Source organism: Janthinobacterium sp. MP5059B (assembly GCF_001758645.1).
In the GTDB taxonomy this organism is placed as follows: Bacteria; Pseudomonadota; Gammaproteobacteria; order Burkholderiales; family Burkholderiaceae_D; genus Janthinobacterium; species Janthinobacterium lividum.
In genome coordinates this window covers 57,672-113,647 of record NZ_LRHX01000022.1, presented here as the reverse complement: position 1 = coordinate 113,647, position 55,976 = coordinate 57,672, and the positions used below count along the sequence as shown (strand labels likewise).

Below are 55,976 nucleotides of genomic sequence, written 5' to 3'. Positions count from 1 at the left end.
GCACCGGCCAGGCGCAGGCGGGCGCTGTCCTTTTGCGGCGGCTCCAGCGCCAGATCATGGTGGCTGTGCTTGACCAGGTTGACGCGCAAGCCGCGCGCCGCCAGTTCCTTCACCACAAATTCCAGCAAGGTCGTCTTGCCGCTACCGGAACGGCCGATCACACCAAGTACCGGGTGTGCGGGCATCGCATCGTGCATGGTCACTCCTTGATTGAGAAGGAATGATTATACGCAGCCCCACGGGCGCCACCGCCTGGCAGAGGCGCCGTGCATTGCCCACCTTATCGCCCAGGTCAAGCGCCTGTGGATTTTCCGCCATTCCCGGCGCCGGCGGACGCCGGCTTGCCGCCCTGCCGCCGGCGCCTGTCCGCCGTCCTGCCCGCCGTTTTATTCGCCGTTTGATTTTTCACCGCCTGCGCATTCCTGGCCATGCGCGCCAATTGCCGGTGGGCGGCGATCGCGCCCGCCTCGGCATCGGATTGAGACGGGGCAGCGGCAGCGGCGGCCACCTCGCCATCAGACGGGCAGGCGGGCGCCAGCGGCATGAAATCCTGCGCCCGCACATCCGCCTCCCATGCGGCGCGCTGCGCCAGCACGACGGCGGGCACGGCAGGCGCCGTGCGCGGCTGCGCCAGGGTCAGCACGTTCCCCAGACCGCTGGCGGCCGCCACGCGCGCGCCCATCTGGGGCAAGGCGCCATCGGCGGCGCGGCAAAAGCGCTGCAGGATGGTCTTGATGATCGACGTGTGGTCGACCACTTCGTGGCTGACGCTGCCCGGCGCGATCAGCGGCGACACCAGCAGCATGGGCACGCGCACGCCGTAGCGGCGAAACGCGGGGTCGTCGTCGATGGCGGGGCCAGGCGGCACATGGTCGAAAAAGCCGCCGTGTTCGTCATAGCTGAGGATCAGCAAGGTGCGCGTCCAGTCGGGACCGCGCGACAGGGCCTGGTAGACCTGCGCCACCAGCGCCTGGCCGGCGCGGATATCGGCTGGCGGATGGTCGTCATTCTCAAAGAAATGCGGATCGATCCAGCTGACCGAAGGCAAGGCACCCGCCAGGGCATCGCCGATGAAGCCATAGCGGCGCGCGCTGGAGCCGAACGGTTCGTACCATTCGGACGAGCGGTAATGGTCGTCCGTCAGCGCCAGGCTCCAAGGCTTCCAGGCGGAATAAAATTTCCAGCTGACCTGGGCACGCTCGAGGTGGCGCACGAAGGACTTGTTCGCATACAGGGGCACGCGCTTGCTGTCGTGGCTGCCGGCCGCCTTGCCGCTGAGCGCATACAGGCGGTTGGGCCAGGTAGCCCCCGGCACGGAACTGTAGCAGCGGTCGCAGACGCAGAACTGCTGCGCCAGGAAATCGTACATGGGCAAGTCGGCGCCATTGTAATAACCCATGACCAGGTCGATGTCGGGGTCGCCCGGATGCGTTTGCGCATAGTCGTCGACAAAGCCGCCGTTATTGTTTTGCAATTGCTGCGCCACCGACATGCCCGTATGCGACGGGTCTTGCTGCGGGCCAAAGGCCGTGCGCCGCAAATGGTGCACGGGGTAGGTCACGCCCGCATGCACGTTGGCATGGCTGGCCTGCAAGCCGTCGATGTCGGCGCGCCCGCCTTCCAGGCTCAGGTAGCCGAGCATGTGGTCAAACGAGCGGTTTTCCATCATCAGCACGACAATATGGTCGATGTGCGCCAGGTTTCCAGGCACACCCACATCAAGGACACCCTCACCAGCGGCGGCAGCAATCATCGGAACTCCCCCGGCCGCGCACACGGTCGCAGCGACCCTGGTTCGACCAGGCCTGACCAGTATGGTTCAGCGTTGGCGGTCCGGTCTTGATGCGCAACAGCTCAATACGGCACGCGGTAGCGGTAACCCTTGAAACTGAAGATGGCTGCCTTCGGCTGCAACTTTTCCAGCACCAGGCCGGGCGCCAGCTCCTCGCCTTCGTGGCGCAGTACCTTGTCGATCAACAACAGGCGGTCGGCCGGATTCTTCGAGTAGATATAGCCGCCGATAGCGACCGGGGGGATTTGCCGCTGTATCGGCTCGGGCAAGTCGCGCATGCCGGGCACGGTCTCTTCGGCTGACGGCGCGGGCGCGGGCATGGCCGGCGCCGCAGCGGGAGCGGGGACAGGCGGAGCCGCCTGCCCTGGCGACTCTTGTTTCGGCTCCGGCACCGGTCTGGCATGGTGCACGGGAGCGGCGGTGACCACCGCCGGCACGGGGGGGACTTGTGCGACGGGAACTGGCGCAGGCGCGGGAGCCGCTGGTGGCGGCGCTGCCGGCATCGGCGCGGGCACGGCCTGGGCCAGCACGGCTGGAACGACAGGAATCGCCGCAGGCGCGTTGGCCACTGCCTGCCAAGGCAGCCACAGCAGCAGCGCGGCAGCCACGGCCACCGTCACGCCACCCAGCGCCAGCCAGACGGGCGCACGCCGCGCCACGCCGGACGCGGCGGTGTCGTGCAGCTGCACCTGCGGTGCGTGGATCGACGGCAACTCGCCCAGCTGGCGCTCGGCTTGCGATTTTTTCAGTGCTTCAAGTATGTAGGACATCTTATTTCCCCGCCACCAGCGCCGTCGCAGCGGGCGCCGCCACGGCAGGAGCTGCGCTGCTCAGGCGCGGCTCCGAATTGTCACCCAGCTGCATCAGGCGTATGAATGTTTTCGGGCCTGCCAGGCCATCGGCCCGCAGGTTCTGGCGCTGCTGGAAGGCACGCAACAGGCCTTGCATCTCGGCATCAAGCGGCAGATTGGCCGCCGGCGCCGGCAAGCCCTGCTGTTGCGCCAGGCGCTGCGCCAGCCAGTCCACGTCGGCGCCGCGGGCACCCAGCGGCACTTCGTCACGCCAGTTGCGCGGGGCGCGCCAGAAGGTCGTGAAACTGCCATCGCTGCGCTGCGCCAACTGGGCCAGCGGCAGGCTTTGCTGTTTTCCATCGAGCATCAGTGTGGCGGTCTCGTCCTGCAAGCGCGTCAGCAGGGCCAGCTGTTCCACACCCTCCGCACCACGTAAGGCCAGCATGGCGGGACGGTCCAGCACGCGCAGCTCGGCGATGCCGCCCCGGCTGTGCAGGCAGCGCAGGCCGGCGCGGGCGCCCGCCTGGCAAGCGTCGCCGGCCGGCAACTGCTCGCCCCACAGGCTGGCCAGCTGGCGCAGTACGGCATTGCGGTCCGGCACGCTGACGGGCGCGGGCGCGGATGCGGCGGCAACCACCACGCTGGATGCGGCCGGCACAGAGGCTGCCACGGCAGGTACAGCGGGCACAACGGACGGGCGCGGCATGAAATGCCAGGCCAGCGCGGCCGTGACCACGGCGCCGGCCAGCACGCCGCCCGTCACGTGGACCCAGCGCAGGCCCCGTCCGGCAGCCGGCTTGCCCTCTTCCGCAAACACTTCCTCGGCGGCACGGCGCAGGATCTGGCGCGTCACCTGCGGCTGGTTTTCCACGTAGGCGCCCAGCAACGCGCGGTCGCACAGCAGGTTGATGCGGCGCGGCACGCCGTGGCTCATGGCATGGATGGGCGCCATCAGGCGCGGCGCGAACGGCGTCTGCGCCGTGCTGCCCGCCACGGCCAGGCGGTGGCGGATATAACTGGCCGTTTCGTCCGCCGTCAGCGACCCCAGGTGATAGCGGGCGATCACGCGCTGCGCCAGCTGCTCCAGTTCCGGCCGGGCCAGCATGGCGCGCAATTCCGGCTGGCCGATGAGGATGATCTGCAGCAGCTTGCGCTCGCTCGTCTCCAGATTGGTCAGCAAACGCAACTGCTCCAGCACGGCGGCGGACAGGTTTTGCGCTTCGTCGATGATCAGCACATTGTTCTTGCCCTGCGCATGGCTGGCCAGCAGGTGCGCATTGATGGCGTCGACATAGCCTTTCACGCTGGCCACGCCGGGCGCCACGGCGATGCGGAATTCCTCGCAGATCGACAGCAGCAATTCCTCGACGGACAGTTTCGGATTGAAGATATACGCGAGCTGGCAGTTTTCCGGAATCTGCTCCATGAAGCAACGGCACACGGTGGTCTTGCCGGCGCCGATTTCTCCCGTCAGCAGCACGAAGCCGCCGCCGCTGCCCACGCCATACAGCAGGTGCGCCAGCGCTTCGCGGTGGCGTTCGCTCATGAACAGGTAGCGCGGATCGGGGGCGATCGAGAACGGCGATTGCTTGAGCTGGAAATAATGCGTGTACATGGAGACCCTGCGGATGAAACGATCAAAATGCGCGGCGCCAGGCCGAATCCCTCATCGGGTGCGGGCGGGCGGCAACGGCTTGTATTTGGCGCAATACACTTTCGCCTTGCTACGGAAGTAGACGATTTTACTGCCAGGCACGGAACCACGGACAGGAAAGGCGGAATTGTCGAGTTTATTGAAACGCAGGCCCGAGGCGCTGCGGATGGCGGGTTCCAGCTTTTCCGGCGTCGAGTCCGCCACCACGCCCATGAAGACGAGGGGGCTGGTGTCGTCGCTAACGATCACGTCGGTAATCGGCGCGCCCCACAAAGTGGCGTCCGTGCGGAACCAGTAGGCGCCCCCTTCATGCTTGTAGGCCGGGCCGAAGGCCGTCAGCAAATAGGCATAGAAGGCCTTGTTGTCGATCTGGTCGATGCACAGCACGGCATTGCCCACCACTTGCCCGAACGTGGACGGCGGCGGCTTTTGCTGCGCCAGCACGCCGGACACGGGCACGCCAATGGCCAGCAAGGCGAACGCCGCCAGCAGGGCCGGCGCACGCCACGGGCGCATCAATGCACGGCGCACGCGCATGATCAGTGCTTGCGCTCTTCTTTCTTGACCTTCTTGGCTTCCTTCTTTTCCTTCATGGTCTTGGCCGGTTCCTTCTTGGCTTCCTTCTTGCTGTCCTGTGCCTTGCTCATCATCTACTCCATGCCTGGGCGGAAATGCCTGGGCCATTATGACACTCCCCCATGAAAATGCCACGTCATTTCCCCCATGCAATGAATCCCGCCCAACAAGCACAGGCAGCGCATGCACTTATTTGCAAAAAGACGTTTGCATTTTGATTTTATTATGTTTTAATACACGAAATTTATAAATAGATATCATTTCGGTGCGGCATGAGCAGCGCCGGAAAGCATACCAACTGGGGACAGGACATGGGCCGGCATACGGCGGGACCATGTGTCATCGACTTACAGCCCTCGGCGGAAACAAACAATATGATGAGAAAGATGATCTTGCTGGGCGCGGCCCTGTCGTTCTGGGCCGCTGGCAACATGCATGCGGCAGACACGCCGCCGATTCAAGTGGCCGCCTACCAGGCGGCGCCCGCCACCCTGGCCATGCAACTGGCCAGCTTCCAGTCACCGAACGCCAGCCGGCACGCCTCCGGCCCGCATGAACCGGGCACCCATTCGCTGTTGCTGGTCGCCATCTTGCTGCTCAGCCTGCGCATGCGCGCGCGCCCCAGCAGCGAAAAATTCAGTACCTGACGTGAAAACGGCCGCGCAAGGCGGCCGTTCCATTCACACGTCAGCGCACTATCAGTGCAGGCACAGGCGGCGGCGCGTCTTTTCGATCAGCGCCGCATCGTAGGGATACAGGTTCTCGATAAAGAACAATTCCGTTTCCGCCTCGTCTTCCAGGCACATTTCGATCATGACCGGGCCATCGCTTTCGCGGCCCAGGAAATCCTTCGGCCAGCGGTTCTTGCGGTGCGTGCGCATCATTTCCATGCCCAGCGCGGCCAGCGGCGCCGACACGCCGGCGGCCAGCGCCTCTTGCTGCCAGTCGTCCCAGTACTCGCTCTTTGCTGCCTTGTCGTTCATCATGCTCTTCCAACTCAGGTGTAAAAGGCGGACTTTACTCTTCATGGCGCCCCTTGCCAAGCAATACTGCAGCGCGCGGCACAGACCAGTCTGAAAAAATTGGCATTAAACAAGGCCAATTTCAATACCATTCACGACCCACAAAAACTCCTTTATTAACAAACACTTGCAATCACGCCCTCGGGCATGGCGCGCTATCGCGCAACGCATTTGTTAATACCACTTAAATACCTGTTGACAAGCCATCTGGGCGACAATATAGTGCCTTCAGCTTTTTCGCCGCCCGACAAATAAAAGAACCGAGACAGGCGCATTCAACCAAACGCGGGACTGCACAACATGATCGAATACATAATCGGCGTCGACGGCGGGGGCAGCGGAACCCGCGTACGCCTGGCGCGCCTCGACGGCCAGGAACTGGCGCAGGGACAAAGCGGCCCTTCCGGCCTGGGACTGGGCATCGAACGGGCCTGGACATCCGTGGCGCATGCCGTCACCCTGGCCTTCCGCGCCGCCGGCCTGGAACAGCCGCCGCTGCAGCGCATGGCCATCGGCCTGGGCCTGGCCGGCGTGCACAACAAGCAGTGGGCCGCCAGCTTCGTCGAACACAATCCCGGCTATGCCTTTGTGGCACTCGAATCCGATGCACTGACCACCCTGCTGGGCGCGCACGCGGGCCAGCCGGGCGCCATCGTTGCCATCGGCACGGGCAGCGTGGGCGAAGTGCTGCACGCGGACGGCAGCCGCCATGAAGTGGGCGGCTGGGGCTTCCCCTCGGGCGACGAGGCGGGCGGCGCCTGGATCGGTATGCGCGCCATCAACCACGCGCAGCAGGTGGTCGACGGGCGCGTGCCCGGCAGCGCCTTCGCCACGGCCATCATCGATGCCTGCGGCGGCCAGCGCGACGCCATGCAGGTGTGGCTGGCCGCCGCCAGCCAGACCAATTTCGCGCAACTGGCGCGGCTGGTGCTCGAACACGCGGCCAGCAATGCGGTGGCGCGCACCATCCTGACGGATGCGGGGCAGCAGATCGCCCTCATCGCCAGGGCGCTCGATCCGGCTGGCACCTTGCCCGTGGCCCTGTGCGGCGGCCTGGCGGCGCCCTTGTCGAGCTACCTGCCGGCGGACTTATTGCAACTGGTCGTGCCGGCACAGGGCGACTCGGCCGCAGGCGGCCTGCGCCTGATACGCAAGCACTTGCAGGAGCAATGACCATGCTGGCCAAACTGTCCGCCTTCAAACCCAATCCGGCCAGCGACACGCCGCTCTACATGCAACTGGCGAACATGCTGTCGGACGGCATCGCCAGCGGCGACTGGCGCGCCAACCAGGCCTTGCCTTCCGAGCGCGTACTGTCGGACATCCTGGAAATTTCGCGCGTCACGGCGCGCAAGGCCATCGACATGCTGTGCGACCGGGGCATGCTGACGCGCAAGCGCGGCTCGGGCACCTACATCACGCCCAAGCTGGAACAGCCGCTGTCGCGCCTGACGAGCTTTTCGGAAGAGTTGCGCCAACGGGGATTTACCGCCGGCTCGCGCTGGCTGCAGCGCGATATCGGCGCGGCCGCGCCGCTGGAGCTGCTGTCGCTGGGATTGTCGCCGCACATGCCGGTGGCGCGCTTGCGCCGCCTGCGCACGGCCGACGAAGTGGTGATGGCGATCGAAACGACCACCATCCCCGCGCTCTACATGCCGGACCCGCAGCAGGTGACCGATTCGCTGTACGGCTACCTGGAGTCGCGCGGCACCATCCCGATGCGCGCGCTGCAGCATATCCGCGCCGTCAACGCCACGGCGGAACAGGCCAAGCTGGCCAATATCAAGACGGGTGAAGCCATGCTGCACATCACCCGTGTCAGTTATCTCGACAACGGCGCAGCGGTGGAACTGACCCACTCGTATTGCCGCAGTGATTATTATGAATTCGTAGCGGAGTCGCGCAGATGAGCAGCACTATCAAAGGCAATATCCTTACCCCCGGCGGCTGGATCCACGGCGCCATCGCCTTCGGCGAGCGCGTTGACAGCATCACAGGCGAATCCATTCACCCGTCGGGCAACAGCGACGACTATATTTTGCCGGGCTTTATCGACCTGCACGTGCACGGCGGCGCCGGCAAGGACATCATGGAAGGCGGCGAAGCCGTCTACACCATCGCGGCCATCCACGCGCGCCATGGCACCACCAGCCTGCTGGCCACCACCATGACGGCGCCGCCGGAAGATATCGACATGGCCCTGACGGCCATCGGCATCGCCGCCAACCACCGCCGCCCGAACACGGCGCGCGTGCTGGGCGCCCACCTGGAAGGCCCGTACATCAATTCCGGCAAGCTGGGGGCGCAGCCGAACTATGCGCGCGCCGCCAACCTGGCCGAAATCGAACGCCTGCAAACCCTGGCCAAGCTGCGCGTCATCACCGTCGCGCCGGAAATCGCCGGCCACCTGGACCTGGTGCGCGCCCTGGCCGATGCCGGCGTGCGCGTGCAGATCGGCCACACGCTCGGTTCCTATGAAGACGGCGTGGCCGCGCTGGAACACGGCGCCATGGGTTTCACGCATCTGTTCAACGCCATGAGCGGCCTGCACCACCGCGAGCCTGGCATGGTCGGCGCCGCCCTGGCGCACGCCGAATACGCCGAACTGATCCCCGACCTGCTGCATGTGCATCCGGGCGCCATCAAGGTGGCCCTGCGCGCCATCCCGCGCCTGTACTGCGTCACCGATTCGACCGCCGCCACCGGCATGCCGGACGGCGAATACATGCTGGGCCGCCACGCCGTGCAGAAATGCATGGGCGGCGTGCGTCTGCCCGACGGCACGCTGGCGGGCAGCACCCTGACCCTGGACCAGGCGCTGCGCAACCTGGTGGGACTGGGACTGGACCTGGCCGACGCGTCCAAGCGCGTGTCGACCAATGCCGCCGATTACCTGGGCCTGGAAGAACGCGGCCGGCTGGCCCCCGGTACTTACGCCGATCTGGTGGTACTCGATCGCGATCTCAAACTCAAAGCTGTGTATATAGAAGGAGAAATCTGTGACCTCAATGATGCTTAAAGAAGCCATTTCCGCCGCCGAATGCGTCGCCCTGCAACTGGCCAGCGACACGGAACGCTACGCGGAACTGGGCCGCAAATTGAGGAGCACCTCGTTCTCGACCGCGCTGACCATCGCGCGCGGCAGCTCGGACCACGCCTGCAACTACGTCGCCTACCTGATCATGGCGCGCCTGGGCCGTGTCGTCGCGTCCCTGCCGATGTCGCTGGTGACCCTGAACAAGTCGCCGCTGGTGACGCGCGACACGCTGGCCATCTCGATTTCGCAATCGGGCCAGAGCCCTGACGTGGTCGAGCCGATCCGCTACTTCCGCGACGGCGGCGCCACCACCGTGGCCCTGGTCAACGATATCGAGTCGCCGCTGGCGCATGCCGCCGAATGGGCCATGCCCCTGCGCGCCGGCAAGGAACAAAGCGTCGCCGCGACGAAGAGCTTCATCACCAGCCTGGTCGCCGGCGCGCGTATGGTGGCCCAGTGGCAGAACGACCCTGAGCTGCAGGCGGGCCTGGAAGCGCTGCCTGAAGCGCTGCTCGAAGCGACCCGCGTCGACTGGTCGCCCGCCATCGACGTGCTGGCTCCGGCCCGCAACATCATGGTCGTGGGACGCGGCATCAGCTTCCCCGTGGCGCTGGAAGCGGCGCTGAAATTCAAGGAAACCTCGGCCCTGCAGGCGGAAGCCTTCAGCGGCGCCGAAATCAAGCACGGCCCGATGGCCCTGATCGAAGACGGTTACCCGCTGCTGATTTTCGCCACGCGCGGCCCGACGCAAGCCGGCCTGCTGCAGCTGGCAACGGAGATGCGCGGCCGTGGCGCCAAGGTCTTGCTGGCGGCGCCAAGCGATGTGGCCGAGCGCGACCTGACCCTGCCCGTGGCGGCCACGCCGGACCTCGACCCGATCGTCGCCATCCAGTCCTTCTACGTGATGGCGGCGAAACTGTCGGCCGCGCGCGGCATGGACCCGGATGCGCCGCGTCACCTGAGCAAGGTCACGAAAACCAATTAAGCAGTACCCGGCAACCCGCCCCCGGCACGGGGCGGGGCTGCCGGCAGAAGCACCCGAATATAAGCGACGGCAAGGGCATGTACCCGCGCCGCGGACTCATGGACATTGGAGCGCCACACTCCAGGATAAAAATGACGATTAAGAGACTGTTGGCGGTTGTTGCCTGCGCGGGCCTGCTCGCGCCGCAGGCATGGGCTGCCGAGAAAATCGAATTCTGGACCTTCAGCATGAAGCCCAAGTTCACGCCGTATTTCAATGCGGTGGTGGCGCGCTATGAGGCGCAGAATCCCGACGTCAAGATCGAATGGATCGACTTCCCGTGGGACGTCATCCAGACCAAGCTGGTCACGCGCATCGTGGCCGGCACGCCGCCCGCGCTGGTCAGCCTGAACGTACCCTGGGCCGACGAATTTGCGCGCGACGGCTTGCTCACGCCCGTCGATGGCCTGATCAAGGAAGCGCGCGCCAGCTACATTCCCAGCGCCCTGGACGACTTGCGCTTCAAAGGCCGCACCTACGGCTTCCCCATGTACAGCAATGTCGCGGTGATCGCCTTCAATACCGCCATTTTCAAGCAGGCGGGACTCACGCGCGGCCCCGCCAGCCTCGATGAACAACTGGCGTACGCGCGGCAGATCGCGCAACGCACGGGCAAGGCCGGCATCGCGCCCGCCCTGTCGAAGATCGATGGCCTGTTCATGCAGCAGGGCCTGGCCGTCATCACCGGCAACCGCGCCGTCTTCAATTCGCCGCAGCACGTGGCGCTGGTGCAGAAACTGGCCGACACCTATAAAGTGGGCGGCCTGCTGAAGGAAAGCCTGTTCGCCGAAGACAATTTCCCCGCCGTGATCGACGCCTACAAGGGCGGCCGCCTGGGCATGCTGCTGGCGCCGCCCACGGCCATGCAGCGCATCCGCGGCGATGCGAAAGACATCTACGCCATCACCGACGTGGCGCCCGCGCCGCTGGGCCCGACCGGCATCGCCGACGGCGGCTGGCTGGTGCACTTCGCCATTCCGAAAGGCGTGCCGGCGCGCCAGCTGCCATCGGTCGGCAAGTTCGCGCGCTTCCTGACGAACGACGAGAACCAGCTGGCCTTCGCCAAGCAGGCCAGCGTCTTCCCCACCACGGTGAAAGCGGCGGCCGACCCGTTCTTCCTCGCCACGCCGCAGAACGCGGGTGCGGCCGAAAAAGCGGTGGCCGCCGGCGCCCTGTCGATGGGCCACTCGCGCACCCTGTACGTGGCCGGCATCGACGACTACGACGAGTTGCGCCGCTCGCTGGTGAAAGCCGTCGAGGCGGGCGTGACGGGCAAGCAGGATGTGAAGCTGGCGCTGGACCAGGCCGTCGCCATCTGGAACCGCAAGCTGGCCACCCTGCCGCGCCACTGAGGACGCCATGAAACTTACCCACCGCCATACCGTGCAAGCCTGGCTTTTCCTCACCCCCGCCCTGCTGCTGCTGGCCGCCTTTTCCTTCTGGCCCGTCGGCTACGGTTCCGTGCTGGCCTTCACCGATTACAGCCTGATACGCGAGACGCGCTTCGTCGGCCTCGATAACTTCCGCTACATCTTCAACAACGAGATGTTCGTCTCGGGCCTGAAAAACTCGCTGATGTTTTTGCTGATGGTGCCCTTCGTGCAGGTGGGCGCCATCGTGCTGGCCGTGCTGGTGAACAACCGCCTGCCCGGCATCCGCCTGTTCCGCGCCGCCTTCTACGTGCCCGTGGTGACCACCGTTTCCGTGGTCGGCATCATGTGGGGCTTCATGTTCCACGAACAGGGCGCGCTGAACTACGTGATGATGACCTTGAAGCTGGTGAACGCGCCCGTGGGCTGGCTGTCGAACGACAGCCTGGCCCTGTTTGCCGTGATGTTCGTCACCCTGTGGCGCGGCCTGGGCTGGTACATGGTGATGTACCTGGCGGCCCTGCAATCGATCCCGTCGGACATGCAGGAAGCGGCCATGCTCGATGGCGCCAACCGCTGGCAGCGCTTCTGGAAGATCACCGTGCCGATGCTGCGCCCCACCATCATGCTGTGCTCCATCCTGTCCGTGCTGGCGGCCCTGAAGGCTTACCAGGAAGTCGATGTGCTGACCCAGGGCGGCCCGATGAATTCCACCTTCACGGCGCTGTACTACGCGTATGACCAGGGCCTCAAGCACTTGAAACTGCCGCGCGCGCTGGCGGCCAGCTTCGTCGTCTCGCTGTTCTGCATCGGCATCGCCCTGCTGTGTCTGCGCTACCTCAAACCGAAGCACCGCTGACAGGGGAATGACCTTGACAACCCGTTCCCGCTCCCTGAAAACGCGCCTGCACATACTGGGCCACTATGCCGTGCTGTGCGCGATCGCCGTCGTCTGCGTCTTCCCCTTCTGGTGGACCCTGGTGACGGCCATTTCCACGGAAGGCAATATCTTCGCCTTCCCGCCCACCTTCTGGCCGAAGGCGCCGTCCTTCGACAACTTCATCGAAGTGTTCAATGCGATCCCGATCTGGTCGTTCTTCAAGAACTCCGTGCTGATCGCCGTGTTCACCGTGTTCTGGAAACTGCTGCTGTGTTCACTGGCCGCGTATCCGCTGGCGCGCCTGAAATTCCGTGGCCGCAAGCTCGTGTTCGGCCTGATCCTCGCCACCCTGGTGCTGCCATCGGAAGTGAACTTCCTCGTCAACTTCATCACCATCACGCAAATGAGCCTGGTCGACACCTACACGGGCGTGATCCTGCCCAACGTGGTGACGGCCGTGGCCATCTTGCTGCTCAAGCAGGCGTTCGAGGAAGTGCCGCAAGACCTGATCGACGCGGCGCGTGTCGATGGCGCTACCGAGTGGGTCATCTTCAGCCGCATCATGCTGCCACTGATTACGCCATGGCTGGCCACCGTCGGCATCCTGACGGCCGTCGAATCGTGGAATGAATACATCTGGCCCTCCATCGTCATGAGCAAGCCCGATGAATTTCCCCTGTCGGTGGGCGTGCTGTACTTGCGCGGCACCTTCGGCAGCAGCACGCGCGTGATCGCCGCCGGCACCCTGATCACCATCGTGCCGACCCTGCTCGCCTTCCTGTTTACCCAACGCTTCTTCATGCGCGGCATGGACGGCGCAGTCAAATGAAAACGTCTCTCGATAAGGAAGCCCCCATGCACGACCAGCGCATCAGCATCAGCAAAAAAGTCCGCAGCCCGATTTCCTGGGTGCCCACCTTGTACTTCGCCCAGGGCTTGCCGTTCTACGCCGTGGCCCTGGTGGCCGGCCTGATGTTCAAGAGCATGGGCGTGCCGAACGACCAGATCGCCCGCTGGACGGGCCTGATCGGCTTTGCCTGGGTCTTCAAGTCGCTGTGGAGCCCCTTCCTGGAACTGGCGTCGAGCAAGAAGACCATGGTGGTGCTGTTCCAGTTCGCCGGTGGCCTGAGCCTGGGCCTGATCGCGCTGGCCCTGCAAACGCCGCTGTGGTTCGCCGCCTGCATCGCCGTGCTGTTCGTCGCCGCGCTGGCCTCGTCCACGCACGACATCGTCTGCGACGGCCTGTATATCGCCAGCCTGTCGGACAAGCAGCAGGCGGCCTACGCGGGCTGGCAAGGCGCCTTTTTCAATGCGGGCAAGTTCATCTCGCTGGGCGGCCTGGTGATCCTGGCCGGCTACCTGGAGAAAAAAATCGGCATCAAGCCCGCCTGGTCGGTGATCTTCCTGATCATCGGCGCCATGATGCTGTCGCTGGCCGCGTACCACCTGTGGGCGCTGCCGCAGGTGCGCAATGCGGCCGTGGCCGACAAGAGCGTGGCCGGCATCAGCCGCACCCTGTGGGACGTGCTGGTGGACTTCCTGAAAAAGCCCGGCATCTGGGGCATGATCGCCTTCATCATCCTGTTCCGCGCCGGCGAGGCGCAAGTGCAGACCATCGGCCCGCTGTTCCTGCGCGAAGCGCGCGAACTGGGCGGCCTGGGCCTGTCGACGACGGAAGTGGGCGCCGTGTACGGCACGGCCGGCACCGTGGCATTCCTGCTGGGCAGCATCGGCGGCGGCTACTTCACTTCGTGGCTGGGCCTGAAGCGCGCCATGTTCTTCCTGATCCTGGCCATGAACTTGCCGAATCTGGTGTTCTATTACCTGAGCCACAGCATGCCGACCGACCTGACCCTGATCACGGCCGCGCTCAGCGTGGAGATGTTCGGCTATGGCTTCGGCTTCGTCGGCCTGATCCTGTTCATGATGCAGGTGGTCTCCGTCGGCAAGTACCAGACGGCCCACTATGCGTTCGCCACCGGCGTGATGCAGCTGGGCTTCGTGCTGTTCAAGATGATCAGCGGCGACATCCAGACGGCGCTCGGATACAAGACGTTTTTCCTGTGGGTGCTGGTGTCGGCCGTGCCCGTATTGATCCTGTCGCGCTTCATGCGCATCGGCCCGAAGGATACCTCCGACCAGTCTGACGCCGGCGCCACGTCCGCGCCGGCCAGCGCAAGCTAGGAATCGCACAGTCCATGGCACACATCGCATTAAAGAATATCGTCAAGCTGTATGACGACAAGCACCCGGTCATCCACGGCATCGACCTCGATATCCGCGACGGCGAATTCGTCGTCTTCGTGGGACCGTCCGGCTGCGGCAAATCGACCCTGCTGCGCATGATCGCCGGGCTGGAAGACATCACCGACGGCGAGCTGCATATCGGCGGCAAGCTGGCCAACGATATCGCGCCGGCCGAGCGGGGCCTGGCCATGGTCTTCCAGAGCTACGCCCTGTATCCGCACATGACGGTGTACGAAAACATGGCCTTCGCCCTCTCCCTGGCGGGACACAAGAAGGCCGAGGTGCGCGCCGCCGTCGAGCGCGCGGCCGACATCCTGCAGATCACGCCTCTGTTGAAACGCAAGCCGAAGGACCTGTCGGGCGGCCAGCGCCAGCGCGTGGCCATCGGCCGCGCCATCGTGCGCAAGCCACAGGTTTTCCTGTTCGACGAACCGCTGTCGAACCTCGATGCCTCGCTGCGCGTGCAGATGCGCGTGGAAATCTCGCGCCTGCACCAGGAACTGAAAACCACCATGATCTACGTCACGCACGACCAGGTCGAGGCGATGACCCTGGGCGAGCGCATCGTCGTCTTCAATGGCGGGCGCATCGAGCAGGTAGGCAGTCCGCACGCGCTGTATAACAATCCCGGCAACCTGTTCGTGGCCGGCTTCCTCGGCGCGCCGAAGATGAACTTCATCGCTTGCACGGCCGTTGCCAGCGGCCCCGGCTCGGTGGCCGTGCGCCTGCCCGGCGGCGCCGTCATCGACGTCGAAGCGCAGGGCGGGAACGTGACGCCGGGCGACGGGCTGACCCTGGGCGTGCGCGCCGAGCATGTCAGCCTGCAGCACGGGGACAATGCGGACGGCAACGTGATCGACGCGGCCGTCAGCCATGTCGAATACCTGGGCGACGTGGCCATCGTCTACGCCAGCATGCCGGGCGTGGCAGAGATGCTGGCCGTCAAGCTGCCGGCCGAGGAAGGCTTGCGCCAGGCAGGCGACGCCATGCGCCTGCACCTGCCAGCGCAGCGCTGCCTGCTGTTCGATGCCGCAGGGCAAGCCCTGGCACGCACGTTTGCCGCACCCGCTCAGCCGTTTATGTGACAATAGCCGTTTTGTATCATGCCGCTTCTGTTTGACTTACGCAGACAGAACGGCAGAAATGTGTTTTTCGAGCTTCCTTGCCCCTCTGGCAATGCCACTGCACGATGTTGCGGTTGCCAGTGCCGGTGCGTATTTTTGTTATTGATTGAAGGATTGACCATGTCCCAATTCCGTCTTGCCCGTCTTAGCCTGCTCCTGGCCGCCATCGGCCTGAATGTCCTGCCATCCCTGTCGCACGCGCAGGATGCCAAGCCAGCCGCCGCCGCGGCTGCAGCTCCGGCCGAATCGGTGCGCCCTGAAGTGTTCAAGCTGCTCGATCCGACCGCCGTGAAGGCATCGATGGATGCCAAGAACTACGCCGACGTGCAAAGCCGCATCGACCAGGCTGCCGCCATTCCGGCCCTGACGCCATATGAAACGTTCGTGCTGAACCGCCTGCGCGTGGCATTGGCATCGGCCACCAACAATGCGCCCATGGCCATGACGGCACTGGAAGCGGTGATCGAATCGGGCAAGCTGGAAAAGAACGTCAAGGGCGATTTCATCCAGGCGCTGGCCAACTACCACTACAACGCCAAGGATTACCCGAACGCCATCAAATGGTTCACCCGCTACCAGACGGAAACGGGCGATGTCGCCAGCGTACGCAAGTACATCGTGCGCGCCTATTACCTGGGCAATGACTTTGCGCGCGCAAAACAGGAATTGTTGGCCGATATCACGGCACAACAGCAAGCGGGCAAGACACCTAGCCTGGAAGAATTGCAATTGCTGGCCAACACGGGCTCGAAAAGCAAGGATCCGGCCACCTACCTGATCGCCATGGAAAACCTGGTGCGCTACTACCCGTCGGACGACTACTGGACCGACCTGCTGGGCCGTTTGCAGGGCAAGGCCGGCTATTCCGACCGCTTCGCGCTGGACGTGCTGCGCCTGCAATTCCAGGCCGTCGGCACCATGTCGCCGCAAGATTACAGCGACATGGCTGAAATCGCCTTGCAAAACGCCTTCCCGACGGAAGCGAAAAAAGTCCTCGACGCCGGCTTTGCCAAAGGCGTGCTGGGCACGGGCGCGAATGCCGCCAAGCACAAGAAACTGCGCGACCAGGCCAACAAGGCTGCCGCCGACGATGCAAAAAGTATCGCCAGCGGCGAAGCGTCGGCCATGAAGAGCAAGGATGGCACGGGCTTGATCAACCTGGGCTACGCCTTCGTGACGATGGACCAGTTCGACAAAGGTATCGACCTGATCCAGAAAGGCATCGCCAAGGGCGGCCTGAAACGTGCTGAAGACGCCAAGCTGCGCCTCGGTTACTCCTACGCCATGGCTGGCAAGAAAGATGACGCCATCAAGGTCCTGGAAACGGTCAAGGGCGGCGACGGCGTGGGCGACCTGGCCCGCTACTGGATCCTGTGGCTGAACCGCCCTGCCACGGCAGCGGCGGCACCGGCAGCAGCGGCACAGTAATTCCCGCTCCGTCCAGCATGCGCAAGGCAGTTCCCGGCTCAGGCCGGGGCTGCTTTTTTTTCGACCTTTTTTCATCCTCCCATGCCGCCAGCCACTGTCGCCACCGCCGCCGCCGCCGAACGATTGACCAGCCTGGACGCCTTTCGCGGCTTCGTGATCGTCACCATGATCTGGGTCAACTACCTGGCCGGCATGCCCGGCATTGCCTGGTGGCTCGAACATGCGGGGCCGCGCGCCGACGGCATCACCGTGCCGGACCTGGTCTTTCCCGGCTTTCTGTTCATGGTCGGCATGGCCATTCCGCTGGCCTTGCAGCGCCATTGCGGCCACGTCACGCCAGCCCTGCTGGGACGCCTGCTGTGGCGCTCCGCCAGCCTGATGCTGGCCGGCGTGGTGCTGGCGAACGCCTACCGCTACGATGCGCAGGCGGCGCTGCTGCCGCACGCCGTGTATTTCCTGCTGTTTTACGTGGCCATGATCCTGCTGTGGCGCCAGGGTGCGGGCAAGCTTGAGCTGGCCGCGGGCGGCGCCCTGATGCTGTTCCTGCTGGCGACGTTCCGCGGTGAATTGAATGCGGAATTTTCCAGCACCTGGCTGCAACCGTCCTGGTGGGGCATCCTCGGCATGATCGGCTGGTCTTACCTGCTGTGCAGCCTGCTGTACCTGGCATGCCAGGGCAGCGGCACGGCGCTGATGGGCGTGCTTTCCCTGCTGATCGCGCTGTACATGGGCGGCACGGCGGGCAGCCTGGATTTCCTGCCGGCGGGTATCAACGGGTTTGTCAACGTGCCGCAAGTGCTCGGTTCGACGGCGGCCAATGTGCTGGCCGGTACCCTGGTGGGCCGGCTGTTCCTGCGTGGCGCGGCATTGAACCATGCCCAGAGGATACGTTTCATGGCGTGGTTCGCGCTGGGCCTGCTGGTGGCCGGCCTGCTGCTGCGGCCGTATCACCACATCAACAAGATCGCGGCAACGGAATCCTACACGCTCGTGTGCAGCGCCATCATCCTGGCCCTGTTCCTCGTGTTTTATGTCGTCATCGACGTGTGGCGCTGGCGCGCCTGGGCGATGGTGCTATTGCCCGCCGGCACCAATGCCCTGTTCGCCTACATCGTGCCCGATCTGTGGCAGCAACTGGCAACCGTGCTGCACCTGCCGCGCTTCTGGTGGCCGTATCTTGAAACGGGCGGCGCGGCCGGCCTGTGGAATGCCGCCGCCGTCACCACCCTGATGCTGCTCTTCACGGCCCTGGCCACACGCTATGGCCTGAAGCTGAAGTTCTAGCGCTAGACCTTGATATAGATCTTGCGCTTGTCCATGCCGTAGGCGATCAGCCAGCACAGCAGCATGAAGCTGACGGCAAACAGCAAGGAGCCCACGCGCGCCGGCGCCCAGCCCGTAAACCACTGCTGGTACAGCCACTGGTACAGGTTGCCGCCACCGATGCGCACGGTAAACGCGATGATCACCAGCACTTCCGACACCAGGTAGATGAACAGGGTGTTCTTGCCGAAGACTTCAAAAAAATACGTCCAGCCCGTGATCTTGCGCACGTCGATGATGAACATCAGCAGCGCCAGCAGCAGCAAGTCCAGCCCGATGCCGAGCATCACGTAAGAGCTGGTCCACAGCTTCTTGTTGATCGGAAACACTTCATTCCAGCACAGGGCCACCGCCACGCAAATGGCGCCGGCCACGGCCAGCTGATACAGGCTGGCGCGCAGCTGCGCCGGCGCCGCCTGGCGCAGGAAGCTGCCCGCCAGGTAGCCGGCAATCACATTGACGATAGCTGGCAAGGTGCCGAGGATGCCTTCCGGATCGAAGGCGATGCCTTCGCCGTGGTACAAATGGCTGTCGCCCAGCAGGATCAGATCCAGCTTGGCCGGCGCGTTGCCGTGCAAGCTGTAGTCGCCCCAGGTTGCCAGGATGGCCCAATAGCCAAGCAAGGCGCAGGCGCTGAAGACCAGCGCGCCCCGCGTCTTCCAGTAATGGAGGATCAGCGCGGCGGCCAGGTAGCACACGGCGATGCGCTGCAGCACGCCGGGGATGCGCGTGTGCGATAGGGGCGACCAGGCAAACTGGCCCGCATCGTCGAGCTTGAAGAAGGGAAACCAGTACAGCAGGAAGCCCAGTAAAAAGATCAGCGCGCTGCGCTTGCACAGCTTGGCCAGCACGGCGCCATGGCCCAGGTTTTCATACTTCCCCAGCGCAAAGGCCAGCGCATTGCCGACGACAAACAAAAAGCTGGGAAAGACCAGGTCTGTCACGGTAAAACCATGCCATTCGGCATGCAGGAACGGCGCATACACGCTGCCCCAGTCGCCCGGCGTATTGACGACGATCATCAGGGCGACGGTCAGGCCGCGCAGGACGTCGAGGGCGAGGTAACGCTGGTTCATGGCTGCGCCCCCTTCAGAATAGGCGCCAGGGCCGTGCCCAGCACCTGCTGCGCATCGCCGCTCAATTCCCAGAACATGCCACCGCGCAAGCCCTTGTCGCGGATATAGCGCACTTTACGGGCCACCGATTGCGCATCTTCATAGCTGATGAAAACGCCGCTGTCGCGGTTATACAGATACGGCACTTGCGATGCAGCATTCCAATGGCGCTGGAAACCGCGCGCGCCCTTGCCATCGACCAGATAGCCCTGCTCGAGCAGATGTCGGTACGTGAATGTCGGCGTACCGTCATTGCCGCTGGCCGCGCCCTGGCAAGGCTGGTACAGGCCGTCACTGCGGGGACCGGCGGCGCACTGCTTCCAGCCATAGCCATAGAAGGGCACGCCCAGCACCAGCTTGGCGGCAGGCACGCCGGCGCGCAGGAAGCGCGTCACGGTGGCGTCCGCGTGCAGCCCCTTGTCGCGCTGCGGGTCGGCGGGATCCGCATACAGGGGCGCCAGCTGGCCATTCTCGGCATCCCACACGCCACGGTAGTCATACGTCATCAGGTTGATCCAGTCCAGCTGCGCCGCCAGGCGGACGATCCAGCCAGGCGCGGCATCGCTGTCATCGGTCAGGCTGGCATGCGCGCCAGCGGCGATGGTGATCAGGTAATGGCGGCCGGCCGCCTGCTTGCCAGCCTGGTCGAAGGCGCTGCGCAATTCGGCAGCCAGGCGCACATAGTTTTCCTTGTCGTCGCCGCGATGGCAGACCTTGCCTTCGATGCAGGGAATCCCCCCCGTGGCCGGATGTTCCCAGTCGATATCGACGCCATCGAGGCCATGCCGGTGCACCAGCTCCAGCGCGGAGGCGATGAATGCCCGGCGCGCGGCAGGCGTGGCGGCCACGTCCGAAAAACGGTTCGACCAGATCCAGCCGCCCACCGACAGCAGGACGCGCAGCCGCGGATTGCTGTGCTTGAGCGCATTGAGTTTGCGCAGGTTGTCGGCATCGGCTTGCGGTGCCGGCAGCACGATGCTGCCATTGGCCGGTCGCGACGGCTTGCCGTCCGCATCCAGGCAGGCGCTCACGCCGCCGCCATCGGGCGCGGGATTGCCGTGTTCGCCATCCCAGCAGATGTCGGCGAACGCGTACTGGATCAGGCTGACATTGCCAGCGCGAATATTGTGCTCGTTAACGGGAAAATCGGCCGATTTCCAGCCGGGATAATAAGCCACCACTTCCGGCGCAAAGGCCGGAGCGGCAGGCGCGGCGGAGGCCGCCAGCGGCAGCGCGCAGGCGAAGCAAGCCAGCATTGCGTGTAATGTCATCGGATGTATCCCACCATGTAAAGAAAACCATCTTGCAATAAAAAAATGGCGGAGCCAGCTGCGCTCCGCCATTGTCATGCCATCCCGGGTGTCCGCCGGGAGGCATCAACTACATAAAACGTCTTACATCTTGCCTTGCAGTGCCAGGTAGATCTGACGGCCGTTCTTGTAGAACGCGCCTGGCATGTCATCCGAACCTGGGGTCTTGATGGTCGAACGCGACAGTGGATTGTTCAAGTCCTTGCCGTCCAGGGTGATGGCCAGGTTTTCCGTCAACTGGTAGGCGATCGATGCGGACAGGCCGCCGATGCCAGCCTGGTAGGCGGCGCTGCGACGCGAGGTGCCGTTCAGGAATTCCGAACGGTAGCTGTACGTCAGGCGTGCGCTGAACTTGTCGTTTTCAAAGAACGCGCCAATGTTATACGCATTTTTCGAGGTGCCGATCATGGTGCATTCGCCGAAATCACCGCATGGCGAACCCTTGACGTTGCCCGTTTCCTTGCCATCGGTATAGGTGTAGTTGGCGTTCACACCGAAGCCTGCTGGCAACGCTTGCACATACGACAGTTCCAGGCCTTTGACTTCCGCCGTGGTATTGGTTGGCGTGCCAACTTCATACTGGGTGAACTTGTTCTGCAACTGGTTGTAGAACGTCGTCACACCTTTGCCGTAGGTCACATACCCATCAAGCGACGAGTAGAAGATACCAGCCGAGACCATCGATTTTGGCGCGAAGTACCATTCCACGCCGATGTCGGCGTTGTTCGAACGGATAGGACGCAGGTTAGGATTGCCGGCGTTGCCGTCGAGCTGGTTGTCGCGCAGATCCAGGCCAGCCATCATGCCCAGTTCAGGACGGGCCATGGTGCGGCTGATACCGAAACGGCCGATGATATCCTTCGTCACATCCAGGCGGAAGTTGGCGCTAGGCAAGAAATCGTTATACGTGTTGGTGTAGTTCTTGATTTCGTACTGGGCAGCCGGGTTCAGCTCGTAGCGGTTGACGTCTTCCTTGGTATGCACATAGCGCACGCCAAAGTTACCCGACAGGCCTTCCGTGCTGAAGTTCGCCATCGCGTAGACCGACTGGGTCGGTTCCTTGATGTTGAACTCGGACTGGCGCAGGTTGCCTTCATACGTGGCGTTATCCTTGAGCCACTTGTTGACGCTCGCTTGCGAGAACGTCCAGTAGCCGGCGCCGTTCACGCCCAGGTCCTTGAAGTTGCTCGGGAACGAGGTCAGGCCATCCATCGGCAGGTTGGCGGTGACGCCCAGCGATGGCTTGGCGACGATGCCGATGGCGGTCAGGTCACGCTTGTGTTCCGCGACGCGGGCACCGAATTCCACCGACGAGATCGCTGGCAAGTCCAGTTTCAGGATACCGTCGATCTGGCCATAGGTTTCCTTGTCGTTCGCGGTGACGTGCGAACCGTAGGTGTAAGGTGTTGCCTGACGGCCGCCGATCGAGAACTTGTTCGCGCCCGGGGTATCGTAGATCACGCCATGGCTGGCGCCGTTCTGGGTGTAGCCGCCGCCCGTCCAAGGCATCCAAACGCCCAGCGCGCCGCTTTCCGTGTTGCCCACGCCCTTGGTCGTGCCGACTTTGCCCGAGAAGGTCAGGCGGTCATTGACGCGGTATTTGGCATCGACGTTGAAGAAGTCGGACTTGCTTTCCGCCACAGGACGGCTGAACTCTTCCTGCACTGCGCTGGAATAGCCGGCGCAGATGGCGCCGCAATTGGCTGGCACGGTGGTGTGCAGGCCGGTAACGATACCGCCCTTGTAGGTGCCGCTGACGTTGCCGACAGGATAACCGCCCTTGCTGCCCGTTTCCAGGCCCACGGTCTGGATGAAGTTATGGTTGATGTTGGGGGCGTCGAGTTCGGAATGGAACAGCGTGAAGTCCAGGGTCAGCGCGCTGCTCGGCTTGATCTGCACGTCGATCAGGCCGCCCTTGCGGGTGCGTTCCTGTTCGAACCAGGCAGTGCCGCCCATGTAGTTGACGCGGCCACCGGCCGAACCTGGCAAGGCGCCAGCGACTGCCGAATCCGCGGCAACGCCGTCATACCAGACGCCATTTTCCTGGCCGACACGGCTCAGTTTGCGCTTCTGATAGAAACCCTGCAGCATCACACCCATGGTGTTGTTATCGTTCTTCCAGTTCAGCATGCCGCTCACTTGCGGATCTTTCTTGCCCGAGTTGGACGAGTACACGGCGCCCAGGCTGACCTGGCCCGTAATTTGTTTCTTGAAGTCCAGCGGTTTGCGCGATTCGATATCGATCACGCCCTGTGCGCCGCCTTCCAGCAGGTTCGCTTGCGAACCTTTGTGCACGGTGACGCGGCCGATCAGTTCGGAGGGGAACAGCGAGAAGCTGACGCTGCGGCCACCGCCGATGATGTTGTCGGCAAACCAGTCGCCGCTGCTGACCGAGTGGCCATTGAAGGTGGTCAGGGTCAGGCCGAACGGTGTGCCGCGCAGTGCCACGCGGTCATTTTCGCCAAAGCTGCCTTCGTTGCCGCCCGCAGCGGCGACGCTAACGCCGGGCACGCGTTGCAGCGAGTCGGCGATATTTTTGTCAGGCATCTTGCCCACGTCTTCAGCCGTGATCACTTCGACCAGGCTGTCGGAATTGCGTTTTTGGTTCAAGGATTGTTGCAGCGATGCACGGATACCCGTCACGACGACGGTCTGGCCTTCGTCAACTTCGGCCGCTGCTGCCGGCTTGGCTGCCACGGCTTCCTGCGCATGCGCCGAGAAACTCGCGCCTGCCATCAACATAGCCACAGCAGCGGCGATAGGCGTCAAATTGCGTGCTGCAGAGCTAGCTGTCAAATTGCGTTTCATGTACTCCCCCTTGATTTAGGCTCCAGGATTGGATCCTTTTCATTTTTAATGTAGGTCTTCTTTCCAGCCGCCCACTCTCGCCGGCATGCTGCAGACCCTTCGGCACAACCACTTACAAAACCAATTCAACGCCAATATACTACTATCCAATACCAGAACACTACCAGTTGCAACTTTTTTTTTATAACGTTGCTTGAATCACACAGACCACTTTATCTAAATCAATCCGTAGCCCGTATGGGCGGGCTAAATCCCGGCGAAGCCAGGCATAAATTGCTGGCATGACAATTCAAATTGGTTTTATAACGGCCTTTTTTGGTATTATCCAGCGACACAAAACAGATACAGAGCGCGTCTGCAACGCGCCGTAACGGAGACCCTCAGCGTATGACAACCCTGGCTCACATCATGCAAGGCCTGGGGCAGACGAGTAGCCTGCCCCTGTACCAGCAACTGCAGCGCGCGCTGCGCGAAGCGATCGACAAGCGCATCCTCGGCCCCGAGGAAGCCTTGCCGGCCGAGCGCCAGCTGGCCAGCGACCTGTCCGTCTCGCGCATCACCGTGCGCAAGGCCATCGATGGCCTCGTCAACGAGGGCTTGCTGGTGCGGCGCCCCGGCTCGGGTAATTTCATTAATACGCGCATCGAGAAAAATTTCGCCAAGCTGACCTCGTTTTCCGAGGATATGCGGGCGCGCGGACGCACGCCGCGCAGCGTGTGGCTCAAGCGCGCGGAGGGCACCGTCACCCCGGAAGAGGCCTTGCGCCTGCGGCTGTCACCGGGCGCGCCCGTGTACCGCTTCCACCGCATCCGCTATGCGGACGAGGTGCCGATGTGCCTGGAATACGCGACCATCGTCGCCAGCTGCCTGCCGAACCTCGACGCTGTCGATATCTCCATGTATGACGCGCTGGAACAGGCGGGCAACCGGCCCGTGCGCGCCTTGCAACGGCTCAGCGCCTTGTTGTTGACGGGGGAGCAGGCCAGCCTGTTGCAGGCGGAGGAAGGCGACGCCGGATTGTCGGTGGAAAGACTGGGCTTTTTGCGCGATGGCCGCGCCGTGGAATTTTGCCGCTCCTACTTCCGCGGCGATATGTATGACTTCGTGGCTGAATTAAGTACCAATTAATACCAGCTGCCCGAATTTCTGAATACCAGATAAAACCACTTATTGCAGTGCAATATATATGCCGGCATCGTGGCTATATATGCACGGCAATGGTGCAATCATCGGCGGCGATTATGTGGCTGCCTGCAGAGAATATAAAAGAAAGCCGCGCAATGCGGTTTTGCGCATTGCAGCAAAACGGTGATTATCCGTCAGGAAGCGGGCGCGGCGCGGCGGCCCACGCACAGCAAAATCACGCACAGCGCCACGCACAGCCAGCCGAATAGCGGCCCCAGCCATCCGGCCCAGGTAGCGACGCTCGGGTGCGCCGGCAGCGGCGCCAGCAAGGTACTGCCCGGCATGGCGCTGCTGGCCCGCTCCGCCAGCACGCGTCCATACGCATCGCTGACCGTCAGCACACCCTCGCGCGCCGCGCGCAGCACGGCATAACCGTTTTCCACGCCGCGCACCACCGTCATGCGCGCCCCCATCCAGGCGTCCAGCTGGAAATCCCAGGCCGGCACCAGCATCGCCTGCGCCCCGGCCGCGCCATACGCCTGCCCCAGAGGCGCGAAATGCATGTCCTTGCAGATGGCCAGTCCCATGGCCATCCCCGCTACCGGCTGCACGGCATGGGTGCTGCCGGAAAGAAACTCGCGCTCGGGCGGCGCCAGATGATGTTTTTGATAGCTGACAGGCGCGGCGCCATCGGGCGCGAACAGCCACGCCAGGTTGCGCCGGCCGGCAGCGTCCTGCACGCCCAGCCCCAGGGTGATCCACGCGCCCGTGCTGCGCGCCAGCGCCTGGAAACGCTGTTGCACGGCGTCCGCCTGCGCTGGGGCCAGCACAGCTATTTTTTCCGGCAACAGCACCAGCCTGGCGCCCTGCCCGGCCAGTTCTTCGACATGGCGCGCGTACTGGTCCCAGATGGCTTGTGTGCGCGCTGGCGGCGTGGCCGGGCCGATGAAGTCATCGATGGCCGCCAGCCCCGCCAGCGGCCCTGCCGGCGCCAGTGCCGGCGCGCCCTGCACGCGCCAGGCGCCGCCTGCCCAGGCGGCCGCCAGCAGCAGCGCGGCGGCACCGGCCGCCGGCACATACGCGCGCCCGCCGGCCAGCAGCAAGGCCAGCGCGGATGGCGTCAGGCACAGCAAAAACAGCAGGCCAGGCACGCCCGCCAGGGCCGCCACCTGCAGGATGGCAAGGTTATCCGCTTGCGAATACGCGAGGCTGCCCCAGTTACCATCCGGCAGCAAGGCCGCCATCAGCGTATCGATGGCCACCCACAGCACGGGATACGCCAGTACCGTCCAGGGCGCCCGGTAGCGCAGCACGAGGCGCCGCGCGGCCAGCACCACCAGCAGCCACAACAGTGCCTTGACGGTGATCACGGCCAGCACGGCCGGCAAGGGCATGAGCAGGCGGAAATAGGCAAAGTTCGATGACAGGCCGAGCACGGCGGCCAGGAACGTCATCCAGGCCGCATCGCGGCGCGACGAGCGCAGGGCCAGCCACAGCACGGGCAGCGGCGCGCACCAGGCCAGCCAGCCCAGCGGCTGCGGTCCCAGCACCCAGTACAGGGGCAGGCCCGCCGCCAGCGCGGCGGCGGTTTGGAACAGGCGCTGGCGCAGCGCGGTGCCGCCGGCAAACGCAGCCGATGTAGTCAAGGTCGGGAACATGCTCATGCTTTCAAGGGGAGCCAGATTTCCACGCCGCCGATGCCGCTGGCGGGATCGAAATGCTGGTCGTAGCGTTCAAAATCGGGCGCGTCGGCCACTTCCAGCCCGGACTGGGGCAGCCATTCGTTCCACACCGTGTGCCAGGTGGCGCGGATGGTGGAAATATGCCCGCGGTGATGAAACACGGCGTAGCGCTGCGGCGCGATGCGCAGCCGCGTCCAGTTCTCTGGGGCCTGGGAAAAGTCGCTCACCGGCATGGCGCACAGGTAATCGAAATTGCCCGCGTCGTCATTGTTGCAGCACACGCCATACACCAGCTGGCCGGGCGCCACATGGGGCAGGAAGCGCTGCCACAGGGCGGGGATGCCGGCAGCCGTTTCTGCGCAATAACGTTCGACCAAGCCCGCCAGCAGCAATGCGGGCCCCTGCTCGAAACGGGGCGCGTCCAGGGGCACGCCCGGCGCCACATCCATTCTGATGGCGTCCACCAGCGCGAGGTTGCCGACATGGCGCTGGGCCCGTACCCGCTCCGGCGTGATCTGGAACTGCTCGCGGAAGGCCCGCGTAAATGCCTCGTGGGAACTGTAGCCCGCTTCCAGCGCGACGGCGAGGATGTCTTGCGCGCCCTGCGCCAGCGCGCGCGCCGCCTCGCTGAGCCGGCGCGCCCGCACATAGCGCATCACGGAATGGCCCGTGGCCAGGCCAAACGCACGCGTCAGGTGACACGGCGAGGCACCGCCCACATTGGCGATGTCGCCGAGCGAGATATTCTCCACATAGTGCGATTCGATATACCAGAGTGCCTTGGCCAGATAGTGCATGAATGCTTCCCGTTGAACGAGCAGCGACTGTAGCATTTTCGGGGGAAGTGGATTTGACTGAAATTGCGCAATACGGGCTTACTTCCGGGTGCGCTTTTCGTACACCAGCTGGCCGCTGCTGATGCGCGCCAGCTCGGCCATTTCCTGGGCCAGGAAGGCGAGCAGGTCGTCGATGCTGACGACGCCGGAGAGCGCGTCCAGGCTGTTGACCACGGGCAGGCGGCGGATGCCGTTGACGCGCATGCGTTCGATGATGTCATAGACGTCCTCGTCTTCGCTGGCGGTAAGCAGCTGCGCGCTCATGATGTCGCCCACCAGCAGGCTGGCGGGGTCGAGGCCCAGGGCAATGACGGAAATGACGATGTCGCGGTCGGTGAGGATGCCGATGGGGACGCGCTCGCCGTTCGGCTGCTCGGCCACGATCAGGTCGCCCACGTGGTGCTGGCGCATCAGCAGCGCCGCGTCCTGCACGCTGGTGTCACGCTGGCAATGGATGGTGTGCAAGGTACAGATGTCGCCGATGCGCATGTCGCCACTCCGTTTGAGGCAGAGTGTCCACGCTACGCCAGCCCGCCGTGGCGGGTTTGAGGCACATCAATGAAACGGGTCTTACTTTTCTTCGGGGGGCGGCAGGAAGCAGGCTTCGACGATTTGCAGGTCGTTATCCTTGGCGAATTCGCGCACGAAGTGAAACGCCATTGGCTCGATCTCGCGCAACTTCGTGTTGACCACCACCGACTTGACGCCATTGACGACGGTCGGGCGCACGTAGGGCGAATACTGGAGGTGCGCATTGCGCCCGCCACCTTCGGGATTGAAACAGGACATCACTCCGCAAAGGCGCTCGGCCCAATCGCTGGGTCGGAATTGCTTGCCATTGCTGGTGAGACCAAGGATGAAGAACTCGTCTGAGAGTTCCCCTGTTTTTTGAGATAACTCGGCCATGTGGCTTGTCGGGACTGGATTGCGTGAATGGCCCCGGCGGGTAAGCCGGGCTGGTAATTCAACTACGTTTGCTGCGGTAAGCCAGTATTATATCTTATAGAAGACTTGGGTTCTACCTCGATCTGCCCTGACGATGCAAACAGGGGCCGGCACGCCTTGCGCGCCAGCCCCTATTTTAACCTTGTTCCACGCGCAAGGCGCATGGATGGCGCATGTGCGCCCGCGTCAGCCGAGGAAAACGGCGCCCGACATCAACAGCAGCAGCAGCATCCACAGCAGCAAGGCGCGCCACACGAGGCCCACCGTACTCTGCAAGGCGCGCGCGCCTGGCTCTTCGCCTGGCAGGATATCGCTTTCGCTGTCGCTGTCATCGACGGCCATGTCCGGCGTGACGAGCACGCGGGCCGCCGTTTCCGCTGGCGTGCCCAGGCGTACGCCCATGGCGCCGCCGCCGGCCGTCAAAATGATGCCGATGGCCTCGTCCTGCCAGCGCTGGGCGAAGTTGCGCCAGGCGTAGATGGCATCCTCGAAATTGCCGACCACGGCAAACGCCACGGCCGTCAGGCGCACGGGAATCCAGTCGATCCAGTAAAAGGCGCGCGCGGCGAACTGGCCGAACGCTTCATTGCGCATGTGCTCGGGTTCGTTCCAGGCGCGCGCCAGGTATTCGGCCACGCGGTACATCACGGCACAGGCAGGGCCCAGTGGCATGAGGAACCAGAAGAACACGCCAAATACATTGCGGTGCGTGGTGACCAGGGCTTTTTCCACGGCGATGCGGGCGATTTCGCTCGCTTCCATGCCCACCGTGTCGAGCTTGGTCCACTCGGCCAGCAAGGTGCGCGCGGTCGCTTCGTCGCCGGCGCTCAGGGCCAGCTGGATCGACGTGAAGTAATGGCTGTAGTGGCGGAAGCCCAGAGTCAGGTAGACGATGAGGACGTTCCAGGCAAAGGCCAGCAGGGTCAGCTGATAATGCTGCAAGAGCCAGTAAATGCCGGCCGTCGGCACCATCAGCACGCCGATCATGAGGAACCAGCCCATGCGGCCATGGTTGGCGTGGCCGGCATTGAACCAGGTCTCCATGCGCATTGCCAGGCTCTTGATTTCGGCGTAGATCGGATTGTCCGCGCGCAAAGGTTTGAGCTGCTCGATCAGCAATGCGCAAAGTATGGAGAGAAATGTCATCAAACGTCCTTTTTGTCTTTTTCAGCAATACCGCAATGCCCGCTACGATAGCGCAGTGCAGTGCTGGAATCAAACTTATTACGTGCGGGGCGCCATTTTACGCGCGCAAGAGGTGAAACAGATTGCGCAGCATGCCGGCGGTGGCGCCCCAGATGTAGAAGCGCTCGTACGGCATGGCGTAGAACGAGCGCCGTCCGCCGGGCAACTCCACCGACAGGCGCTGATGGTTGAGGCCATCCATGAGGAAGACCAGCGGCACTTCGAAGATTTCCGCCACTTCGGACGGGTCGGCGCGCAGCTCGAACGGCGGCGTCACCAGGCCCACCACGGGCGTGACCTGGTAGCCGGTACCCGTCAGGTAATCGGGCAGGCAGCCCAGCACTTCGATATGCTCGCGCGCCAGGCCCACTTCTTCTTCCGTTTCGCGCAAGGCCGTGGCGATGGGCGACGCATCGAAGGCTTCGCTGCGCCCGCCTGGAAAGCTGACCTGGCCCGCATGGCTGCTCAGGTGGTCCGTGCGCATGGTCAGCAAGATGGTCAAGCCCTGTGGCCGTTGCACCAGGGGAATAAGCACGGCGGCGCGCACGGGCACGGCACGGGCGGAAAGAAAATCCTGGGTAATCTCGGGCTGCCAGTCAGGCTGTTCGGCCAGGCGCTGGCGCAGCCAGCCGGGCGTCAGGCGCACGGCGTCCAGCGCCGCCTCGCCGGCGATCGAATCGATGGCGAGTTGTTTTGGATCAAATGCGATAGTGGCCATGGCAGCTTGCCTCAATAGCAATTCAGAATAAAAAAAGGGGCACCATAACAGGCACCCCTTTTCCCAACGCAGACGCTGATATTACGCGCTTGCTTTCGCCACAACGCGGCGATTTGGCAATTTTTCTTTGATACGCGCCGATTTACCCGAACGCTCACGCAGATAGTACAGCTTGGCGCGGCGAACGTCACCACGGCGTTTCACTTCGATCGAAGCGATCAGCGGCGAGTACAGTTGGAACGTACGCTCAACGCCTTCGCCGGACGAGATCTTGCGAACGATGAAGTTCGAGTTCAGGCCACGGTTACGACGGGAGATAACGACGCCTTCGTAAGCCTGGGCGCGCTTGCGCGTACCTTCGACTACGTTGACGCTGACGATAACGGTATCGCCTGGTGCGAATTCAGGAATGGTTTTACCCAGACGAGCAATTTCTTCCTGCTCTAATTGTTGAATCAAGTCCATTTTTATAACTCCGAAAACCATCATGCCGGCGCACTGTGGATAGCAAGTATCCGCCCGGTAGAGGATGGGTATTACCAATTTGGGCAACATGCCCGGCACTGCAAGGCCACCCTGCTTGCCGTCCGAAAACGGCTTACAGGCTGGCCAGGAATTTTTCGTCGGTCTTGCTGAGCAAGCCGGCGGCACGCGCACTGACCAGCAGGTCAGGCCGCTTTGTCGCGGTCGCTTCCAGCATGCGCTGGCGGCGCCACTTGACGATCTCGGCATGGTTTCCACCCATCAAGACGGGCGGCACGGCCATGCCTTCATATGTTTCCGGCCGCGTGTAGTGCGGCGAATCGAGCAAGCCATTGACGAAGCTGTCCTCGATGGCCGATGCCTCGGTGTTCAAGACACCCGGCAACAGGCGGATCACCGCATCCATCAGCGCCATGGCAGGCAATTCACCGCCCGACAGGACAAAGTCGCCGACGCTGATTTCTTCGTCGACGCAACGGTCCAGCAAACGCTGGTCCACGGCTTCATAGCGGCCACACAAGATCACCAAACCAGGTTCGGCTTTCAGTTGCGTAACGCGCTCGTGCGTCAACGGACGGCCTTGCGGCGACATGAACACCACGCGGGGCGCCGCCAGACCGAGATCGGTCTGGCGTTGCTTCGCGGCATGAATTGTCGCTTCAAGGGGACGGGCCATCATCACCATGCCGGGGCCGCCGCCATACGGGCGGTCATCCACGGTACGGTGATTGTCGGTCGTGAAATCGCGGGGATTCCACAGCGACAGACCACATTTCCCCTGCTCGAAGGCGCGCCGGGTCACACCCGACTGCGTCAGCGCGGCAAACATTTCAGGGAACAGGGTCACGACATCAAATTGCATCGCTCACCATCCTGCAAAGTTTGCCCGGCGCAAAGTTAAGCGCAGGCGGTTTAATAATCGAGGCCCCAGTCGACCGTGATCTTGCTGGCAGCCTTGTCAACGTTAATGACAAACTGGCCAACAAACGGGATCAGGCGCTCAGGCGCCTTTTCAACGGTCTCATCGGCAGTGGCGACGGGCGTAACGCGCAAGATCGACTGCGGACCATTGCTCATCATGTCGTGCACTGTGCCGAGGCACTCGCCTTGCAAATTCTCGACTGTCAGTCCGATCAGATCGGACCAATAAAATTCATCGGCCGTCAGCGTCGGGAAATGGCTACGCGGAATTTGCACAGAGACGCCTTTCAGCGCTTCTGCGGCATCCCGCCCGACCACACCCACCAGCTGGGCCACGACGTCGCCGCCGTGTAACTTCGCTTGCCTGACTTGAACATCATGCAAGGTCGGTTTATCAAACCACCAGGTTTTGACGCTTAATAATGCATCCGCATCTTCGGAGAAAGGAGTGATCCTGACTCCGCCAGCAATGCCATAAGCACCGGAGACATAGCCTACCTGTACCAGGTCATCGGGGACTTTCACCCCGGATGCAGTCTTGACCGTCAAACCAGTGATCTAATTAAGCTGCTGCTTTGTTGTTGCTGGCTACCAGGCGAGCAACGGTTGGCGACAATTGTGCGCCAACGCCTTGCCAGTAGGCCAGACGGTCTGCGGTGATACGCAGTGGAACTTCGCCACCTTGCGCCATCGGGTTGTAAAAACCGATACGCTCAATGAAGCGACCATCGCGGCGATTGCGCGAATCAGTAGCGACGATGTTGAAGAACGGGCGCTTCTTGGCGCCTCCACGAGCTAAACGAATAACGACCATAATATTTCCAAAAAGTGTGCTGAGGCGGAAAAAGCCGCAAATTATAGCGCGCTTTACCGCCAGGCAGCAAGCGTTATGATGACGGGCGTGTAATTTGGGCTAATCAAACATTATGACCAGTCATGGCCGAAGACGCAATAGGCGCGTGCGTCTATCGTGCCTGCCATGCCACGTCCAGGCGGTGATCTTGCACAACAGCATCGCCTGAACGCCGTCTGAAAGTGCTATCGTTGCGGCAAGCAATGACCGATACTGGCAATCTTTACCGATGAGCAACTCTGGAGTCCCATGACCACCGCTACCATTTTGCAACAGTCGCACAAGAACAAGGCATTCACGACACTACTGGCCTTCCTGCTGGGCATGCTGGGCGCCCACCGCTTCTACCTGCATGGCAGCAAAGACCGCTGGGGCTGGCTACACCTGGCCGCCCTGCCCGCCTCCTTGCTGCTGCGCCAGCTGTTTCCCGAAGCGGACTGGTTTTACCAGATTTTGCCGCTGACCCTGTCCGCCCTGGGCGGCTTCCTGGAAGCGCTGGTGCTGGGCCTGATGCCCGACGACAAGTGGGATGCGCGCTACAACGCCGCCTCCGGCCGCCTGTCGGACACGGGCTGGCCCCTGGCTGTGGTGCTGGTCGCTACCTTGATGCTAGGCGCAGGCGTGCTGATCGCCACCATGGCGCGCCTGTTCGACTTGCTGTATACAGGCGGTGCCTACGGTTAATTTCCATACGGAAAATGACTTCAGATATGGCGCGCCACACGCACATGTAAGTGTTGGTAAGCAATCATGATTTTCCTCTATACTGCATTCACAATGCCGACATTACTGGCACATTTAACACCCCCTAGGAGAAGATCATGATTCGTCGCCCACTCATCCTCGCAGTCGCCGTCACGGCCCTGTTCAGCACCTCCGCCTTCGCGCAAAACCTGTCGCCGAAGGCGCAATACGCCTACGACACCAAGCAAGCCAGCACGCGCTATGCGGACGACAAGAAACTGTGCGCAGAAGAAAGCAGCTCGAAAGCCCGCATGCAATGCCTGCGCGACGCCAAGGGCGAATACGACCAGGCCATCATCAACGCCAAGGCCGCGCAAAAGGCCGGCAACTCTTACGCAGGCCAGAACAACAAGCCAGCCCAGCAGCAAATCTGCGCCGAGTGCGGCAAGGTGCTGGCAGTCAACGTCGCTGAAAAAGCGGGCGAAGGCGGCGCGCTGGGCATGATCGGCGGCGGCGTGGCCGGCGCCCTGCTGGGCCGCCAGGTTGGCGGCGGACGCGGCAAGGACCTGGCCACCCTGGCCGGCGCCGCCGGCGGCGCTTTCGCAGGCAAGCAAGTCGAAGGCCACATGAAAAACAGCAAGGTGTGGACTGTCACCGTGCAATACGAAACAGGCGCCAAGGCTGATTTCGCGTTTGACCAGGATCCAGGCCTGGCGGCTGGCGATCTGGTGCGCAATTCCGGTAATGGTATTGCCAGAAGATAAGCCCAACCCAAGAAAGACCGGGGTCGTCCCCTGAGGGTACGACCCCGGAATTTGCTTTGGGGCTAAAAAAAAGCGCTGGAGAGTGATCTCCAGCGCTTTTTGCATTCAACCAGCTCGCACTGGCCAAGCTTCAACTTAAAACTGCTCTTCCGACAAGGCCATCACGCCGGCGCTGCCATCGATGATGGTGGCGCGCAGTCCTGGCGCTTGCGACAGGATGTGGTCGGCAAAGAAGCGCGCCGTGGCGATTTTTGCCTTGTAGAACGAAGCGTCGCCGCTGCCCTCGCCCAGCTTTTGCTGCGCCACCACGGCCGCGCGCGCCATTTGCCAGCCGCCCAGCACGATGCCGGCCAGTTTCAAATAGGGCACGCTGCCCGCGAACACGGCCTTGATGTCCGTCTTCATGTTCGCCACCACGTACTCGACCACGGCTTCCAGCGCGGCGCTGCCTTCGGCCAAGTGGCGCTGCATGGCCTGAAAGTCGGCGCCGGTCAGCTCGCCCAACTGGGCTTCCGTGGCGCGCACCTGGGCGATGATGGCTTTCGCCACGGCGCCGCCGTCGCGCACCGTCTTGCGGCCCACGAGGTCGTTCGCCTGGATGGCCGTGGTGCCTTCATAGATGGTGAGGATCTTGGCGTCGCGGTAATGCTGGGCAGCGCCCGTCTCTTCGATGAAACCCATGCCGCCATGCACTTGCACGCCATCGCGCGTGACGTCCTGCGACATTTCCGTGGCCCAGCCCTTGATCACGGGCACCAAGTATTCATACGTCGCCAGGCTTTCCGCGCGCACGTCCGCCTCCGGATGGTGGTGCGCCACGTCGCTGATGGCCGCGCCCACGTAGGCCAGCGCGCGCGCCGCCTCCGTTTGCGAGCGCATGGACATCAGCATGCGGCGCACGTCCGGGTGGTGGATGATGGACACCGGGCCGGGCGAGCCCGCCAGGTCGCGCGACTGCACGCGGTCCTTGGCGAACGCCACGGCCTGCTGGTAGGCGCGCTCGGCCAGGCCAATGCCTTGCAAGCCCACGCCGAAGCGGGCCGCGTTCATCATGATGAACATGTATTCGAGGCCGCGGTTTTCCTCGCCCACCAGGGTGCCGATGGCACCGCCGTGGTCGCCAAACTGCAATACCGCCGTCGGACTGGCCTTGATGCCCAGTTTATGCTCGATGGAAACACAGTGGGCGTCGTTGCGCGCGCCCAGGCTGCCATCGGCGTTGACGAGGAATTTCGGCACGATGAACAGCGAGATGCCTTTCACGCCAGCGGGCGCATCCGGCGTGCGGGCCAGCACCAGGTGGACGATATTTTCCGCCATGTCGTGTTCGCCATACGTGATGAAAATCTTCGTGCCGAACACTTTATACGTGCCGTCGTCCTGTGGCACGGCGCGCGTGCGCACGGCGGCCAGGTCGGAACCGGCCTGCGGCTCCGTCAGATTCATGGTGCCCGTCCACTTGCCGGATACCAGGTTTTCCAGGTAAACCGCCTTTTGCTCATCGCTGCCGGCCGTCAGCAGCGCTTCGATGGCGCCGTCCGACAGCAGGGCGACCAAAGCGAACGAGATGCTGGCCGAGTTGAGCATCTCGATGCACGGCGTGGCCAAGAGCTTGGGCAAGCCCTGGCCGCCGAATTCCGTCGGATGCTGCACGCCCTGCCAGCCCGCTTCGCCATACGCCTTGAACGCTTCCTTGAAGCCTTTCGACGTGGTGACCTGCCCGTCGTGCCAGAAGCTCGGCTCCTTGTCGCTGGGGCCGTTCAAGGGGGCCACCACGCCGCCGCAGAACTTGGCGTTCTCTTCCAGCACGGCTTCGGCCGTGTCGGGCGTGGCGTCTTCGCAGCCCGGCAAGGTGTGGATTTCGGCCAGGCCGGCCAGTTCGTTCATCACGAACAACATGTCTTTCAGCGGGGCTTGATAGCTCATCTTCTTTTCTCCAAGAAAAAAGCCACGCGCGGCTCGCCGTGTGGGGCGGGCCGGCGTGGCTTTGTCAGTAACAAAACCGGAAGGGGTGTGACTTAACCCAGTTCTTTGACCAGTTGCGGCACGATCTCGAACAGATCGCCCACGATGCCGTAGTCGGCCACGGCAAAGATCGGCGCTTCAGGATCCTTGTTGATGGCGACGATGGTTTTCGAGTCTTTCATGCCGGCCAGATGCTGGATCGCGCCCGAGATACCGACGGCGATGTACAGCGATGGCGCGACGATCTTGCCCGTCTGGCCCACTTGCCAGTCGTTCGGCACGAAGCCAGCGTCGACGGCGGCGCGCGAAGCACCCATGGCGGCGCCCAGCTTGTCGGCCAGCGGCTCGAGGATGTGGAAGTTCTCGGCCGAACCCATGCCACGGCCACCCGACACGATGATTTTCGCGGCGGTCAGTTCAGGGCGGTCGGACTTGGCCAGCTCGCGGCCCACGAAGGCCGATTTGCCATTGTCGGCAACGGCGGCGACGGTTTCCGTGGCAGCCGAACCGCCGGTGGCGGCAGCCGCGTCGAAACCGGTGGTGCGCACGGTGATGACCTTGATCTTGTCGCCAGATTGCACGGTGGCAATCGCGTTACCGGCGTAGATCGGACGCTCGAAGGTGTCAGGGGAATCGACCTTGGTGATTTCCGAGATTTGCGCGACGTCCAGTTTGGCGGCCACGCGTGGCAGGATGTTCTTGCCGTAGGCGGTGGCTGGCGCCAGGATATGGCTGTAGTTGCCGGCGATGGCCAGCACTTGCTCGGCCACGTTTTCGGCCAGGCCGTCGGCAAAGTATGGCGCGTCGGCCACGATGACTTTCGTCACGCCGGCGATTTGCGCGGCAGCAGCGGCAGCGGCCGATGCGTTCGAACCTGCTACCAGTACGTGCACGTCGCCGCCGCACTGGGCGGCCGCGGTCACGGTGTGGTGGGTGCTGCCCTTTAAGGTAGCGTTGTCGTGTTCAGCAATAACTAATGCGACCATGATATGTCCTGTAATTGTTCTGGGTAGACGGCAAAGCCGCTTAGATGACTTTGGCTTCGGTACGCAGCTTGGCGACCAGGGTGGCGACGTCCGGGACCTTGATGCCGGCCGAGCGCTTGGCTGGCTCGACGACTTTCAGGGTCTTCAGGCGTGGCGCAACGTCGACGCCCAGGTCTTCCGGCTTGACGGTCTCGAGCGGCTTTTTCTTCGCCTTCATGATGTTCGGCAAGGTCACGTAGCGTGGCTCGTTCAAACGCAGGTCGGTGGTGATAATCGCTGGCAAGGTCAATGCCAGGGTTTCCAGGCCGCCGTCAACTTCGCGGGTAACGGTGACTTTACCGTCTTCCAGCACGACTTTCGAAGCGAACGTGGCTTGCGGCCAACCCAGCAGGGCTGCCAGCATCTGGCCAGTCTGGTTGCTGTCGTCATCGATGGCTTGCTTGCCCAGGATGATCAGTTGCGGCTGCTCTTTCTCGGCCAGGGATTTCACCAGCTTGGCGACAGCCAGCGGTTCCAGTTCAGTCGTCGTTTCCACCAGGATGCCGCGGTCGGCGCCGATGGCCATGGCCGTGCGCAGGGTTTCCTGGCACTGCGTCACGCCGCAGGAGATGGCGACCACTTCAGTGACCTTGCCAGCTTCTTTCAGGCGCATCGCTTCTTCCAGTGCGATCTCATCGAAAGGGTTCATCGACATTTTGACGTTGGCGGTATCGACGCCAGTGCCGTCACTCTTGACGCGGACTTTGACGTTGTAGTCGACCACGCGTTTGACGGGTACCAAGACTTTCATAGCTATGCCTTTGGGAAATTATAAAAATGACGGATCAAGTGCTGATTGTGCGTTCGATTATAAGAGAAATTTGAATCCTGAACCGAATTTAAGCACGATCGTGCGATTTTTTGTTAGAGCAATCCATCTAAACTGTCCAGCTTTGAGGATTTCAGGGGGCTCGGCCGCTACGCTGCAGGGCAGCAAAAGGGCCTGAAAGTGACGCGGCACGGCAAGGAGAAACCAGGCCGCGCCACGGCGGCCCCGGCTGGCAGAATTATTTGCGCTGCATCAGGAAGACGAACTCGGTGCCCGTCTGCACATGCGACAGCAGGGCATTGCCCGTTTGCTTGGCGAAAGCCTGGAAGTCGCGCACGGAACCGGGATCGGTTGCCATGATGCGCAGCACTTCCCCACTCTGCAGGTCTGACAAAGCCTTTTTCGCCTTCAGAATCGGCAACGGGCAATTCAAGCCCCGCGCGTCGAGTTCTTTGTGAAATTCCATAATCTCGGTATCAAGTAGTGTGTCGCTCATCATCAATATCCCACCATTGTTTTGTTGTACTGATTTTCGACATACTACTCTAAATCAGGGGCATTGACGCGCTGCACCAAAATAGTTCATCGGCTGTTGTGGTGTCACAACGAGATTCCACACGGCAAAACGGCCCACAAACAGTGTCTGCGGGCCGTTTTCAAGGGGCTGTGGGACGAAAACCCCGCATGCCCTCTAGCTTACGCCTTATTTTGCGCGTTCGCCGACCCAGGCCGGCACGCCAGCCAGGGCATTCGCCAGGCCGCTCGGATCGGTGCCGCCAGCTTGCGCCATATCGGGGCGTCCGCCGCCTTTTCCGCCCACTTGCTGTGCAACGAAGTTCACCAGCTCGCCCGCTTTGACCTTGGAAGTCGCATCCGCCGTCACGCCGGCGATCAGGCTGACCTTGCCGTCCGCCACGCTGGCCAGCACGATGGCGGCCGTTTTCAGCTTGTCCTTCAGCTTGTCCATGGTTTCGCGCAAGCGGGCCACGTCGGCGCCGTCCAGCACGGCTGCGAGCACCTTGATGCCGTTGACATCGACGGCTTGCGTGACCAGTTCATCGCCCTGGCCCGAGGCCAGTTTCGATTTCAGCGCGGCCAGTTCCTTCTCCAGCGCCTTCACATGGTCCTGCACCTGGCCGATGCGGGCAGTCAGCTCTTCCGGCTGCGCCTTCAGTGCGTTGGCCGCTTCGACCAGGCGGCGGTTGATGGTTTGCACCAGCGCCAGCGCGCCCTCGCCCGTCACGGCTTCCACGCGGCGGATGCCGGCGGCAACACCGCTTTCGGCTATGATCTTGAACAGGCCGATATCGCCCGTGCGCTGCACGTGGACGCCGCCGCACAGCTCTTTCGAGCTGCCGATATCGAGCACGCGCACTTCGTCGCCGTATTTCTCGCCGAACAGGGCCATCGCGCCATGCTTGACGGCATCGTCAAACGACATCAGGTGCGCTTGCGTGGCGCGGTTTTCCAGGATCTCTTTGTTGACGATGGTTTCCACGGCGGCGATCTGCTCGGCCGTCATCGGCGCATTGTGGCTGAAGTCGAAACGGGTTTTGTCCGGGTCGACCAGCGAACCCTTTTGCGCCACGTGGCCGCCCAGCACTTCGCGCAAGGCCTTGTGCATCAAGTGCGTGGCCGAGTGGTTGCGGATGGTGCGCGCGCGCTTGGCCGTGTCGACTTGCGCCGAGACGGCGTCGCCTACCTTCAGCACGCCCGATTCGAGCACGCCGTGGTGGCCAAACACGTCGGCCTGGATTTTCAGCGTGTCGCTGACGGCAAAGCTGCCTGCGCCCGAGGAAATCACGCCCTGGTCGCCCACCTGGCCGCCCGATTCCGCATAGAACGGCGTGGTGTCGAGCACGACGATGCCATCCTGGCCCGCCTTCAGTTCCGTGACCTGCGTGCCGGCCGCGTACAGCGCCACGACCTTGCTGCTGAACGTCAATTGATCGTAGCCGACGAAGGTGTTTTTCTCGCCCGTGTACTCGACCTTGCTGTCCTTGTGCGTCTTGCCGCCCTTGCGCGACAATTCCTGGCTTTCCTTCAGGGCCGCGTCGTAGCCGGCCTGATCGAACGTGATATTGCGCTCGCGACAGATATCGGCCGTCAAGTCTGGCGGGAAGCCGTAGGTTTCATACAGCGTGAAGGCGGTGGCGCCGTCGATGCCGGTGGCATCCTTGGCCAGTTGCGCTTCCAGCACTTTCATGCCCGTTTCCAGGGTTTCGCCGAAACGCTCTTCCTCGGCTTTCAGCATGCTGGCGACGTTGTCTTTTACTTCTTCCAGCTCTGGATAGGCGCCGCCCATCTCGATGGCCAGGTCGGCCACCAGCTTGTAGAAGAACGGTTTCGTCTGGCCCAGCTTGTGGCCATGGCGCAAGGCGCGGCGGATGATGCGGCGCAGGACATACGCGCGGCCTTCGCTGCCCGGGATGATGCCGTCGACGATCATGAAGGCGGCGGCGCGGATGTGGTCGGCGATCACGCGCAGCGACTTGTTTTCCAGGTCCGTGGCGCCCGTTTCGCGCGCGGCGGCCTTGATCAGGTGCTGGAACAGGTCGATTTCATAGTTCGAATGCACGTGCTGCAGCACGGCGGCCAGGCGCTCCATGCCCATGCCCGTGTCGACGCACGGCTTCGGCAGCTTGTGCATGACACCGGCTTCGTCGCGGTTGAACTGCATGAACACCAGGTTCCAGATTTCAATGAAGCGGTCGCCATCTTCGTCAGGCGAGCCCGGCGGGCCGCCAGGAATGTCGGCGCCATGGTCGTAGAAGATTTCCGTGCATGGACCGCATGGACCCGTATCCGCCATCTGCCAGAAATTGTCCGATGCGTAGCGCGCACCCTTGTTGTCGCCGATGCGGATGATACGCTCGGTCGGCACGCCGATTTCTTTCGCCCAGATATCGTACGCTTCGTCATCTTCAATGTAGACGGTGACCGTCAGCTTGTCAGCAGGCAAGCCGTACACCTTGGTCAGCAATTCCCACGCGTATTGAATCGCATCGCGCTTGAAATAGTCGCCGAAGCTGAAGTTGCCCAGCATTTCAAAGAAAGTATGGTGGCGCGCCGTGTAGCCGACGTTTTCCAGGTCGTTGTGCTTGCCGCCAGCGCGCACGCAGCGCTGCACCGAGGTGGCGCGCGTGTACGGACGGCTGTCCGTGCCCGTAAACACATCCTTGAATTGCACCATGCCGCTGTTCGTCAACAGCAAGGTCGGATCGTTGCCTGGCACCAGGGAGCTGGAACGGACGATGGAATGGCCCTTGGACTCGAAAAATTTGAGGAACTTGTCGCGGATTTCAGTTGATTTCATGTTTTTTTGGCAAAGAGTGGCGGCAGCTTTAAAGGGAAGATTATACGTGATATGGGGTGCGGCAATGACGGCTGGCCAGGGCATTGTTGCGCCCGTGCCAACATCGACGACCTGCCCGCTCAGGCCGGGTCGTGGTGGCTGGCGCAGGCGTGCGGTGCAGGCGCGGCCTTGGCCCCGGCGGCGGCGCCCTTGGCCGCAGAGCCTGTGGCGCCGGCGGCGGCATTGCAGTCGGCGCAGCGGCCGTACAGGGTCAGCTCGTGGCGCTCGACAACAAAGCCTTGCGGCGCCATGCGCTTCAAGTCGCCCGGGCAATCATGCACGTCGAACACACGCTGGCATGTGGTGCACTGGAAATGGTGGTGGTGGTGATTGGCGACCGTGTTCGACTCGTAGCGCGGGTTTTCACCCGGCAAGGTCACCACGTGCACTTTTTCTTCCAGTACCAGGGACTTCAGATTGCGGTAGACGGTAGCGATGCCCAGCTGCGTCACTTGCAAGCTGGCCTGTTCGAGGATTTCCTGCGCCGACAGGGGGCGCTGGGCCGACTCGATGGCGGCTTGAATAGCGGTTTTTTGACGTGTTGTGCGTTCCATAGCCGACAGAATACACCATCCGACTATATCTACCGTCCGGAAAAACTGTCACACAGTAATGATAATGGGTTATCATTATCATCTTAGGGCAGGCTATTTCCTTTTCACGCGCTGCCCCAACCCTGCCAACACTGATAGCCGATAAGGAACCTTGCCCATGTCCGTCCGTCCTCACCAACCCACTCCCCTCGCGCTGGCCATCATGCTGGCCTTTGCCGCTCCCGCCAGCGCCCTGGCGCAGCAAGCCGCCACCTTGCCTGCCGTCACCGTCTCGGCCAGTGCGCTGGCCCTGGGCAGCGACGACATGAGCACGCCCGTCACCGTGCTCGAAGGCGAGGCACTGGTGCGCGCCCGCGAAGCGACGCTCGGTGAAACCCTGGCCGGCCAGCCCGGCATCACGTCCAGCCATTTCGGCGCCGGCGCCAGCCGCCCCATCATCCGCGGCATGGATGGCCCGCGCGTCAAAGTGCTCTCCGATGGCGCCGAAGTGCAGGATGCATCGACCATCAGCCCGGACCATGCTGTCGCGGCCGAACCGATGCTGTCGGAACAGATTGAAGTCTTGCGCGGCCCGTCCGCGCTGGCCTACGGCGGCGGCGCCGTCGGTGGCGTGGTCAATGTGATCGACAAGAAAATCCCCACGCGCGTGCCGGCAAAAGGCTTTGAAGGCAGCACGGAAGTGCGCGCCAACTCGGCCGCGCGCGAAAAGGCGGGCGCCTTTGAAGTGACTGGAGGCTCCGGCAACATCGCCTTCCACGCGGAAGGCGTCAAGCGCGACGCGAAGGAATACAAGGTCGGCAGCGGCTGGGAAGGCGGCTCGAAAGTAGGCGGCAGCTACAACAAGACGGACACGGGCAGCGTGGGCGTGTCGTGGGTGGGATCACGCGGCTTCCTGGGCCTGGCCTTCACCAGCCAGCACGCGGAATACGGCTTGCCTGGCCACAACCACGAATTCGAAAGCTGCCACCCGCACGGCACGCACCTGCACTGCGGCGGCCACGAAGGCCACGACCATGGCGATGAAGAGGAACACGACCACGATCACGAGCATGAAAGCGTGCCGTACGTGAAGCTGAAGAGCGAGCGCTGGGACGTGCGCGGCGAATTGCGCGATCCGGTTCCCGGCTTCGCCAAGCTGCGCCTGCGCGCCGCGTTCACCGATTACAAGCATGATGAAATCGAAGGCACGGAAATCGCCACCACCTTCAAGAACAAGGGCCACGATGCGCGCCTGGAAATGGAACACCATCCCGTCTTCGGCTGGCGCGGCGTGCTCGGCCTGCAAACGTCGAAACGCGATTTCTCCGCTCTCGGTGAAGAAGCGTACGTGGCGCCGACGGTAACGAAGAAACACGCGGCTTTCCTGGTGGAAGAATACAAGCTCGACCAATGGCGCTTCGAAGCGGGCTTGCGCCACGAATGGCAGGACATCACCGTCGACAGCGCCACCTTGCAAGACCGCAGCGCCAAGGGCACGTCCGTGTCTCTGGGCGCCGTGTGGAAATTCGCGCCCCAGTATTCGCTCGGATCGACCATCTCGCGCACGCACCGCCTGCCCAGCGCCGAGGAACTGTATGCGCACGGCGTGCACATGGCCACGGCCACGTATGAGCTGGGCAATGAAAACCTGGGCAAGGAAACGTCGAACAATATCGACTTGACCCTGCGCAAATATGCGGGCGCCACGACCTTCTCGGCCAGCGCCTACCGCAACAAGGTCGACAACTACATCTTCGGCTCCACCCTGGACAACCACGAAGGCTTCCAGCTGATCCAGTACGCCCAGCGCGACGCCACGTTTACGGGCGTGGAAGGCCAGATCCGCCAGCAATTGAACCCCATGTTCGGCGCCAGCGTGTTCGGCGACTACGTGCGGGCCAAGCTGGCCAACGATGGTGGCAACTTGCCGCGCATCCCGGCCCAGCGCGTCGGCGTGAAGTTCGATGCCAACTGGCAGGCATGGAGCGGCGTGGCCGAGTTCTATCGCGTGGGCAAGCAGGATAAAGTGGCAGCGTTCGAAACGGCAACCCCGGGCTACAACATGCTCAACCTCTCCGCCAACTACGACACGCGCATCGGCACGACGCCGGCCCAGTTCTACATCAAGGCAAACAACTTGACGAATGAACTGGCGTACAGCCACACCTCGTTCATCAAGAATGCGGCGCCGTTGATGGGGCGCAATGTCACCGTCGGCATGCGCGTGACGTTCTAAGGATGGAAGCGTAGGTCGGCTTAGCGCGTGGCGCCTAAGCAGACGTTGCCACGGCACCATGAAGTCGGATTACGCTACGCTAATCCGACCTACGCCTTGATCAGATCGATCCTGTCCGTGCAAAACCCATCCACGCCCCAGGCCAGCAGCTCGCTGGCCCGTTCGGGCGTGTTGACGGTATAGCAGAACAACCCGTATCCCGCCTCCTTTATCTCTCGCGCCAGCTCCGGCGTCATCTGCTGGTGATCGCAATGGAGCGCCACCACGCCCAGTTCGCGCGCCTGTCGTTCCCAGCCATCCGGTATCTGTTCGACCAGCCAGCCGCGCGCCAGTTCCGGTGCCGCCTGGCGCGCCGCCTGCAAGGCTTCGATGCTGAACGATGACAGCAGCGGCAGCAATTCCCCTGCCGCGATTTCCTGCGCAAAGTAACCGCGCGTGGCGCGCGCCACCGCCTCGCCCGTGGGCACGTCGAAGCCGGGCGCCGGCTTGATTTCGATATTCATCCAGATGCGCTGCGCCTTGCAATAGCTGACAACGGCGTCAAACGTGGGCACGCCCTCGCCCGCGAAAGCGGGGCCGAACCAGGCGCCCGCTTCCATCGCGCCCAGCTGCGCGGCCGTGTAATCGCTGATATGCCCGCTGCCGGCCACGGTGCGCCCCAGTTCGGGGTCGTGCACGACGACGGGCACGGCGTCAGCCGCCAGCATGACGTCGAATTCCACGGCGCGGTAGCCGTAGGCAAGGCCGCAACGCAGGGCGGCCAAGGTATTTTCAGGCGCCAGGGTGCCGCCGCCGCGGTGCGCCAGGGTACGTGGATAGGGCCACATGATGCTTCCTTTATAGCAATTCCATGGATACAGACTGTCTTGCCATACTATTGCGTGCCTGCCCTGAAAAGTAAAGCGGCCCCGTTTGGCGACCCGCCGCGGCGAATGGCGGCGCGCCAGCCCCGTTTCGTCGCAGCCCGGTTGCGCCCTGGCTTGCGCTGGCACACAATGCCCCATCGCTACCAGCAGACAACAACATGAAAACCGACGCTCCCTCCGCCGCTGCGCCAGCAGCCAAGGCCAAGTCTCCGTACTACCGCATGCTGCACGATGCGCGCTACGCACTGGCGCTGAACGTGATCTGCGCGCTGGTCATTACCTTCATCCTCAACCCGGGCAGCCATTTTGGACAAAACCTGGTCGCCTCGATGTGTATCGGCACGATCGCCTTCCTGCTGATCGACGGCATGCGCCTGACGTTATGGGGCGCTGACCAGCGGCCCAAATTCCTGCCCTTCATGCTCATCATCCTGATTTCCGTGCCCGTGGCGCAAGTGCTGGGCCTGACCCTGTTCAGCTGGCTGACGGGCGTGGACGTGGGCGGCTTCGAAAAACTGCTTCCCGCGCAGATGGTCAGCACCCTCGTGTTCACCTTGCTGGCCACGGGCGGCGCCGTGCTGTTTTTCTCCAGTCGCGAAAAGATTACCCGCCTGCAAATGGCGGCAGCCCAGGAAAAGGCCCGCGCCGAATCCGTGGCGCGCCAGGCCATGCAGGCGCAGCTGCAATTGCTGCAAGCGCAGATCGAACCGCACATGCTGTTCAACACCCTGGCCAACCTGCAGGGCCTGATCAGCTTTGATCCGGACCGCGCCCAGTTGCTGCTCGACCAGCTGATCCAGTATTTGCGCGCCACCCTCTCTTCCTCGCGCGCCGAATCGACCACTCTCGAGCAGGAGTTTTCCCTGATGCAAGCCTACCTGGGCCTGATGTCCATCCGCATGGGCGCGCGCCTGAGCTTTGCGCTGGACTTGCCCGAGGCTTTGCGCCAAGTCAAGGTGCCGCCCATGCTGCTGCAGCCGCTGGTGGAAAACGCCATCCAGCATGGCCTGGAACCTAAGATCGAAGGCGGCCATATCCATGTGCAAGCCTCCACGGACGCTGGCGTGCTGATTCTTACCGTCAGCGACGATGGCCTGGGCCTCGACCATCCGGGCCAGACCAAGGGCACGCACCTGGGCGTGGAAAATATCCGCGAACGCCTGCGCGGCATGCACGGCGATGCCGCCAGCCTGTCGCTGGCCGCCAACCATCCGGCAGGCGCGACCGCCCGCCTGACATTTCCCCTTCCACCCACCATCACGAGTCCCCTCGCATGAGCCAACACACCGCACGCGCGCCACGCGCCCTGATCGCCGAAGACGAACCGATACTCGCCGCCGCCCTCGCGCACGCCTTGCAGCGGCTGTGGACGGAACTCGACATTGTCGCTACCTGCCCCAACGGCGTGGAAGCCTTGCGGCAAGGCCTGGCGCTGCAGCCCGACATACTATTTCTCGACATCAAGATGCCAGGCAAGACGGGCCTGGAAGCGGCCGAGGAGCTGGCAGAGCAATGGCCGGACAGCGTCCCTTTTCCTCACATCGTGTTTGTTACCGCTTACGACGAATACGCGCTGGCCGCCTTCGAGCACGCAGCCGCCGATTACGTCTTAAAACCCGTCAACGATGCGCGCCTGGGCAAGACGGTGGAACGCCTGCAGCAGCGCTTGCGCGACAGCGGCGGTGGCAATGCTGCGGCAGCGCCGGCGAACGCGACAGCGCCCACCGCCACGGTGGCACCAGCAGCCGGATCGGCCAGCGACGACAACATGGCCCGCCTGCTGAGCCAGCTGCAAGCCATGCTGCCGCCCGCCCCGCGCCTGCAAATGATACGGGCAGCCGTCGGCAACAGCGTGCGCATGATCGCCCTGGCCGACGTCGTGTATTTCGAAGCGCTGGACAAATACATCAACGTCGTGTGCCAGGACAGCGAAGCGCTGATACGCACGAGCCTGAAGGAACTCTTGCCCCAGCTGGACCCGCAACAATTCTGGCAAATTCACCGGGGCACCATCGTCAACGCCAGCGCCATCGCCACGGCCGTGCGCGACGAGGCGGGCAAGCTGTCGCTGACCCTGCGCCAGCACCCGGCGCAGTTGCGCGTCAGCCCTCTATATGCCCATCTGTTCCGCCAGATGTGAAGCGGTCAAGAGGTAGGGCCTAGTGCAACTGGTGCTTCAGGTCCGACAATTCATCATGCACCTTGAGCACGGCGCTCTTCATTTCCGGCGTCACGCTGGTCGCCGTGCCGCACGCCCGCTTGGCGCGGTCGCCCAGTGATTCCATCTGGTCGACGGCTTGCCGGATGCGCGCATCGTCTTGCGTGTCGATGGCTTGCCGCACGGCGCTCTTTTGCTGGTCCAGCTGGTTGATGCAATCCTTCAAGTCCATCGGCATGCCCTGCTGCTTGCCGCACAGCTGGGCTGCCTGGCCGATCGCGTGTTCAATGGCGCCAAAGCGCCGTGCCACTTCCTTTACTTGCATCATGATGATCTCCTGTTCGCGTGGTGTCTGGATTGGATCACCAGACTGGCGCAGGGTTCCCCACCAGCGGCCAGCACATCAAAATTTCCATGCGGCACTTTTTTTGTAAGCGCTTGTGACATTTTAGATAATTATCAAATCCTTCAGATACATTGGCGTACCTGAACCACCATGCCCTCCATGACCTCGCTGACTACCTTGCCCCGCCGCGCTCCCGGCCTGCTGCTGATTGTCCTGCTGCACGTGGGCCTGGCATATAGTGTCTTGCAGTCGCGGCCCCGCGCTATCACGGACGAACACCTGCCGCAGGGCCCGGCCATCGCCTGGCTGCGCTACACCCCCCCGGCGCCGCCCAAGCCGGTCCCCGTACCATTGCCCAACGTAAAACCAGCCGCCGCGCGCCTACCCGTGCCGGCGCCCGTCAGCCGCCCCTTGCCCGCTCCCGCCGCCGAGCAGGCGCCGGCGCCAGCAACGCCGGAAGCGATCACACTCGTCGCGCCACCCAGCGCGGCCGATATCCTGGCGCAAGCCAAGCGCGACGTAGGCAAGATCGACAGGGAGTTACGCAAGGAATTCCCGCAGCGGGGAGAGCAAAAACTGGACGACACAGCCTTCAAGCGCATGCAGCAAGGCTTTGCCGAGGCCTACGCAGCCGTGCCGCCGAAATGGTATGAAGCGTCAAGAATCGAGGAAATCGGCGCGAATGAGGCCAAAGGCAGCCGCACTTATAAAATCACCAGCGCGCTGGGTACATTGTGCGTGACCACGCGCGCGGGCAAGCAGGGGGAAACGATGATCGGCATGTGCCCCAAATAGCTGCCTCAGCCCACCGCTTCGCGCGCCCCCAGCGGCTGCAAATGGCGCAGGCGCAAGGCGATCAGCAGGCCGCCGCCCAGGCACAGGCCCAGCATGATGACCACGCCCGTCCAGCCGTCGAAGCCCCACATCATGCCCGAGGCGGAACCGATCAGGCTGGAACCCAGGTAATAGAACAGCAAATAAAAGGCCGAGGCCAGGGCCTGCGGTGCGCGGGCACGGCGGCTGACCCAGCTGCTGGCGATCGAATGCGAGGCAAAGAAGCCGAAGGTGGCCAGCGCCATGCCGATGACGATCAGCGGCAGGGAATCGAACAGGGTCAGCAAAATGCCGGACAGCATCACCGACAGCATGATCCACAGCACGCCCCGGCGCCCCAGGCGGTCCACCAGACGGCCTGCCCAGACGGAACTGAAGATGCCGATCAGATACAAGAAGGCCAGCAAGCCGACCGTGCTCTGGCGCAAGCCAAATGGCGCGGCCAGCAGGCGGTAGCCGATGTAGTTATACAGGCTGACGAAACAGCCCATCAGCACGAAGGCCAGGCAGAACAGCCATGGCAAGCCCCGGTCGGAAAAATGCTGCTTGATGGCGTGCGGCAAGGCGTTCCAGCCCTTGGTACTGGGCACGAAGTTCTTCGATGCGGGCAGGCTGCGCCAGAATTCGGCCGCCGCCAGCACGCCGGCCACGCCCAGCACGCCCAGGGCCCAGCGCCACGACAGGAAATCGCTGAGCATGGACGCCACCAGCCGCCCCGACATGCCGCCAAACGCGCTGCCCGCAATATACAAGCCCATCGACAGGCCCAGCGATGGCCCCTCGATTTCCTCGCCCAGGTAAGCCATGGCCACGGCCGGCATGCCGCCCAGGGCCACGCCCAGCGCGGCGCGAATCGCCAGCAGCTGCGCATAATCCTGTGCAAACGCAGACAAAATGGTCAATATTGCGGCGGAAAACATCGACGCCACCATCAAGGGCTTGCGGCCGACCCGGTCCGAGACGGCACTCAGCAGCACCAGCGAGATGGCCAGCAAGCCGCTCGATACGGACAAGGACCAGCTGCTTTGCGCCGGCGTCAGATGAAACTGGTGCGACAGCAGCGGAAACAGGGGCTGGATGCAATACAGCAGGCTGAAGGTGGAAAAGCCGCCAAAGAACAGGGCGCGGTTGCTGCGCTTGAATTCCGCCGTACCTTTGGCGATGGCCGAACGGGGAGCGGGAGGAGCAACAGGAGCAAGCGCCGGAGTGGCGACGGAGGCAAAAGCAAGCGATGAATCAGACATGGCCGTGTTTCGAAGAGGAAGCGAGTCTTCATCTTAGGATTGCCAACTCATATCGTCCAATATATATTCAAGGCCCAACTCATACTTTAAAACGATTACTGGACAAATATGGAACTGCGCCACCTGCGTTACTTTGTCGCCGTCGCCGAGGAGCTGCACTTCACGCGCGCAGCCGAGCGCCTGCACATCGGCCAGCCGCCGCTGAGCCAGCAAATCCAGGCGCTGGAGGCAGAATTGGGGGCGCAGTTGTTCGAGCGCAACAAGCGCTCCGTGCGGCTGACGCAGGCGGGCACGCTGTTCCTCGACGATGCGCGGCGCATCCTGGCCCTGTCGGAACAGGCGGCCGTCACGGCGCGCCGGGCGCAACGGGGCGAAGCGGGCGAATTGCGCATCGGCTTTACGTTTTCCACGCCGTTTACGCCGTATTTTGCCACCGTCATCAACCGCTACCGCCAGCAATTCCCGCACGTCACCTTGACCCTGCACGAAATGGCGACCCTGCATCAACTCGAGGCGATCTCGGGCAGGACGATGGACCTGGGCTTCGTGCGCCCGCCGGAAACGACGTACCCCTCCGATATCAAGCTGACGCAATTGCGGCAAGACCCGTTGTTCCTCGTGCTGCCCGTCGCCCACGCGCTGGCGGCCAAGAAGGCGATTGCCATTGCCGACATGGCGGGCGAAGGCTTTGTCATGTACCCCAAGGATGCGGGCACGGGGATTTATCCGCAGATCTTCCGCCTGTGCAAGGCGGCCGGCTTCGTGCCCCAGGTCGCGCAGGAAGCGGGCGAAGCGTCGACCATCATCGGCCTGGTGGCGGCGGGCTGCGGCATTTCCGTGCTGCCCGCCTCGTTCGACCGCATCCGCATGGATGGCGTGTGCTACCGCCCGATCGCCGACCCGCAGGCGACGACCAGCTTATTGCTTGCACAAAGGGAGGAAGAGACATCGCCACTGGTGGCGGCATTCGTGAAACTGGCCGAGGAAGCGGCGCTGGAAGAAAAAGAATAGGCCGGCAAGTGCCGGCCCACGTTGACATGCGTCAGGAGTAATCCGCATCCAGCTCGGAACCCGCGTAGTTTTCCAGGTCCTCGAACAGGCTCTTCATGCTGGCCCGCGTGAGGATTTTATGCACGACGGTGCAGCTGCGGCGGTACGAGTCTATGCGGTCGAGCAACACGGGATGGTGCTGCACAGGCACCTTGGCCACCAGGGCGGCCCAGCCTTCCTCGAAGTCGGGCTTGTTCTTGCGCACGGAACGCACAAAGCGTTCAAACTCCTTTTGACCCGTGCGCGCGATGATGCGCCCGCCGCCTTCGATGGCGAAGATGATGGCCAGGGCGATGACGCCCTCGGCATTCAAGTCGCTGTCGCTGACGGGGCCGTTGTCATGGTGGCGGCGCAGCCAGCCGGCCAGGCGCACGACGGCTTGCACTTCCTTGCGCTGTTGCAACTGCAGCGCATACTTTTCATAGCCGGCCCAGTTCTGGTTCGGGTCGGCCTGGCAAATATCGATGAACAGCTCGCGCAAACGGCGCTGCAGGTAGACGGGGTCCTGGTCGTACTCGCCGACGAGGGCGTCTTCCGGCAACTGCGACAGGTCCTTGATCAGGCGAAAGCCCACCTGGAACGCGTGCTCGGCGCCGTGCTCGACGAGGAAATCGAGCGCGGCCTGGTCGCCTTCATGCGTGACGGCCTGCTCCAGGCCCAGCGACACGCCGCCCACCGTCAGGTACAGCGCTTTCTGGATGCCATCGGCCGTGCGTTCATTCGTGAACTTCTCGGCCACCATGGCCGTGATGCCCGTCAATTCGTCGGCCAGGTTCAGCGCCGCGTCCTCGCGCGGGTCGCGCGGCAACAGTTTGATGGCGCGCACCAGGCGCGGAAGATTCTCTACAACAATTGCTGGCAGCATTAGACGTTCCCTGCTTTCATTACGAGAAAATGCCGGTGCCCAGGCTGCGGCGCGTGCTGGAGCGTGGCGCGCTGCGCGTGCTCGGCACTTGCTTGCGCAGGCGGTACAGCAATTCCTTGGTGCTACGCTGCAACATGGTCGGCTCTTCGTCCGGGTCGTCCGAGTATTCCGCGTCGGCCAGGTCGGCGCTGTGGCGGAAGTCGGGGAACAGTTCGAACAACGAGCGGTCCCAGCCGTCTTCATTCGCTTGCGCCAGTTCGATGGCCAGCGGCACGACGTCATTGTCGGACGAGGTCACGCCCGTCACATACGGTCCCTTGATGACGATCTCGCCCGCCACTTCGAGGATTTCCTTCGGCGCCATCGAGAACAGGATCGCAAACGCCGTGGCGCCCCAGTCGGTGGCCGATGCTTCCAGCAGCAGCTCGCGGCGGCGCTCGGCGTCGTCGGTGGAAAACACCACGCCGTGGATGTGCGCGAACAGGGCTTCGGCGATGCGTTCAGGATCGTCCTCGATCTGGTCGTCGCTCCAGGTGGCGGCGATGAAGGCCAGGCTGTCGGCCCAGGCTTTCGGCGGCACCAGCAAGGTCGCCAGCGACATCTTGCCGCCGTCGAAACCGGCCAAATGCAGGGCCGTCACCTGTGGCGGGATGGCATTCAATACTTCCACCACGGCCAGGTCGCCATACTGGTCGGCCGCATCGGCAAACGCCTGCTCGGCGTGGCCCAGCGAACCGGACAGCACCAATTCCGTGACTTGTTTCGTCAGCGCGGGAAGATTGCTCTTTTGATCCGCATTTTGCTTGTCATTATCTGCCATGGTCATCTCCATCCTGGTCAAACATCTGGGCGAAATCGTCGGTGGCTTCGTCTTCGTCGTGATCGTCGTCGCCATCGTCATTGGCGGCCAGCTGGTCGAGCGACTGGTCGTCGTCGTCCCACAGGCGCGGATTCTTGTGCAGGAAGGCCGTGATGATGGCCTGGCGCGCCAGGTCGGGGAAGCTCTCTTCGATGGCGGCGTACATCTTTGCCGCTTCCGGCGCGGCGCACGCGGCCATGGAAAACACGCGGGCCGTATCGCCGAATTCGTAGTCTTCGCTTTCGGCCAGCAAGCCTTTCGGGTCGCTGAAGGTGATGTGGTCGACCAGCGCGAAGGCCAGCATGTTCACGTCTTCGATGCCGCCGCCGCTCGCGTATTCACCGACCAGGGCGTCGACCATGCTTTTGTAGTTCTTGCGGTTCGGCGGGTCGCCGAGGATGCCTTCAATCTGGCCTTCCAGCTCGCGCGACTGGTATGCGAATTCAGGGTGTACTCTTCTCATGCTGTGCTTTCCAATGTGGTGCGCGGCACTTTTACTTAAAAGCAAAAGCACCATTGTTTGTTGTTTTTCAAATCATTCAGGCTGGCCGGACAGCCGCCAGCAGGCTTAATCTGCCGGTAGGACGGTGCCATGCAGGCGGAACACGCCGCACCACAGGGCATAGGCTTCCGCTTCCGGGTCGATGATGATGCGGTGATTCACGCTCTGGTCGTACTCGGCGCGCTTGGCCGGGTCGGCCAGGATTTCATACGCCTTGGTCACGCTCTTGAAGCGCGCCTCGGCGCCGGGGGCCTGGTTGCGGTCGGGGTGGAAGCGCATGGCCAGCGAACGGTAAACCTTCTTGATTTCATCGTCGCTGGCATTGGGCGCGACACCGAGGACGTTATATAAATTTTCCATAAAAGGCTCCGGGGTCACGTTTTTCTACTAATTAAAGGCGAATTATCCTATAGAACGGCGCCCGCGTCGCTTGCATGCTGGGATATGGGGGCAAATACGTGCTTATAAAGCGCTTGCGGTACGGTAAAATGCTTTTTACTGTCACTCTTCCGCATTGATCAATGAGCAACGATAAACCGAATACCGCCGCGCCAGCGCTGGCGCCCAATTTCTTGCGTAACATCATCGAAGCCGACCTGGCTGCCGGCGCCCACGTGCGTCCCGGCCTGCCCCAGGTGATCACGCGTTTCCCGCCGGAGCCGAACGGCTACCTGCACGTGGGCCACGCCAAGTCGATCTGCGTCAACTTCGGCCTGGCGCGCGATTACGCCGGCCAGTGCAACCTGCGCTTCGACGACACCAATCCGGCGAAGGAAGAGCAGGAATACGTCGACACCATCATGGACAGCGTGAAATGGCTGGGCTTTGACTGGGAGCCGAAGCATGCCGATGGCCAGAGCCATCTGCACTACGCGAGCGACTATTTCGACCAGTTGTACGCGATGGCCGAATACCTGATCACGGCCGGCTTTGCCTATGTCGACAGCCAGAGCGCCGAAGACATGGCCGCCAACCGCGGCAATTTCGGCCAGGCCGGCAAGAATTCGCCGTTCCGCGACCGTCCGCGCGACGAATCGCTGGCCCTGTTCCGCGCCATGAAGGCGGGTGAATTCAAGGATGGCGAGCACATCCTGCGTGCGAAGATGAGCGAAGATGCCATGAGTTCGCCGAACATGAACTTGCGCGATCCGGCCATCTACCGCATCCGCCATGCGCACCATCACCGCACGGGCGACGCCTGGTGCATCTATCCGATGTACGACTACACGCACCCGATCTCGGACGCGCTGGAAAACATCACGCATTCGATCTGCACGCTGGAATTCCAGGACCACCGCCCATTCTACGACTGGCTGCTGGAAACCCTGTCGGCCGGCGGCTTCTTCGCCAAGCCGGTGCCGCACCAGTTCGAATTCTCGCGCCTGAACCTGACCTACATCGTCACCAGCAAGCGCAAGCTGCGCCAGCTGGTGGAAGAAAAAATCGTCGACGGCTGGGACGATCCGCGCATGCCGACCCTGGTGGGCATGCGCCGCCGCGGCTACACGCCGGAAGCGATCCAGCTGATGTGCGAACGCACGGGCGTGACGAAATCCGACGGCTGGATCGACTACAGCGTGCTGGAAGGCTGCCTGCGCGAAGACCTGGATCCGAAGGCACCGCGTACGGTAGCCGTGCTGCGTCCGTTGAAACTGATCATCGATAATTTCCCTGAAAACGAAAGCGTGGAATGCACGGCGCCCGTGCACCCGCACTTCCCGGAACGCGGCTTGCGCACCTTCCCCATCTCGCGCGAGCTGTGGATCGAGGAAGACGACTTCATGGAAGTGCCGAACAAAGGCTATTTCCGCCTGTATCCGCCGATCGACGACAAGCCGGGCAGCAAGGTACGCTTGCGCTACGGCTACGTGATCGAGTGCACAGGCTTTGACAAGGATGCGGACGACAAGGTCATCGCCGTGCATTGCACCTATTTCCCGGACAGCAAGTCGGGCACGGAAGGCAGCGCCAACTACAAGGTCAAGGGCAATATGCACTGGGTCAGCGCACCGACGGCCATTCCCGCCGAAGTGCGCCTGTACGACCGCCTGTTTACGGACCCGCAGCCGGACGCGGGCGGCAAGGACTTCAAGCTGGCCTTGAATCCGCTGGCCAAGGAAGTGGTGCAGGCGTGGCTGGAACCGGGCGCGGAACTGGCCCAGCCGGAACAGCGCTTCCAGTTCGAGCGCCACGGCTACTTTGCGGCCGACCGGGTCGACAGCCAGCCTGGCAAGCCCGTCTTCAATCGCATCGTCACCCTGAAAGACAGCTGGCAGCCCGCCAAGTAAGCCACCGGGACGACCCACAAAAAAAACCGCTGCGGCGGTTTTTTTTCGTTTCAACGGGAAATATTGCCTGTTGACTATAATAACGATAATTTTGTATATTAGGCAGCTATTGAGCAATTTGCAATTTTAATAGTGCTTGTACAACCTAGCCTAGCCTCCGCCACCAGGCGGCACCCGATTCCTCTTCCTGATGCGGATGGCAATGCCTTCTACTGCCGGCGAACACCCCTTAGCTGCTGAAAAAAGACCGCTGTGGCTGTTCGGCTTTGTCGTGTCGACGATGGTGGGCCTGCTGTTCTACATGGCCGCTTCGCTGTCGATCGAAAGCGATGCCAGCGAAGAATTCAACAATCTGGCGCACAACACCCAGAAAAACATCGAATCGCGCACCAAGTCGTATGCCAACCTGCTGCGCGGCACGGCCAGCCTGTTCCAGGCCAACGAACACGTGAGCCGCGAGCAATTCCACCGCTACGTGGCTAACATCGCCCTGCAACAGAACTACCCGGGCGTGATGAACCTCAATTACAGCCAGGAACTCGACGAGACGCAGCGCGCCGCCTACGAAGCGGCCATGCGGCGCGACTATCCGCCCGGGCGCGACGGCTATCCGGCGTTTGCCATCCACCCGCCCGGCCCGCGCGCCCAGTATTCCGTGCTCGTATACATCGAGCCGATCGCCAGCGCCCCGGAAAAGTATGGCCATGACATCGCCTCGCGCCCCCAGATCGCGGAAGCGCTGGCGGAGTCGCGCGATTCCGGCCGCATCAGCAATTCCGGCGTGCCCGTGCCGATGGACGGCCGTCCCCAGCTGACGGGCATGGCCATGCGCCTGCCCGTGTACCGCTTCGGCATGCCGGTCGATACGGTGGAGCAGAGGCGCGCGGCTTACCAGGGTTCCGTCGGCATCGGCTACGACCTGGTGACGATGATGCGCAGCGCGCTGGCCGACATGCCGGTACGCAACGTCCGTCTGACCCTGTTCGATATCGGCCCGCAGGCGCTGCAACAGCGGGAGGTGCCGCTGCAGTTGCCGCACGACATGCGCCCCATCTTCGACAGCACGGCGGCGGGCATGCATGCGCCATGGTGGCAGCCCGGCAGTTCGGGCCGCTACCTGAGCAGCACGCTGCTGATCGAGCACAATGGCCGCGCCTGGCAAGCGCTGTTCAGCGTGCGCAAGAGCGACCTGTATTCGCGCTTCGACGCCTTCCTGCCGTGGCTGGCCCTGCTGATCGGCTTTGCCAGCACCATGCTGCTGTATGTGCTGTTCCACACCCTGGCGTCGTCGCGCCGGCGCGCCATCCAGATGGCGACAGGCATGACGGAGGAATTGCGCGCCAGCCAGATCCGCCTGCAGCTGTCGCACCAGAAACTGCGCCGC

Annotated in this window: 54 protein-coding genes (2 of these 54 cut by a window edge); 22 read left to right on the top strand and 32 right to left on the bottom strand. The window is 62.9% G+C overall.

The features are described 5' to 3' along the window. The 5 genes from mobB to JAB1_RS26375 form a co-directional block, all read right to left on the bottom strand. Positions 1–197 carry the start of a molybdopterin-guanine dinucleotide biosynthesis protein B gene (gene mobB, locus JAB1_RS26395; RefSeq protein WP_070282542.1) on the bottom strand. It extends 328 nt beyond the left edge of the window, so 197 of the gene's 525 nt are visible here — the first part of the coding sequence; its start codon is at positions 195–197; its stop codon lies off the left edge, out of view. A gap of 95 nt (positions 198–292) precedes the next feature. Continuing rightward, on the bottom strand, positions 293–1,753 hold the full coding sequence (locus JAB1_RS26390; RefSeq protein WP_083300015.1) for an alkaline phosphatase family protein: 1,461 nt from the start codon (positions 1,751–1,753) through the stop codon (positions 293–295). Between the two features lie 101 nt (positions 1,754–1,854). Continuing rightward, a complete protein-coding gene (locus tag JAB1_RS30605; protein WP_070282535.1) occupies positions 1,855–2,562 on the bottom strand; it encodes a general secretion pathway protein GspB in 708 nt (235 codons plus the stop codon). 1 nt (position 2,563) lies between these two features. After that, complete coding sequence (locus JAB1_RS26380; RefSeq protein WP_070282534.1) at positions 2,564–4,198, bottom strand: ExeA family protein; 1,635 nt, start codon at positions 4,196–4,198, stop codon at positions 2,564–2,566. Between the two features lie 51 nt (positions 4,199–4,249). Then, positions 4,250–4,774 carry a hypothetical protein gene (locus JAB1_RS26375; protein WP_070282533.1) on the bottom strand — a complete coding sequence of 175 codons (525 nt, stop codon included), beginning with the start codon at positions 4,772–4,774 and terminating at the stop codon, positions 4,250–4,252. A gap of 413 nt (positions 4,775–5,187) precedes the next feature. Here JAB1_RS26375 and JAB1_RS26370 point away from each other — a divergent pair, with 413 nt between their 5' ends. Beyond that, positions 5,188–5,460, top strand: coding sequence for a hypothetical protein (locus tag JAB1_RS26370; protein WP_139144691.1), 273 nt, complete (start codon positions 5,188–5,190; stop codon positions 5,458–5,460). A gap of 51 nt (positions 5,461–5,511) precedes the next feature. Here the strand turns inward: JAB1_RS26370 and JAB1_RS26365 are convergent, their stop codons facing one another. Beyond that, positions 5,512–5,799, bottom strand: a complete 288-nt coding sequence (locus JAB1_RS26365) for a hypothetical protein (protein ID WP_034759823.1) — start codon at positions 5,797–5,799, stop codon at positions 5,512–5,514. A 336-nt stretch (positions 5,800–6,135) separates the two neighbouring features. Here JAB1_RS26365 and JAB1_RS26360 point away from each other — a divergent pair, with 336 nt between their 5' ends. The 11 genes from JAB1_RS26360 (at position 6,136) to JAB1_RS26310 (ending at position 18,229) form a co-directional block, all read left to right on the top strand. Beyond that, entirely contained in the window at positions 6,136–7,008 is an 873-nt protein-coding gene (locus JAB1_RS26360; protein WP_070282528.1) for a BadF/BadG/BcrA/BcrD ATPase family protein, read from the top strand. Positions 7,009–7,010: 2 nt separating this feature from the next. Beyond that, positions 7,011–7,745: a GntR family transcriptional regulator gene (locus JAB1_RS26355; protein ID WP_070282815.1), complete on the top strand. Its 735-nt coding sequence runs from the start codon at positions 7,011–7,013 to the stop codon at positions 7,743–7,745. Next, positions 7,742–8,854: an N-acetylglucosamine-6-phosphate deacetylase gene (nagA, locus tag JAB1_RS26350; RefSeq protein ID WP_070282526.1), complete on the top strand. Its 1,113-nt coding sequence runs from the start codon at positions 7,742–7,744 to the stop codon at positions 8,852–8,854. The genes JAB1_RS26355 and nagA overlap by 4 nt, the downstream gene beginning before the upstream one ends. Then, on the top strand, positions 8,844–9,857 hold the full coding sequence (locus JAB1_RS26345) for an SIS domain-containing protein (protein ID WP_034781837.1): 1,014 nt from the start codon (positions 8,844–8,846) through the stop codon (positions 9,855–9,857). The genes nagA and JAB1_RS26345 overlap by 11 nt, the downstream gene beginning before the upstream one ends. 131 nt (positions 9,858–9,988) lie before the next feature. Then, complete coding sequence (locus JAB1_RS26340; protein ID WP_070282524.1) at positions 9,989–11,248, top strand: extracellular solute-binding protein; 1,260 nt, start codon at positions 9,989–9,991, stop codon at positions 11,246–11,248. 7 nt (positions 11,249–11,255) lie between these two features. Beyond that, positions 11,256–12,125, top strand: coding sequence for a sugar ABC transporter permease (locus tag JAB1_RS26335; protein WP_034781832.1), 870 nt, complete (start codon positions 11,256–11,258; stop codon positions 12,123–12,125). Positions 12,126–12,138: 13 nt separating this feature from the next. Then, the gene (locus tag JAB1_RS26330) at positions 12,139–12,975 is read left to right on the top strand and encodes a carbohydrate ABC transporter permease (RefSeq protein WP_080753349.1); all 837 of its coding nucleotides are present in this window, start codon (positions 12,139–12,141) and stop codon (positions 12,973–12,975) included. 26 nt (positions 12,976–13,001) lie between these two features. Further along, a complete protein-coding gene (locus JAB1_RS26325; RefSeq protein ID WP_052140085.1) occupies positions 13,002–14,330 on the top strand; it encodes an MFS transporter in 1,329 nt (442 codons plus the stop codon). Between the two features lie 14 nt (positions 14,331–14,344). Further along, positions 14,345–15,478: a sn-glycerol-3-phosphate ABC transporter ATP-binding protein UgpC gene (gene ugpC, locus JAB1_RS26320; RefSeq protein ID WP_070282520.1), complete on the top strand. Its 1,134-nt coding sequence runs from the start codon at positions 14,345–14,347 to the stop codon at positions 15,476–15,478. 159 nt (positions 15,479–15,637) lie between these two features. Beyond that, positions 15,638–16,945 (top strand): hypothetical protein, encoded by a 1,308-nt coding sequence (locus JAB1_RS26315; protein ID WP_070282518.1) that lies wholly within the window; start codon positions 15,638–15,640, stop codon positions 16,943–16,945. Between the two features lie 81 nt (positions 16,946–17,026). Then, positions 17,027–18,229 carry a DUF5009 domain-containing protein gene (locus JAB1_RS26310; protein ID WP_070282516.1) on the top strand — a complete coding sequence of 401 codons (1,203 nt, stop codon included), beginning with the start codon at positions 17,027–17,029 and terminating at the stop codon, positions 18,227–18,229. A 2-nt stretch (positions 18,230–18,231) separates the two neighbouring features. On the opposite strand, the gene JAB1_RS26305 is transcribed toward JAB1_RS26310, so the two are convergent. The 3 genes from JAB1_RS26305 to JAB1_RS26295 form a co-directional block, all read right to left on the bottom strand. Beyond that, positions 18,232–19,344 carry a heparan-alpha-glucosaminide N-acetyltransferase domain-containing protein gene (locus JAB1_RS26305; protein WP_070282514.1) on the bottom strand — a complete coding sequence of 371 codons (1,113 nt, stop codon included), beginning with the start codon at positions 19,342–19,344 and terminating at the stop codon, positions 18,232–18,234. Beyond that, on the bottom strand, positions 19,341–20,654 hold the full coding sequence (locus tag JAB1_RS26300; protein ID WP_139144690.1) for a glycoside hydrolase family 18 protein: 1,314 nt from the start codon (positions 20,652–20,654) through the stop codon (positions 19,341–19,343). The genes JAB1_RS26305 and JAB1_RS26300 overlap by 4 nt, the downstream gene beginning before the upstream one ends. A gap of 123 nt (positions 20,655–20,777) precedes the next feature. Next, positions 20,778–23,429, bottom strand: coding sequence for a TonB-dependent receptor (locus tag JAB1_RS26295; RefSeq protein WP_167468636.1), 2,652 nt, complete (start codon positions 23,427–23,429; stop codon positions 20,778–20,780). Between the two features lie 459 nt (positions 23,430–23,888). Here JAB1_RS26295 and JAB1_RS26290 point away from each other — a divergent pair, with 459 nt between their 5' ends. Continuing rightward, positions 23,889–24,629, top strand: a complete 741-nt coding sequence (locus JAB1_RS26290; protein WP_034781815.1) for a GntR family transcriptional regulator — start codon at positions 23,889–23,891, stop codon at positions 24,627–24,629. 191 nt (positions 24,630–24,820) lie between these two features. Here the strand turns inward: JAB1_RS26290 and JAB1_RS26285 are convergent, their stop codons facing one another. From JAB1_RS26285 to rpsP, 10 genes are all read right to left on the bottom strand, one after another. Next, the gene (locus tag JAB1_RS26285) at positions 24,821–26,290 is read right to left on the bottom strand and encodes a carbon-nitrogen hydrolase family protein (protein ID WP_083300013.1); all 1,470 of its coding nucleotides are present in this window, start codon (positions 26,288–26,290) and stop codon (positions 24,821–24,823) included. Further along, a complete protein-coding gene (locus JAB1_RS26280; protein ID WP_070282509.1) occupies positions 26,287–27,105 on the bottom strand; it encodes an AraC family transcriptional regulator in 819 nt (272 codons plus the stop codon). The genes JAB1_RS26285 and JAB1_RS26280 overlap by 4 nt, the downstream gene beginning before the upstream one ends. A gap of 78 nt (positions 27,106–27,183) precedes the next feature. Then, positions 27,184–27,633 carry a CBS domain-containing protein gene (locus JAB1_RS26275; RefSeq protein ID WP_070282507.1) on the bottom strand — a complete coding sequence of 150 codons (450 nt, stop codon included), beginning with the start codon at positions 27,631–27,633 and terminating at the stop codon, positions 27,184–27,186. An 81-nt stretch (positions 27,634–27,714) separates the two neighbouring features. Next, positions 27,715–28,050: a DUF3579 domain-containing protein gene (locus JAB1_RS26270; RefSeq protein ID WP_029496213.1), complete on the bottom strand. Its 336-nt coding sequence runs from the start codon at positions 28,048–28,050 to the stop codon at positions 27,715–27,717. Positions 28,051–28,275: 225 nt separating this feature from the next. Next, on the bottom strand, positions 28,276–29,235 hold the full coding sequence (locus JAB1_RS26265) for a CobD/CbiB family protein (protein WP_034759859.1): 960 nt from the start codon (positions 29,233–29,235) through the stop codon (positions 28,276–28,278). A 97-nt stretch (positions 29,236–29,332) separates the two neighbouring features. After that, positions 29,333–29,992, bottom strand: coding sequence for a CoA pyrophosphatase (locus JAB1_RS26260; RefSeq protein ID WP_070282504.1), 660 nt, complete (start codon positions 29,990–29,992; stop codon positions 29,333–29,335). An 81-nt stretch (positions 29,993–30,073) separates the two neighbouring features. Continuing rightward, positions 30,074–30,457 carry a 50S ribosomal protein L19 gene (gene rplS / locus JAB1_RS26255; protein ID WP_010395528.1) on the bottom strand — a complete coding sequence of 128 codons (384 nt, stop codon included), beginning with the start codon at positions 30,455–30,457 and terminating at the stop codon, positions 30,074–30,076. A 133-nt stretch (positions 30,458–30,590) separates the two neighbouring features. Beyond that, a complete protein-coding gene (trmD, locus tag JAB1_RS26250) occupies positions 30,591–31,337 on the bottom strand; it encodes a tRNA (guanosine(37)-N1)-methyltransferase TrmD (RefSeq protein ID WP_070282502.1) in 747 nt (248 codons plus the stop codon). Between the two features lie 50 nt (positions 31,338–31,387). Then, positions 31,388–31,945 carry a ribosome maturation factor RimM gene (rimM, locus tag JAB1_RS26245; protein WP_070282501.1) on the bottom strand — a complete coding sequence of 186 codons (558 nt, stop codon included), beginning with the start codon at positions 31,943–31,945 and terminating at the stop codon, positions 31,388–31,390. 13 nt (positions 31,946–31,958) lie between these two features. After that, positions 31,959–32,210 carry a 30S ribosomal protein S16 gene (rpsP, locus tag JAB1_RS29070; RefSeq protein ID WP_010395524.1) on the bottom strand — a complete coding sequence of 84 codons (252 nt, stop codon included), beginning with the start codon at positions 32,208–32,210 and terminating at the stop codon, positions 31,959–31,961. Between the two features lie 288 nt (positions 32,211–32,498). On the opposite strand from rpsP, the gene JAB1_RS26240 reads away from it, so the two are divergent. Next, complete coding sequence (locus tag JAB1_RS26240; protein WP_034781788.1) at positions 32,499–32,933, top strand: NINE protein; 435 nt, start codon at positions 32,499–32,501, stop codon at positions 32,931–32,933. 137 nt (positions 32,934–33,070) lie between these two features. After that, a complete protein-coding gene (locus JAB1_RS26235) occupies positions 33,071–33,697 on the top strand; it encodes a glycine zipper 2TM domain-containing protein (RefSeq protein ID WP_070282499.1) in 627 nt (208 codons plus the stop codon). Positions 33,698–33,832: 135 nt separating this feature from the next. Here JAB1_RS26235 and JAB1_RS26230 read toward each other — a convergent pair whose 3' ends face one another. From JAB1_RS26230 to JAB1_RS26205, 6 genes are all read right to left on the bottom strand, one after another. Then, positions 33,833–35,623: an acyl-CoA dehydrogenase gene (locus JAB1_RS26230; RefSeq protein WP_070282497.1), complete on the bottom strand. Its 1,791-nt coding sequence runs from the start codon at positions 35,621–35,623 to the stop codon at positions 33,833–33,835. A gap of 92 nt (positions 35,624–35,715) precedes the next feature. Continuing rightward, positions 35,716–36,648, bottom strand: coding sequence for an FAD-binding protein (locus JAB1_RS26225; RefSeq protein WP_034781780.1), 933 nt, complete (start codon positions 36,646–36,648; stop codon positions 35,716–35,718). 40 nt (positions 36,649–36,688) lie between these two features. Continuing rightward, a complete protein-coding gene (locus tag JAB1_RS26220; RefSeq protein WP_034759884.1) occupies positions 36,689–37,438 on the bottom strand; it encodes an electron transfer flavoprotein subunit beta/FixA family protein in 750 nt (249 codons plus the stop codon). A 256-nt stretch (positions 37,439–37,694) separates the two neighbouring features. Further along, positions 37,695–37,922, bottom strand: coding sequence for a sulfurtransferase TusA family protein (locus JAB1_RS26215; protein ID WP_070282495.1), 228 nt, complete (start codon positions 37,920–37,922; stop codon positions 37,695–37,697). A 237-nt stretch (positions 37,923–38,159) separates the two neighbouring features. Further along, positions 38,160–40,772: an alanine--tRNA ligase gene (gene alaS / locus JAB1_RS26210; protein WP_070282493.1), complete on the bottom strand. Its 2,613-nt coding sequence runs from the start codon at positions 40,770–40,772 to the stop codon at positions 38,160–38,162. Between the two features lie 119 nt (positions 40,773–40,891). Beyond that, positions 40,892–41,365, bottom strand: coding sequence for a transcriptional repressor (locus tag JAB1_RS26205; protein WP_034781775.1), 474 nt, complete (start codon positions 41,363–41,365; stop codon positions 40,892–40,894). Positions 41,366–41,522: 157 nt separating this feature from the next. On the opposite strand from JAB1_RS26205, the gene JAB1_RS26200 reads away from it, so the two are divergent. Then, positions 41,523–43,580 carry a TonB-dependent receptor gene (locus tag JAB1_RS26200; protein WP_070282491.1) on the top strand — a complete coding sequence of 686 codons (2,058 nt, stop codon included), beginning with the start codon at positions 41,523–41,525 and terminating at the stop codon, positions 43,578–43,580. A gap of 89 nt (positions 43,581–43,669) precedes the next feature. On the opposite strand, the gene ugpQ is transcribed toward JAB1_RS26200, so the two are convergent. Further along, positions 43,670–44,407: a glycerophosphodiester phosphodiesterase gene (gene ugpQ, locus JAB1_RS26195; protein ID WP_070282489.1), complete on the bottom strand. Its 738-nt coding sequence runs from the start codon at positions 44,405–44,407 to the stop codon at positions 43,670–43,672. 197 nt (positions 44,408–44,604) lie between these two features. Between ugpQ and JAB1_RS26190 the strand changes: the two genes are divergently transcribed. Then, positions 44,605–45,723, top strand: a complete 1,119-nt coding sequence (locus tag JAB1_RS26190) for a histidine kinase (RefSeq protein ID WP_070282487.1) — start codon at positions 44,605–44,607, stop codon at positions 45,721–45,723. Then, complete coding sequence (locus tag JAB1_RS26185) at positions 45,720–46,586, top strand: LytTR family DNA-binding domain-containing protein (protein WP_070282485.1); 867 nt, start codon at positions 45,720–45,722, stop codon at positions 46,584–46,586. Before JAB1_RS26190 ends, JAB1_RS26185 begins: the two co-directional genes overlap by 4 nt. 19 nt (positions 46,587–46,605) lie before the next feature. On the opposite strand, the gene JAB1_RS26180 is transcribed toward JAB1_RS26185, so the two are convergent. Further along, the gene (locus tag JAB1_RS26180) at positions 46,606–46,932 is read right to left on the bottom strand and encodes a hypothetical protein (protein WP_070221866.1); all 327 of its coding nucleotides are present in this window, start codon (positions 46,930–46,932) and stop codon (positions 46,606–46,608) included. Between the two features lie 168 nt (positions 46,933–47,100). Here JAB1_RS26180 and JAB1_RS26175 point away from each other — a divergent pair, with 168 nt between their 5' ends. Beyond that, a complete protein-coding gene (locus JAB1_RS26175; RefSeq protein WP_070282483.1) occupies positions 47,101–47,745 on the top strand; it encodes a hypothetical protein in 645 nt (214 codons plus the stop codon). A gap of 5 nt (positions 47,746–47,750) precedes the next feature. Here the strand turns inward: JAB1_RS26175 and JAB1_RS26170 are convergent, their stop codons facing one another. Beyond that, on the bottom strand, positions 47,751–49,028 hold the full coding sequence (locus tag JAB1_RS26170; RefSeq protein ID WP_070282481.1) for an MFS transporter: 1,278 nt from the start codon (positions 49,026–49,028) through the stop codon (positions 47,751–47,753). A 108-nt stretch (positions 49,029–49,136) separates the two neighbouring features. Here JAB1_RS26170 and JAB1_RS26165 point away from each other — a divergent pair, with 108 nt between their 5' ends. Continuing rightward, a complete protein-coding gene (locus tag JAB1_RS26165; protein WP_070282479.1) occupies positions 49,137–50,039 on the top strand; it encodes a LysR substrate-binding domain-containing protein in 903 nt (300 codons plus the stop codon). A 31-nt stretch (positions 50,040–50,070) separates the two neighbouring features. Here JAB1_RS26165 and JAB1_RS26160 read toward each other — a convergent pair whose 3' ends face one another. The 4 genes from JAB1_RS26160 to JAB1_RS26145 all read right to left on the bottom strand — a co-directional run bounded on the left by JAB1_RS26160 (position 50,071) and on the right by JAB1_RS26145 (position 52,664). Beyond that, a complete protein-coding gene (locus JAB1_RS26160) occupies positions 50,071–50,943 on the bottom strand; it encodes a hypothetical protein (RefSeq protein WP_034781756.1) in 873 nt (290 codons plus the stop codon). Positions 50,944–50,962: 19 nt separating this feature from the next. Beyond that, positions 50,963–51,763, bottom strand: a complete 801-nt coding sequence (locus JAB1_RS26155; RefSeq protein ID WP_034781755.1) for a hypothetical protein — start codon at positions 51,761–51,763, stop codon at positions 50,963–50,965. Further along, positions 51,753–52,265: a hypothetical protein gene (locus JAB1_RS26150; RefSeq protein ID WP_035828715.1), complete on the bottom strand. Its 513-nt coding sequence runs from the start codon at positions 52,263–52,265 to the stop codon at positions 51,753–51,755. Before JAB1_RS26150 ends, JAB1_RS26155 begins: the two co-directional genes overlap by 11 nt. Before the next feature lie 105 nt (positions 52,266–52,370). Further along, the gene (locus tag JAB1_RS26145; protein ID WP_010395442.1) at positions 52,371–52,664 is read right to left on the bottom strand and encodes a DnaJ domain-containing protein; all 294 of its coding nucleotides are present in this window, start codon (positions 52,662–52,664) and stop codon (positions 52,371–52,373) included. Positions 52,665–52,825: 161 nt separating this feature from the next. On the opposite strand from JAB1_RS26145, the gene JAB1_RS26140 reads away from it, so the two are divergent. Both JAB1_RS26140 and JAB1_RS26135 read left to right on the top strand, forming a co-directional pair. Continuing rightward, positions 52,826–54,592: a glutamine--tRNA ligase/YqeY domain fusion protein gene (locus tag JAB1_RS26140; protein ID WP_070282477.1), complete on the top strand. Its 1,767-nt coding sequence runs from the start codon at positions 52,826–52,828 to the stop codon at positions 54,590–54,592. 202 nt (positions 54,593–54,794) lie between these two features. Next, on the top strand, positions 54,795–55,976 hold the 5' portion of the coding sequence (locus tag JAB1_RS26135) for a CHASE domain-containing protein (RefSeq protein ID WP_244517640.1). The gene runs 678 nt beyond the window's last position; only the first 1,182 of its 1,860 coding nucleotides appear in the window; the start codon lies at positions 54,795–54,797; the stop codon falls past the right edge of the window.

What these genes read in the sequence shown, in the direction of transcription:
- JAB1_RS26390 (WP_083300015.1), bottom strand. Translation starts at nt 1,753, where the DNA reads ATGATTGCTGCCGCCGCTGGTGAGGGTGTCCTTGATGTGGGTGTGCCT.
- JAB1_RS30605 (WP_070282535.1), bottom strand. Translation starts at nt 2,562, where the DNA reads ATGTCCTACATACTTGAAGCACTGAAAAAATCGCAAGCCGAGCGCCAG.
- JAB1_RS26380 (WP_070282534.1), bottom strand. Translation starts at nt 4,198, where the DNA reads ATGTACACGCATTATTTCCAGCTCAAGCAATCGCCGTTCTCGATCGCC.
- JAB1_RS26375 (WP_070282533.1), bottom strand. Translation starts at nt 4,774, where the DNA reads ATGCGCGTGCGCCGTGCATTGATGCGCCCGTGGCGTGCGCCGGCCCTG.
- JAB1_RS26370 (WP_139144691.1), top strand. Translation starts at nt 5,188, where the DNA reads ATGATGAGAAAGATGATCTTGCTGGGCGCGGCCCTGTCGTTCTGGGCC.
- JAB1_RS26365 (WP_034759823.1), bottom strand. Translation starts at nt 5,799, where the DNA reads ATGATGAACGACAAGGCAGCAAAGAGCGAGTACTGGGACGACTGGCAG.
- JAB1_RS26360 (WP_070282528.1), top strand. Translation starts at nt 6,136, where the DNA reads ATGATCGAATACATAATCGGCGTCGACGGCGGGGGCAGCGGAACCCGC.
- JAB1_RS26355 (WP_070282815.1), top strand. Translation starts at nt 7,011, where the DNA reads ATGCTGGCCAAACTGTCCGCCTTCAAACCCAATCCGGCCAGCGACACG.
- nagA (WP_070282526.1), top strand. Translation starts at nt 7,742, where the DNA reads ATGAGCAGCACTATCAAAGGCAATATCCTTACCCCCGGCGGCTGGATC.
- JAB1_RS26345 (WP_034781837.1), top strand. Translation starts at nt 8,844, where the DNA reads ATGATGCTTAAAGAAGCCATTTCCGCCGCCGAATGCGTCGCCCTGCAA.
- JAB1_RS26340 (WP_070282524.1), top strand. Translation starts at nt 9,989, where the DNA reads ATGACGATTAAGAGACTGTTGGCGGTTGTTGCCTGCGCGGGCCTGCTC.
- JAB1_RS26335 (WP_034781832.1), top strand. Translation starts at nt 11,256, where the DNA reads ATGAAACTTACCCACCGCCATACCGTGCAAGCCTGGCTTTTCCTCACC.
- JAB1_RS26325 (WP_052140085.1), top strand. Translation starts at nt 13,002, where the DNA reads ATGCACGACCAGCGCATCAGCATCAGCAAAAAAGTCCGCAGCCCGATT.
- ugpC (WP_070282520.1), top strand. Translation starts at nt 14,345, where the DNA reads ATGGCACACATCGCATTAAAGAATATCGTCAAGCTGTATGACGACAAG.
- JAB1_RS26315 (WP_070282518.1), top strand. Translation starts at nt 15,638, where the DNA reads ATGTCCCAATTCCGTCTTGCCCGTCTTAGCCTGCTCCTGGCCGCCATC.
- JAB1_RS26310 (WP_070282516.1), top strand. Translation starts at nt 17,027, where the DNA reads ATGCCGCCAGCCACTGTCGCCACCGCCGCCGCCGCCGAACGATTGACC.
- JAB1_RS26305 (WP_070282514.1), bottom strand. Translation starts at nt 19,344, where the DNA reads ATGAACCAGCGTTACCTCGCCCTCGACGTCCTGCGCGGCCTGACCGTC.
- JAB1_RS26300 (WP_139144690.1), bottom strand. Translation starts at nt 20,654, where the DNA reads ATGACATTACACGCAATGCTGGCTTGCTTCGCCTGCGCGCTGCCGCTG.
- JAB1_RS26295 (WP_167468636.1), bottom strand. Translation starts at nt 23,429, where the DNA reads ATGGCAGGCGCGAGTTTCTCGGCGCATGCGCAGGAAGCCGTGGCAGCC.
- JAB1_RS26290 (WP_034781815.1), top strand. Translation starts at nt 23,889, where the DNA reads ATGACAACCCTGGCTCACATCATGCAAGGCCTGGGGCAGACGAGTAGC.
- JAB1_RS26285 (WP_083300013.1), bottom strand. Translation starts at nt 26,290, where the DNA reads ATGAGCATGTTCCCGACCTTGACTACATCGGCTGCGTTTGCCGGCGGC.
- JAB1_RS26280 (WP_070282509.1), bottom strand. Translation starts at nt 27,105, where the DNA reads ATGCACTATCTGGCCAAGGCACTCTGGTATATCGAATCGCACTATGTG.
- JAB1_RS26275 (WP_070282507.1), bottom strand. Translation starts at nt 27,633, where the DNA reads ATGCGCATCGGCGACATCTGTACCTTGCACACCATCCATTGCCAGCGT.
- JAB1_RS26270 (WP_029496213.1), bottom strand. Translation starts at nt 28,050, where the DNA reads ATGGCCGAGTTATCTCAAAAAACAGGGGAACTCTCAGACGAGTTCTTC.
- JAB1_RS26265 (WP_034759859.1), bottom strand. Translation starts at nt 29,235, where the DNA reads ATGACATTTCTCTCCATACTTTGCGCATTGCTGATCGAGCAGCTCAAA.
- JAB1_RS26260 (WP_070282504.1), bottom strand. Translation starts at nt 29,992, where the DNA reads ATGGCCACTATCGCATTTGATCCAAAACAACTCGCCATCGATTCGATC.
- rplS (WP_010395528.1), bottom strand. Translation starts at nt 30,457, where the DNA reads ATGGACTTGATTCAACAATTAGAGCAGGAAGAAATTGCTCGTCTGGGT.
- trmD (WP_070282502.1), bottom strand. Translation starts at nt 31,337, where the DNA reads ATGCAATTTGATGTCGTGACCCTGTTCCCTGAAATGTTTGCCGCGCTG.
- rpsP (WP_010395524.1), bottom strand. Translation starts at nt 32,210, where the DNA reads ATGGTCGTTATTCGTTTAGCTCGTGGAGGCGCCAAGAAGCGCCCGTTC.
- JAB1_RS26240 (WP_034781788.1), top strand. Translation starts at nt 32,499, where the DNA reads ATGACCACCGCTACCATTTTGCAACAGTCGCACAAGAACAAGGCATTC.
- JAB1_RS26235 (WP_070282499.1), top strand. Translation starts at nt 33,071, where the DNA reads ATGATTCGTCGCCCACTCATCCTCGCAGTCGCCGTCACGGCCCTGTTC.
- JAB1_RS26230 (WP_070282497.1), bottom strand. Translation starts at nt 35,623, where the DNA reads ATGAGCTATCAAGCCCCGCTGAAAGACATGTTGTTCGTGATGAACGAA.
- JAB1_RS26225 (WP_034781780.1), bottom strand. Translation starts at nt 36,648, where the DNA reads ATGGTCGCATTAGTTATTGCTGAACACGACAACGCTACCTTAAAGGGC.
- JAB1_RS26220 (WP_034759884.1), bottom strand. Translation starts at nt 37,438, where the DNA reads ATGAAAGTCTTGGTACCCGTCAAACGCGTGGTCGACTACAACGTCAAA.
- JAB1_RS26215 (WP_070282495.1), bottom strand. Translation starts at nt 37,922, where the DNA reads ATGGAATTTCACAAAGAACTCGACGCGCGGGGCTTGAATTGCCCGTTG.
- alaS (WP_070282493.1), bottom strand. Translation starts at nt 40,772, where the DNA reads ATGAAATCAACTGAAATCCGCGACAAGTTCCTCAAATTTTTCGAGTCC.
- JAB1_RS26205 (WP_034781775.1), bottom strand. Translation starts at nt 41,365, where the DNA reads ATGGAACGCACAACACGTCAAAAAACCGCTATTCAAGCCGCCATCGAG.
- JAB1_RS26200 (WP_070282491.1), top strand. Translation starts at nt 41,523, where the DNA reads ATGTCCGTCCGTCCTCACCAACCCACTCCCCTCGCGCTGGCCATCATG.
- ugpQ (WP_070282489.1), bottom strand. Translation starts at nt 44,407, where the DNA reads ATGTGGCCCTATCCACGTACCCTGGCGCACCGCGGCGGCGGCACCCTG.
- JAB1_RS26190 (WP_070282487.1), top strand. Translation starts at nt 44,605, where the DNA reads ATGAAAACCGACGCTCCCTCCGCCGCTGCGCCAGCAGCCAAGGCCAAG.
- JAB1_RS26185 (WP_070282485.1), top strand. Translation starts at nt 45,720, where the DNA reads ATGAGCCAACACACCGCACGCGCGCCACGCGCCCTGATCGCCGAAGAC.
- JAB1_RS26180 (WP_070221866.1), bottom strand. Translation starts at nt 46,932, where the DNA reads ATGATGCAAGTAAAGGAAGTGGCACGGCGCTTTGGCGCCATTGAACAC.
- JAB1_RS26175 (WP_070282483.1), top strand. Translation starts at nt 47,101, where the DNA reads ATGCCCTCCATGACCTCGCTGACTACCTTGCCCCGCCGCGCTCCCGGC.
- JAB1_RS26170 (WP_070282481.1), bottom strand. Translation starts at nt 49,028, where the DNA reads ATGTCTGATTCATCGCTTGCTTTTGCCTCCGTCGCCACTCCGGCGCTT.
- JAB1_RS26165 (WP_070282479.1), top strand. Translation starts at nt 49,137, where the DNA reads ATGGAACTGCGCCACCTGCGTTACTTTGTCGCCGTCGCCGAGGAGCTG.
- JAB1_RS26160 (WP_034781756.1), bottom strand. Translation starts at nt 50,943, where the DNA reads ATGCTGCCAGCAATTGTTGTAGAGAATCTTCCGCGCCTGGTGCGCGCC.
- JAB1_RS26155 (WP_034781755.1), bottom strand. Translation starts at nt 51,763, where the DNA reads ATGGCAGATAATGACAAGCAAAATGCGGATCAAAAGAGCAATCTTCCC.
- JAB1_RS26150 (WP_035828715.1), bottom strand. Translation starts at nt 52,265, where the DNA reads ATGAGAAGAGTACACCCTGAATTCGCATACCAGTCGCGCGAGCTGGAA.
- JAB1_RS26145 (WP_010395442.1), bottom strand. Translation starts at nt 52,664, where the DNA reads ATGGAAAATTTATATAACGTCCTCGGTGTCGCGCCCAATGCCAGCGAC.
- JAB1_RS26140 (WP_070282477.1), top strand. Translation starts at nt 52,826, where the DNA reads ATGAGCAACGATAAACCGAATACCGCCGCGCCAGCGCTGGCGCCCAAT.